General features: G+C 42.1%; 43 protein-coding genes and 8 tRNA genes. 14 read left to right on the top strand and 37 right to left on the bottom strand.

What is annotated here, in order from left to right:
- Positions 1-115: 115 nt before the first annotated feature.
- The 9 genes from IQQ51_RS23910 to orn form a co-directional block, all read right to left on the bottom strand.
- A tRNA-Gly gene (locus IQQ51_RS23910) sits at positions 116-191 on the bottom strand.
- A 59-nt stretch (positions 192-250) separates the two neighbouring features.
- A tRNA-Met gene (locus IQQ51_RS23905) sits at positions 251-327 on the bottom strand.
- Positions 328-378: 51 nt separating this feature from the next.
- A tRNA-Gly gene (locus IQQ51_RS23900) sits at positions 379-454 on the bottom strand.
- A gap of 56 nt (positions 455-510) precedes the next feature.
- Positions 511-587, bottom strand: a tRNA-Met gene (locus tag IQQ51_RS23895).
- Between the two features lie 51 nt (positions 588-638).
- A tRNA-Gly gene (locus tag IQQ51_RS23890) sits at positions 639-714 on the bottom strand.
- Positions 715-770: 56 nt separating this feature from the next.
- A tRNA-Met gene (locus IQQ51_RS23885) sits at positions 771-847 on the bottom strand.
- 70 nt (positions 848-917) lie between these two features.
- Positions 918-993, bottom strand: a tRNA-Gly gene (locus IQQ51_RS23880).
- Between the two features lie 53 nt (positions 994-1,046).
- Positions 1,047-1,122 (bottom strand) — tRNA-Gly (locus IQQ51_RS23875).
- A gap of 180 nt (positions 1,123-1,302) precedes the next feature.
- On the bottom strand, positions 1,303-1,848 hold the full coding sequence (orn, locus tag IQQ51_RS23870; RefSeq protein ID WP_010434065.1) for an oligoribonuclease: 546 nt from the start codon (positions 1,846-1,848) through the stop codon (positions 1,303-1,305).
- A 150-nt stretch (positions 1,849-1,998) separates the two neighbouring features.
- On the opposite strand from orn, the gene rsgA reads away from it, so the two are divergent.
- The 5 genes from rsgA to IQQ51_RS23845 all read left to right on the top strand — a co-directional run bounded on the left by rsgA (position 1,999) and on the right by IQQ51_RS23845 (position 9,041).
- The gene (rsgA, locus tag IQQ51_RS23865; protein WP_017061306.1) at positions 1,999-3,054 is read left to right on the top strand and encodes a small ribosomal subunit biogenesis GTPase RsgA; all 1,056 of its coding nucleotides are present in this window, start codon (positions 1,999-2,001) and stop codon (positions 3,052-3,054) included.
- A gap of 125 nt (positions 3,055-3,179) precedes the next feature.
- Complete coding sequence (gene asd / locus IQQ51_RS23860) at positions 3,180-4,091, top strand: archaetidylserine decarboxylase (protein WP_193842300.1); 912 nt, start codon at positions 3,180-3,182, stop codon at positions 4,089-4,091.
- A 311-nt stretch (positions 4,092-4,402) separates the two neighbouring features.
- Positions 4,403-5,818 (top strand): SLC13 family permease, encoded by a 1,416-nt coding sequence (locus tag IQQ51_RS23855; RefSeq protein WP_193842299.1) that lies wholly within the window; start codon positions 4,403-4,405, stop codon positions 5,816-5,818.
- A gap of 293 nt (positions 5,819-6,111) precedes the next feature.
- Positions 6,112-7,992 (top strand): methyl-accepting chemotaxis protein, encoded by a 1,881-nt coding sequence (locus IQQ51_RS23850; RefSeq protein ID WP_107899581.1) that lies wholly within the window; start codon positions 6,112-6,114, stop codon positions 7,990-7,992.
- Between the two features lie 161 nt (positions 7,993-8,153).
- Positions 8,154-9,041: a DMT family transporter gene (locus IQQ51_RS23845; protein WP_048661408.1), complete on the top strand. Its 888-nt coding sequence runs from the start codon at positions 8,154-8,156 to the stop codon at positions 9,039-9,041.
- 33 nt (positions 9,042-9,074) lie between these two features.
- Here IQQ51_RS23845 and epmA read toward each other — a convergent pair whose 3' ends face one another.
- Positions 9,075-10,046, bottom strand: a complete 972-nt coding sequence (gene epmA, locus IQQ51_RS23840) for an elongation factor P--(R)-beta-lysine ligase (protein ID WP_193842298.1) — start codon at positions 10,044-10,046, stop codon at positions 9,075-9,077.
- 451 nt (positions 10,047-10,497) lie between these two features.
- Here epmA and frdA point away from each other — a divergent pair, with 451 nt between their 5' ends.
- The 4 genes from frdA to frdD are packed head-to-tail and all read left to right on the top strand — an operon-like array spanning position 10,498 to position 13,869.
- Positions 10,498-12,321: a fumarate reductase (quinol) flavoprotein subunit gene (frdA, locus tag IQQ51_RS23835; protein WP_048607796.1), complete on the top strand. Its 1,824-nt coding sequence runs from the start codon at positions 10,498-10,500 to the stop codon at positions 12,319-12,321.
- Positions 12,321-13,085: a succinate dehydrogenase/fumarate reductase iron-sulfur subunit gene (locus tag IQQ51_RS23830; RefSeq protein WP_009847917.1), complete on the top strand. Its 765-nt coding sequence runs from the start codon at positions 12,321-12,323 to the stop codon at positions 13,083-13,085. Before frdA ends, IQQ51_RS23830 begins: the two co-directional genes overlap by 1 nt.
- A gap of 1 nt (position 13,086) precedes the next feature.
- Positions 13,087-13,470: a fumarate reductase subunit FrdC gene (frdC, locus tag IQQ51_RS23825; RefSeq protein ID WP_048607793.1), complete on the top strand. Its 384-nt coding sequence runs from the start codon at positions 13,087-13,089 to the stop codon at positions 13,468-13,470.
- A gap of 12 nt (positions 13,471-13,482) precedes the next feature.
- Positions 13,483-13,869, top strand: coding sequence for a fumarate reductase subunit FrdD (gene frdD, locus IQQ51_RS23820; protein WP_017067166.1), 387 nt, complete (start codon positions 13,483-13,485; stop codon positions 13,867-13,869).
- A 274-nt stretch (positions 13,870-14,143) separates the two neighbouring features.
- On the opposite strand, the gene efp is transcribed toward frdD, so the two are convergent.
- Positions 14,144-14,710 carry an elongation factor P gene (gene efp, locus IQQ51_RS23815; RefSeq protein ID WP_019822013.1) on the bottom strand — a complete coding sequence of 189 codons (567 nt, stop codon included), beginning with the start codon at positions 14,708-14,710 and terminating at the stop codon, positions 14,144-14,146.
- Between the two features lie 33 nt (positions 14,711-14,743).
- On the opposite strand from efp, the gene epmB reads away from it, so the two are divergent.
- From epmB to IQQ51_RS23800, 3 genes are all read left to right on the top strand, one after another.
- Positions 14,744-15,766, top strand: coding sequence for an EF-P beta-lysylation protein EpmB (epmB, locus tag IQQ51_RS23810; protein WP_193842297.1), 1,023 nt, complete (start codon positions 14,744-14,746; stop codon positions 15,764-15,766).
- 13 nt (positions 15,767-15,779) lie between these two features.
- Entirely contained in the window at positions 15,780-16,325 is a 546-nt protein-coding gene (locus IQQ51_RS23805) for a prepilin-type N-terminal cleavage/methylation domain-containing protein (protein WP_193842296.1), read from the top strand.
- Positions 16,326-16,429: 104 nt separating this feature from the next.
- A complete protein-coding gene (locus IQQ51_RS23800; protein ID WP_048607785.1) occupies positions 16,430-16,918 on the top strand; it encodes an MgtC/SapB family protein in 489 nt (162 codons plus the stop codon).
- Between the two features lie 95 nt (positions 16,919-17,013).
- Here IQQ51_RS23800 and IQQ51_RS23795 read toward each other — a convergent pair whose 3' ends face one another.
- The 5 genes from IQQ51_RS23795 to IQQ51_RS23775 all read right to left on the bottom strand — a co-directional run bounded on the left by IQQ51_RS23795 (position 17,014) and on the right by IQQ51_RS23775 (position 22,408).
- Positions 17,014-18,492 carry a sensor domain-containing diguanylate cyclase gene (locus IQQ51_RS23795; RefSeq protein ID WP_193842295.1) on the bottom strand — a complete coding sequence of 493 codons (1,479 nt, stop codon included), beginning with the start codon at positions 18,490-18,492 and terminating at the stop codon, positions 17,014-17,016.
- Between the two features lie 237 nt (positions 18,493-18,729).
- Positions 18,730-19,287: a VC2662 family protein gene (locus tag IQQ51_RS23790; protein WP_017068001.1), complete on the bottom strand. Its 558-nt coding sequence runs from the start codon at positions 19,285-19,287 to the stop codon at positions 18,730-18,732.
- 305 nt (positions 19,288-19,592) lie between these two features.
- Positions 19,593-19,934 (bottom strand): four helix bundle protein, encoded by a 342-nt coding sequence (locus IQQ51_RS23785; RefSeq protein WP_050644541.1) that lies wholly within the window; start codon positions 19,932-19,934, stop codon positions 19,593-19,595.
- Positions 19,935-20,277: 343 nt separating this feature from the next.
- Complete coding sequence (gene groL / locus IQQ51_RS23780) at positions 20,278-21,924, bottom strand: chaperonin GroEL (RefSeq protein ID WP_193842294.1); 1,647 nt, start codon at positions 21,922-21,924, stop codon at positions 20,278-20,280.
- A gap of 193 nt (positions 21,925-22,117) precedes the next feature.
- A complete protein-coding gene (locus IQQ51_RS23775; protein ID WP_017061289.1) occupies positions 22,118-22,408 on the bottom strand; it encodes a co-chaperone GroES in 291 nt (96 codons plus the stop codon).
- A 416-nt stretch (positions 22,409-22,824) separates the two neighbouring features.
- Here IQQ51_RS23775 and IQQ51_RS23770 point away from each other — a divergent pair, with 416 nt between their 5' ends.
- Together IQQ51_RS23770 and IQQ51_RS23765 are read left to right on the top strand one after the other, a co-directional pair.
- The gene (locus tag IQQ51_RS23770; protein WP_193842293.1) at positions 22,825-24,168 is read left to right on the top strand and encodes an MATE family efflux transporter; all 1,344 of its coding nucleotides are present in this window, start codon (positions 22,825-22,827) and stop codon (positions 24,166-24,168) included.
- 108 nt (positions 24,169-24,276) lie between these two features.
- Positions 24,277-24,765, top strand: a complete 489-nt coding sequence (locus IQQ51_RS23765) for a methylated-DNA--[protein]-cysteine S-methyltransferase (protein WP_193842292.1) — start codon at positions 24,277-24,279, stop codon at positions 24,763-24,765.
- A gap of 409 nt (positions 24,766-25,174) precedes the next feature.
- Here IQQ51_RS23765 and gpmM read toward each other — a convergent pair whose 3' ends face one another.
- The 21 genes from gpmM to IQQ51_RS23660 form a co-directional block, all read right to left on the bottom strand.
- Complete coding sequence (gene gpmM / locus IQQ51_RS23760) at positions 25,175-26,707, bottom strand: 2,3-bisphosphoglycerate-independent phosphoglycerate mutase (protein ID WP_193842291.1); 1,533 nt, start codon at positions 26,705-26,707, stop codon at positions 25,175-25,177.
- Between the two features lie 546 nt (positions 26,708-27,253).
- Positions 27,254-29,197, bottom strand: a complete 1,944-nt coding sequence (locus IQQ51_RS23755; protein WP_193842290.1) for a polysaccharide biosynthesis protein — start codon at positions 29,195-29,197, stop codon at positions 27,254-27,256.
- A gap of 939 nt (positions 29,198-30,136) precedes the next feature.
- Entirely contained in the window at positions 30,137-31,252 is a 1,116-nt protein-coding gene (locus IQQ51_RS23750) for an acyltransferase family protein (protein WP_193842289.1), read from the bottom strand.
- Positions 31,253-31,384: 132 nt separating this feature from the next.
- A complete protein-coding gene (locus IQQ51_RS23745; protein ID WP_193842288.1) occupies positions 31,385-32,455 on the bottom strand; it encodes an acyltransferase family protein in 1,071 nt (356 codons plus the stop codon).
- A gap of 6 nt (positions 32,456-32,461) precedes the next feature.
- Positions 32,462-33,649 (bottom strand): DegT/DnrJ/EryC1/StrS family aminotransferase, encoded by a 1,188-nt coding sequence (locus tag IQQ51_RS23740; RefSeq protein WP_193842287.1) that lies wholly within the window; start codon positions 33,647-33,649, stop codon positions 32,462-32,464.
- Between the two features lie 86 nt (positions 33,650-33,735).
- Positions 33,736-34,353, bottom strand: a complete 618-nt coding sequence (locus tag IQQ51_RS23735) for an acetyltransferase (protein WP_193842286.1) — start codon at positions 34,351-34,353, stop codon at positions 33,736-33,738.
- Positions 34,346-34,969, bottom strand: coding sequence for a sugar transferase (locus IQQ51_RS23730; protein ID WP_193842285.1), 624 nt, complete (start codon positions 34,967-34,969; stop codon positions 34,346-34,348). The genes IQQ51_RS23735 and IQQ51_RS23730 overlap by 8 nt, the downstream gene beginning before the upstream one ends.
- Positions 34,966-35,994, bottom strand: coding sequence for a glycosyltransferase family 4 protein (locus IQQ51_RS23725; protein ID WP_322632764.1), 1,029 nt, complete (start codon positions 35,992-35,994; stop codon positions 34,966-34,968). Before IQQ51_RS23725 ends, IQQ51_RS23730 begins: the two co-directional genes overlap by 4 nt.
- Positions 35,995-36,109: 115 nt before the next feature.
- Positions 36,110-37,204 (bottom strand): glycosyltransferase, encoded by a 1,095-nt coding sequence (locus tag IQQ51_RS23720; RefSeq protein ID WP_193842283.1) that lies wholly within the window; start codon positions 37,202-37,204, stop codon positions 36,110-36,112.
- On the bottom strand, positions 37,204-37,746 hold the full coding sequence (locus IQQ51_RS23715) for a serine O-acetyltransferase (RefSeq protein WP_228013203.1): 543 nt from the start codon (positions 37,744-37,746) through the stop codon (positions 37,204-37,206). Before IQQ51_RS23715 ends, IQQ51_RS23720 begins: the two co-directional genes overlap by 1 nt.
- Positions 37,743-38,630 (bottom strand): glycosyltransferase family 2 protein, encoded by an 888-nt coding sequence (locus IQQ51_RS23710; protein WP_193842282.1) that lies wholly within the window; start codon positions 38,628-38,630, stop codon positions 37,743-37,745. Before IQQ51_RS23710 ends, IQQ51_RS23715 begins: the two co-directional genes overlap by 4 nt.
- A 2-nt stretch (positions 38,631-38,632) precedes the next feature.
- Entirely contained in the window at positions 38,633-39,703 is a 1,071-nt protein-coding gene (locus tag IQQ51_RS23705) for an EpsG family protein (RefSeq protein WP_193842281.1), read from the bottom strand.
- Complete coding sequence (locus tag IQQ51_RS23700; RefSeq protein ID WP_193842280.1) at positions 39,700-40,893, bottom strand: glycosyltransferase; 1,194 nt, start codon at positions 40,891-40,893, stop codon at positions 39,700-39,702. The genes IQQ51_RS23705 and IQQ51_RS23700 overlap by 4 nt, the downstream gene beginning before the upstream one ends.
- Entirely contained in the window at positions 40,890-41,630 is a 741-nt protein-coding gene (locus tag IQQ51_RS23695; protein WP_193842279.1) for a glycosyltransferase family 32 protein, read from the bottom strand. The genes IQQ51_RS23700 and IQQ51_RS23695 overlap by 4 nt, the downstream gene beginning before the upstream one ends.
- 142 nt (positions 41,631-41,772) lie before the next feature.
- Entirely contained in the window at positions 41,773-42,654 is an 882-nt protein-coding gene (locus IQQ51_RS23690) for a beta-1,6-N-acetylglucosaminyltransferase (RefSeq protein ID WP_193842278.1), read from the bottom strand.
- A 3-nt stretch (positions 42,655-42,657) separates the two neighbouring features.
- On the bottom strand, positions 42,658-43,932 hold the full coding sequence (locus tag IQQ51_RS23685) for a hypothetical protein (RefSeq protein WP_193842277.1): 1,275 nt from the start codon (positions 43,930-43,932) through the stop codon (positions 42,658-42,660).
- 8 nt (positions 43,933-43,940) lie between these two features.
- The gene (locus IQQ51_RS23680) at positions 43,941-45,203 is read right to left on the bottom strand and encodes a flippase (protein WP_193842276.1); all 1,263 of its coding nucleotides are present in this window, start codon (positions 45,201-45,203) and stop codon (positions 43,941-43,943) included.
- The gene (locus IQQ51_RS23675) at positions 45,196-45,903 is read right to left on the bottom strand and encodes a hypothetical protein (RefSeq protein WP_193842275.1); all 708 of its coding nucleotides are present in this window, start codon (positions 45,901-45,903) and stop codon (positions 45,196-45,198) included. The genes IQQ51_RS23680 and IQQ51_RS23675 overlap by 8 nt, the downstream gene beginning before the upstream one ends.
- Positions 45,904-48,017: 2,114 nt before the next feature.
- Positions 48,018-50,186, bottom strand: coding sequence for a polysaccharide biosynthesis tyrosine autokinase (locus IQQ51_RS23670; protein ID WP_193842274.1), 2,169 nt, complete (start codon positions 50,184-50,186; stop codon positions 48,018-48,020).
- A 96-nt stretch (positions 50,187-50,282) separates the two neighbouring features.
- Positions 50,283-50,726 (bottom strand): low molecular weight protein-tyrosine-phosphatase, encoded by a 444-nt coding sequence (locus IQQ51_RS23665; RefSeq protein ID WP_193842273.1) that lies wholly within the window; start codon positions 50,724-50,726, stop codon positions 50,283-50,285.
- An 81-nt stretch (positions 50,727-50,807) separates the two neighbouring features.
- Positions 50,808-51,941: a polysaccharide export protein gene (locus IQQ51_RS23660; RefSeq protein WP_193842272.1), complete on the bottom strand. Its 1,134-nt coding sequence runs from the start codon at positions 51,939-51,941 to the stop codon at positions 50,808-50,810.
- Between the last annotated feature and the right edge of the window lie 513 nt (positions 51,942-52,454).

Genomic DNA, 52,454 nt, shown 5'->3' with positions numbered 1-52,454 from the left:
GCCGGATTTGAACCGACGACCTTCGGGTTATGAGCCCGACGAGCTACCAAACTGCTCCATCCCGCGTCCGGATGCATTGTTTAAGTCAATGAATCTTGTCTCTAGGAGACTAATTTGGAGCGATACATCGGGTTCGAACCGATGACCTCAACCTTGGCAAGGTTGCGCTCTACCAACTGAGCTAGTATCGCATAAGCTAACCGTTCATCTTGTCTGCTAAGAAGCAGCAAATTAACGTTTAACTGTAATGTGGTTGCGGGAGCCGGATTTGAACCGACGACCTTCGGGTTATGAGCCCGACGAGCTACCAAACTGCTCCATCCCGCGTCCGGATGCATTATTTAAGTTAATGACTCTGTTCTCTAAAAAGAGAGAATTTGGAGCGATACATCGGGTTCGAACCGATGACCTCAACCTTGGCAAGGTTGCGCTCTACCAACTGAGCTAGTATCGCATTAGTTACTCGCTACTTTTACTGCCTTGGGCAACAGATAGCGCCTAACTGTAATGTGGTTGCGGGAGCCGGATTTGAACCGACGACCTTCGGGTTATGAGCCCGACGAGCTACCAAACTGCTCCATCCCGCGTCCGGATGCATTATTTAAGTTAATGACTCTGTTCTCTAAAAAGAGAGAATTTGGAGCGATACATCGGGTTCGAACCGATGACCTCAACCTTGGCAAGGTTGCGCTCTACCAACTGAGCTAGTATCGCATTAGTTATTCGCTGCTCTTACCGCCTTGGGCAACAGATAGCGCTTAACTGTAATGTGGTTGCGGGAGCCGGATTTGAACCGACGACCTTCGGGTTATGAGCCCGACGAGCTACCAAACTGCTCCATCCCGCGTCCGGATGCATTGTTTAAGACAATGAGACTAAACCATTTTCATTCTGAGCAAAGCTCTAAGAATAGAATTTGGAGCGATACATCGGGTTCGAACCGATGACCTCAACCTTGGCAAGGTTGCGCTCTACCAACTGAGCTAGTATCGCATTATAAAAGGTCTTTCACCTTTCGATTACCGCTTTCGCCGTAACCTACAAATTGGAGCGATACATCGGGTTCGAACCGATGACCTCAACCTTGGCAAGGTTGCGCTCTACCAACTGAGCTAGTATCGCAATCTGAAAACGTCTTTCGCCGTTCAGGGCTGCGAATTATAAGAGCATTTTTTTGTGATGCAAGTCCTTAATGCAAAATTACGAAACTTTTTACTCAACTGCTGTAAAAGCACACAGATTTGCAAAAAAATTAGCTCTTATGTCCCTGAAAAGTTAGATAAACGTGATCATTTTATCCGACTAGATGTTAATAATCGTTTTTCGGTAGTACTGCAGCTCGGCGATCGACTCTCGAATATCGTCTAACGCAAGGTGACTTCCCGACTTAGAAAAACCATCTAACACTTCAGGTTTCCAGCGACGAGTCAGCTCTTTCAGAGTGCTTACGTCAACATAGCGGTAGTGGAAGTACTCTTCTAACTCTGGCATGTGCTTGTATAGGAAACGGCGGTCTTGACCAATGCTGTTGCCACAAATTGGTGACTTACCTTTTGGTACCCATTTTTCAAGAAACTCAATGGTTTGTTGGATGGCATCTTGCTCTGAAACCGTGCTTTCTTGAATTCGTTTCACAAGGCCGCTGCCAGTGTGCGTCGTTGTGCACCACTCGTCCATCTTGTCCAATTCACTCTGAGGTTGGTGAATAGCCAAAACAGGTCCTTCAGCCAGGATGTTAAGCTCACTATCAGTAACGATAGTAGCAATTTCAATGATTTTATGAGTTTCAGGATCAAGTCCTGTCATCTCTAGATCAACCCAAATAAGGTTCTGATCGCTAAAGGACATAAGGCGTCGCCTATTTGTTTATGTGTAAAAGAGGTACTATACCCAAATAACTATACTCAAACTAGCTTTAGGACCATCGAAATCACGTGGTACCAGCAACATCCTGTTTGAGTCCCCAATCATCAAGTTAGATGTGTTAAGTGAAAAATTGTGGCTAAAAAAAAGAAGTTAACCAAAGGTCAAGTACGTCGTGTACGTAGCAACCAGAACAAGCGACTCAAGAAAGAAGATTCTATCCAATGGGATGAGAACATGCTTGGCGGAACCAAAAGCGGACTCGTGATTACGCGCTTTGGCCAACATGCTGATATCGAAGATCTTGAAACTAACGAAGTTCATCGTTGTAACTTACGCCGTAGTATCGAGACTTTAGTTTCTGGTGACCGAGTGACTTGGCGCGCAGGCTTAGAATCAATGGCCGGTATTTCTGGCGTTGTGGAAGCGGTTGAACCGAGAACTTCAATGCTGACTCGCCCTGATTACTACGATGGCCTAAAGCCAGTAGCGGCGAACGTCGATCAAATGGTTATCGTATCGGCTGTGCTACCAGAGCTATCACTTAATATTATCGACCGTTACCTAATTGCTTCAGAAACGGTGAACATCGCGCCACTTGTTGTACTGAACAAGGTCGATCTACTGACTGATGAGCAGATTGCTGAATATCGTGAAACACTTAAAGAGTACGAGAAGATCGGCTACAAAGTGATGTTCGTGAGTAAAGAGTCTGGCTACGGCATCAAAGAGCTGGAAGCTGAACTCAAAGACCGTATCAACATCTTTGTTGGTCAATCGGGTGTGGGTAAATCAAGCCTAGTGAATGCATTAATGCCAACGCTAGACATTGAAGAAGGCGAAGTCTCTGAGAACTCAGGTCTTGGTCAGCACACAACCACGGCAGCTCGTTTATACCACTTCCCTTCTGGTGGTGATCTGATTGATTCACCAGGAGTACGTGAATTCGGCCTATGGCACCTAGAAGCCGACGAAATCACTGAAGCCTTTATCGAGTTCAAGCCTTACCTTGGCGGTTGTAAGTTCCGCGACTGTAAACACATTGATGACCCAGGCTGCATCTTGCGCGAAGCGGTAGAAAACGGAAAGATCAGTCGATTACGTTTCGACAACTACCACCGCATCATTGAAAGCATGGCGAGTAACAAAGATAACCGTCAGTATTCACGCAACAAAAAAGCCGATCTCTAATCGCGTTTTTGTGAACAAATGTGTGCATTTACTGACAATTGGCGCGAATTTAAGTAACATCTCGCGCCCTAAACCGTCATCGACAGATTTAATTGAAAAACAATTAGCATTGGAAAATTAATACAATGGATAAGATTAAAGTTGGATTGCAGTACTGGATTCCACAACATGGATTAACTCGCCTAGTCGGCAAACTTGCGTCTGCTAAAGCGGGCGGCTTAACGACAGCGATCATCAACTGGTTCATCAAGCAATACAAAGTGAACATGGATGAAGCTCTGCATAGCGATCCAAAACACTTTAAAACATTCAATGAATTCTTCGTGCGTGAATTGAAAGAAGGCATGCGCCCTATCGCTGAAGGTGAGTCTGTTATTGTTCACCCTGCAGATGCACGTGTAAGCCAATTTGGCCCAATTACTGACGGCCAACTGATTCAAGCGAAAGGCCATAACTACTCAGCTCGCGAGCTATTGGGTGGTGATGCTGCGCTAGCGGATGAGTTTATAGACGGTGAGTTCGCAACACTTTACCTGTCTCCAAGTGATTACCACCGCGTGCACATGCCATGCGACGGCACGCTGCGCCAGATGATCTACGTTCCGGGTGACCTTTTCTCAGTTAACCCATTAACGGCAGAGAACGTTCCAAACCTATTCGCACGTAATGAGCGTGTAGTGTGTATCTTTGATACTGAGTTTGGCCCAATGGCTCAAGTGCTGGTTGGCGCAACGATCGTAGGCAGCATCGAGCAAGTATGGGCGGGTACCATCACGCCACCTCGCGGTAACTCGGTTTACAAATGGGATTACCCTGCACAAGGTGACAAAGCAATCATCTTGAAGAAAGGCGAAGAGATGGGCCGCTTTAAGCTTGGTTCAACCGTTATCAACCTGTTCGCTAAAGATGCGATCAAGTTTGACGACACGATGCAAAATGGTGAGAAAACGGTTCTTGGTACACCTTTCGCACACATTGCTGGTAAAGAAGTTGAGACTGAAGCTGTTGATTCAGCAGAGAACACTGACCAAGCTTAAATGAGTTAACTCATTTAAGCTTTAAAGGCGCGTTACTTTTTCTATTTCTATATCAGAGAAGAACGCGCCTTTTTCTTAGCTCTACCGATTCATTTGCTACTCAAGCTCTAACAAACCAAGCTTTCAAACCCTGCCCAGCCTACCTGCTGCTTCTCACTCTTGCCTCTAATTGCCCAGATAAAAGATTGACCAAAAACAAAACAACTGTCGAAACCTTAAACAACTTTTTGATTTTCCAACCCGTCTCCAAGTACCAGAAATCCAGATAACTTACTCTATTTGAAGATATTTTATTCATAGGGTCTTTGTACATGCCTAAACTCAATGTTGGCGTTCTGGTCAAGCTGTTGATTTGTTTTGCGATTCCCTTAGGCGTGTTATTCATGCCAATAGATTCAATACCAATCGATGATCTCACGCTGATTCAACACCGCCTGTTAGCGATATTCTTATTGGCAGCCCTGCTGTGGGTGCTTGAACCTGTCCCGGTATTCGCCACTTCCATTTTGATCATTGCGCTTGAATTGGTGATGATTTCTGACAAAGGCTTACACCTATTTAGAAATCCACCAGCGGGACACGATCTCGGTGAGTTAATCAAATATACCGACATCTTCGGTGCATTTTCGTCACCGATCATCATCCTTTTTATGGGTGGCTTTGCTCTTGCGATATCCGCATCCAAGTACGAACTCGATAACAACCTAGCTCGAGTGCTTCTCAAACCATTTGGTACAGAACCGCGCTTCATTATGCTTGGTTTAATGCTGATCACCGCCGTGTTCTCAATGTTCATGTCAAATACCGCAACGACGGTAATGATGCTTGCGCTGCTCGGCCCGATCGTAGCTTCTGCACCAAAAGGCGATATGGGGATCAAAGCACTCGTGTTGTGTATTCCGATTGCCGCTAATACTGGTGGTATCGCGACACCAATCGGTACGCCTCCCAATGCCATCGCACTGCAATACCTAACCGGTGAAAACACCATCGACTTCCTCGGCTGGATGATGATGGGCTTACCCTTTGTGATCATCCAACTCACCATCGCTTGGTTTCTTCTACAAAAACTCTTCCCTTCTAAAGAAAGAAACATGGTGCTCAAGCTCGATGGACAATTTAGAAAGAGCTGGCGAGCGATTGTGGTTTACATCACCTTCGCTGCGACAATCTTATTGTGGATGACCACCAAACTGCATGGCATGAACACCTATGTCGTGTCTATTATTCCACTGGCTGTCTTTACGCTCACTGGCATCATGGGCAAAGAAGAACTCAAGCTGATTAACTGGGATGTGTTGTGGCTGGTCGCAGGTGGTATCGCGATTGGTATCGGCCTTGATAAAACAGGCTTAGCCGCTGCACTCGCACACGCAATTGACTATGAATCGCTGTCACCGGCGGCTGTGGTACTAACGTTATCTATCGTGTGTTGGTTAATGGCGAACTTCATGTCAAACACCGCGACGGCCAACTTGCTGATGCCGATAGCCGCTGCGATCGGTGCATCCATGGAAAGCCTAGTTGCGATTGGTGGCCTGCAAGGCTTGCTGGTTGTGGTCGCCTTCTCTGCGTCACTTGGTATGATTTTGCCAGTATCAACGCCACCAAACTCACTGGCCTACTCGACCGGGCTTATCGAAAGCAAAGATATGGCGAAGATGGGCATCATCTTAGGTATTGTCGGCTTGCTGATGGTTTACCTCGCCCTGTTTATCATCACCTAGTAAGCGTTAACGCTCCCCTTTAATCCTAACTAAAGCGCTGAATGTAAATTTGGCGCTTTTTTCTATCTATACCACTCCACCCCAAGCAATTAACTAACATTTCAATCAACAGGTAACTGTGATTTTACTTCACTGTTTTACAAAAAGGAGAGCAAATATATTAAGAATTTATGATTTCAAACACAGTCATTCAGCCTAAGACAGCGGCACTATACACGCATCAGAGACACATCAATTCACCATCAAGTACGTCACTGTAGTTAGGTTTTTGTCTAATAAGAGAGGAATAGACCTTGAGACATACTATTAAATTTAAAATTCAGATCGCAATTGCGGTCATTATTGCCGTCGTGAGTGGCGCTCAAGCCTGGATATCGGTTAATCAACTGACTCAAGAGACTGAAGTCGCGATCAACCAAGAAATGAAAAATGTCAGTGTCGGTACTACCAATTATATTGCCGATTGGCTCTCAACTCGCAGCGATATGATGCTTGCTAACGAGCCGACTATTTCAAGCAATAGTAATTCTGACCGCGAGTTATTGATCACCAAACAAGCCGGGCAGTTCTTGTCTGTTTATGCGGGATTCAGCGATGGCACTATCGCGTATGGCGATAAAGGTGAAGATTGGCCAGCAGGCTATGACCCACGCACCCGCCCTTGGTACAAAGATGCCAACGCAACATCAAACCTCATCATTACCGAGCCTTATCAAGACTTCGATGGCAGCATTGTCATCAGCTTTGCGAAAGCATTCAACGGTGAAAGACAAGGTGTCCTCGCAGCAGACTTAACCGTCACCAGCATTATTGATACGGTTCTCAATGTAAAACTGGATAACGATGGCTTTGCGTTTTTAGTGGATGGTAACAACAACATCGTTGCCTACACGGATGAAGAGCTAAGTCAGAAACCACTAACCAGTTTGAACCCAGGACTCACTGCAAACAAAGTGTCGCAATTGATCCAAGACCAAACGATCACCACGCTAACTTGGCCAGGCCAAGGGGATAAACTGGTCTACATTGCCAATGTCCCGAATACCGATTGGTCGTTAGGTATTGTTATCGATAAGAAAATGGCGTTCTCTGCGGTCTCTGATGCGATTCAATTCATCTCCCTAACCTCTTTGGTTTTGTACATCGTCATTTCGATTGCGAGCACAATGGTGATCAACCGCCTGCTTTCTCCATTACAAACCTTATCAGAAGCGCTGACTCAACTCGCTCAAGGTAGAGGTGACCTCACTCAACGTATTGATATCACGCGTATGGATGAGATAGGCAAACTGGCCGAGCTTGTAAACCAATTCTTAAGCCAGATGCAAAGCATGTTGAAGGGCGTCATAGAGCACAGCCACGATCTTAACAATCATGCCGAAAAGGCCAACCAACTGGCGACCCAATCCTCCATTCGAGTTGAGAATCAACAAAACGATATCAACCAGATTGCGACCGCGATTCATGAGATGTCGGCCACCGCAGCCGAAGTGGCGAGCCATGCCGAGTTAACGGCATCGGCTTCTCAAGCCTCTGCAACCGCTTGTAATGACGGCCAAGAAGTAATTCAACAGAACCGCGATGCCATCACTAGTCTTGCGACCCAAGTGGAAGACGCGGCCAATGTCATCCGAGAACTGGAAAACAACGCGCAAAGCATCAACCAAATCCTGTCAACTATTCAAGGCATTGCCGAGCAAACCAACCTATTGGCACTGAATGCTGCAATTGAAGCCGCGCGTGCAGGTGAACAAGGTCGTGGCTTTGCCGTTGTCGCAGACGAGGTTCGAGTGTTAAGCCAAAGAACGCATGGCTCAACGGAAGAAATCCGCGTGATGATTGATACATTGCAGAAGAATACCGAACATGCCGTTGAAAGCATGACCACCAGCACCCAACTGGCAGAGAATAGCGTTGGCTTCGCAGAGCAAGCTCATGGCAGCCTCTCTAAAATCACCCAGGCCATCACTGAAATCAACGATATGGCACTGCAAATAGCCAGTGCTGCAGAAGAGCAACGCGCGGTAAGCGAAGACATCAGCCGTAATACGCAAGGGATCAAAGATGCCTCTGACGACCTAGCACAGCAAGCTGAAAGCAGCCGTAATAGCTCCAATGAAATGAGTAGCGCTGCCGAGTCGATGCGCCGAGATGTGGAGCGCTTTAAGGTATAACTCACCTCACGCAAAGTAAGTAAACCACACCACCGAGAGGCAGCTGACGTAAACCAATAGCTGAAACAAAGTGACCCTTTTCATAAGAATCACTTTGTTCTCAGTTCGGTTTAATGCATATTGATGAGCTAATTTATCCCAGACACAAGGATGTTATTCAGATGGGATTCGAATGGTTGGCTCTAGCTGCCGCTTTTCTTTGGGCCATTGCGAGCCTAATGTCAGTAAAGCCTGCTCAGCACTTAGGTTCTTTCGCCTACAGCCGCTGGCGAATGGGTTGTACCGCAATCATCTTATCGAGTATGGCTTGGTTTACCGGAGGTTGGTCAACTGTCGAAGCCAATCTAGTCACGCCAATGATGCTGTCTGGCCTGATTGGTATATTCATTGGTGATACCGCCCTATTTGCCTGTCTGAACCGAATGGGACCGCGCCAAGCGGGTTTGCTGTTCTCTTGTCACGCCGTGTTCTCGGCGATTCTCGGTTACTTCCTGTTTAGCGAAAGCATGACTTCTGTTGAGCTGATTGGCTCGGCGTTGGTGTTCAGTGGCGTATTAACCGCAATCTTCTTTGGTCGTCGAGGACAGGCTAACAATCAACTCGAAACCATCAAGGGCACCGTTTGGATTGGCGTTGCACTGGGAATTACAGCTGCGATTTGCCAAGCACTAGGTGGCATCATCGCTAAACCCGTGATGCAAACTAATATCGACCCTGTTGCCGCTTCTGCGATTCGGATGATCACCGCCTTTGTCGCCCACTCCGCATTTCGTTTAACGGGTGCCAAGCTGTCACGCGCAATCAACCCGATGAATGGTCAGATATTTGCGATTACGGCAGTTAACGGCTTTTTAGCGATGGCGGTGGGAATGACGCTGATCTTGTATGCGTTGCAGGAAGGCAATGTAGGTATGGTTGCTTTGTTATCTTCAACCACACCGATCATGTTGTTACCAATACTTTGGCTTTACACCAAACAGAGACCAAATGCCTACGCTTGGATCGGTGCCATTGTTGCAGTGGTCGGCACTGGTATTCTGGTCAGCTAGTCAAACCGTCAGTAAGACTAGCTGAATAGAGAGCTAAGAACGTGGGAACGGGAAAGCGGTCACATCATCGATGTGGTCGTAACCCAAAGCCAGCATAATCAGCCTATCGATACCCAAAGCAACACCCGCACAATCTGGTAAACCCGCTTTTAATGCCTCAATCAAGTGATGGTCAATCGGCTGAGGCGATAAGCCCATCTCAATACGCTTGGCGTTGTCATCTTCAAAGCGCTTGAGCTGCTCTTGTGGCTTATCTAATTCATGGAAGCCGTTGGCTAACTCGATGCCTTTGAAATACACCTCAAAGCGATCCGCCACTCGCGAATCCTCGGGGTTAATCTTAGCTAATGCCGCTTGTGAGGCTGGGAAGTCATAAACAAAGGCTGGCACCTGTTGGCCAATCTTTGCTTCCACCCCGATGCTAAACAGCAACTGCAGTAAGGTGTCGCGATCTTCTTCTGGATCAGCAATGTCGCTGAGCCCAAGTTTCGCTGCCGCTTGTTTCAGGGTATCCATCGAATCCTCAAGGGGACACACACCTAACACATCAATAAAGGCTTGTTGGTAAGTCATTCGCTCTGCTGAGCCCGACTTGAGGATTTGCTGCAACAGCCGATCCATCTCATCCATCAGGTCATGATGATCAAAGCCAACTCGATACCACTCCAACATGGTGAACTCAGGGTTGTGATAACGGCCGTTTTCTTCGTTACGGAAAGATTTACAAATTTGATAAATACAGCCACTGCCCGCTGCTAATAGACGTTTCATATGAAACTCAGGGCTAGTCATAAAGAACAGTGACTGACCGTGCGCATAACCCGGCCCTACGAATTCAGTTTTGAAAGTATGTAAATGCACGTCCGTCACCGTGGCGTGGCTCATCGCAGGCGTATCCACTTCCATCACGTTTCGCTCAGCAAAGAAATGACGAATTTGATTAAGGATATCAGCACGTTGCTTTAACTGTTTAATGGTTGCGGCCGGTTGCCATGTAGAGTGCATTATTGAGTTCCATATTACTGAATTCTAGGCGACGAAAATTACCATCTTTCATCGCTTTTGTAAGCTTCTATCTTTCTATTCGTGAAAGCAAAATGTTGTTTTAATGAAGCCAGAAAATTACGTTCTACAATACAATTATCAATACAGATTTCACATCAACATTGATAACAAAAATTATACTCAACAAGCCGTTAACACCCGTTCTGTGGGTTAATCGTTATCAACAATTCATTGCCGTGATTGCAGTCACATAACCTATAATTTCTATGCCTCCATATGCATTACCGACCTAAAAACCCAAATGCATCAACTTTTCGAATACCTTCCTCTCTTACACTGAACCTACCACTTAAGGCTTAGGGGTGCTAAATGGTTCCTACGATTTAGAACCTCCTAAATAGGCTTTTTATAATAACAAGCGGAATACTCCGCATCACACTGGAGAATAACTGTGAAGACAATTACCACAGATATCGCAGTCATCGGCGCAGGCGGCGCTGGTCTTCGTACAGCTATTGCTGCGGCTGAAGCTAATCCTGAACTGGAAGTAGCACTGATTTCTAAAGTTTACCCAATGCGTTCGCACACGGTGGCAGCAGAAGGCGGTTCAGCAGCGGTAATTAAAGACGAAGATAGCCTAGATAACCACTTCAACGATACTGTTGGCGGTGGCGACTGGCTATGTGAACAGGATGTTGTTGAATACTTTGTTGAAAACTCGACTCGCGAAATGATCCAAATGGAACAATGGGGCTGCCCATGGAGTCGTAAAGAAAACGGTGAAGTAAACGTACGCCGATTCGGCGGTATGAAAGTAGAGAGAACGTGGTTCGCAGCGGATAAAACCGGCTTCCACATGCTTCATACTCTGTTCCAGACTTCGATGAAGTACGACACAATCAAACGATTTGATGAGTACTTTGTGGTGGATTTGCTCGTTGAAGATGGCGAAGTACAAGGCCTAATCGCGATTCACATGTCTGAAGGTGAGCTTGTTACCATCAAAGCAAAATCTGTTGTTCTAGCAACCGGTGGCGCAGGTCGTGTTTACCACTGTAATACCAACGGCGGCATCGTAACTGGCGACGGTATGGCAATGGCTTATCGCCACGGTGTACCACTGCGTGATATGGAGTTCGTTCAATACCACCCAACAGGCCTACCGGGCACTGGCATCTTGATGACCGAAGGTTGTCGTGGTGAAGGCGGTATCATCGTCAACAAGAACGGCTACCGTTACCTGCAAGATTACGGCATGGGCCCTGAAACTCCAGTGGGCGAGCCGAAAAACAAATACATGGAACTGGGTCCTCGTGACAAAGTTTCTCAAGCATTCTGGCACGAGCAGCAGAAAGGCAACACCATCAAGCACCCACTTGGTGATGTCGTACACCTTGACCTTCGCCACCTTGGTGAAGAGTACCTGCAAGAGCGTCTACCGTTCATCTGTGAGCTAGCAAAAGCTTACGTAAACGTAGACCCAGCAAAAGAGCCAATCCCAATTCGTCCGACCGTTCACTACACCATGGGTGGTATTGAAACTAACGGTACCTGTGAAACTCGCATTAAAGGCCTATTCGCCGTTGGTGAATGTGCTTCAGTTGGCCTACACGGTGCAAACCGCCTAGGTTCTAACTCTCTGGCTGAGTTCGTAGTGTTTGGCCGCGTTGCTGGTGAAGAAGCGGTGAAACGCGCTGCTGAATTCAAAGGCTGGAATGAAGAGTCTATCGCTAAGCAAGTGAAAGCGGTTGAAGATCGCATCGCAGGCATCTTGGCTCAAGAAGGCGACGAGAACTGGGCTGATATCCGTACTGAAATGGGTCACACCATGGAAGCGGGTTGTGGTATCTACCGTCAAGAAGACTTGATGCAAAAGACCATCGACAAAATCACTGAACTGAAAGCTCGCTACAAGAAGATCAGCATTAAAGACAAAGGCAAAGTGTTCAACACTGACCTACTTTACGCTATCGAAGTGGGTTACGGCCTTGAAGTTGCAGAAGCGATGGTTCACTCAGCGATTCTTCGTAAAGAGTCTCGCGGTGCACACCAACGTCTAGACGACAACTGCACAGAACGTGATGACGTGAACTTCCTGAAACACTCTCTATCTTTCTACAACGAAGATGCAGCACCAACCATCGACTACAGCGGCGTTAAGATTACTAAATCTCAACCTAAAGCTCGTCTATACGGTGAAGCTGCAGAGAAAGCCGCTGCCGCTGAAAAAGCAGCAGAAGAGAATGCGAAGAAGAGCGAAGAGGAGCAAGCATAATGTCAGCGAATCGAATCCAAAAAATTGAAATCCTGCGTTATGATCCTGAGCACGATGCAGAACCTCACTTTCAAACCTTTGAAGTTCCGTTTGATGAAACCATGTCAGTACTTGATGCGATCGGTTACATCAAAGACAACCTAGATAAAGACCTGTCTTACCGTTGGTCTTGTCGTATGGCGATTTGTGGTTCTTGCGGCATCATGGTTGATGGCGTGCCAAAACTGGCGTGTAAGAGCTTCTTACGTGACTACCCGAATGGCTTCAAGATTGAGCCTTTGGCTAACTTCCCAATCGAGAAAGATTTGATTGTCGACATGACACCATTCATCGAACGCCTTGAAGCAATCAAGCCTTACATCATTGGTAACGACCGTAAGCCAGAAGACGGCACTAACATCCAAACTCCAGAGCAAATGGCGAAGTACAAACAGTTCGCTGGCTGCATCAACTGTGGTTTGTGTTACGCAGCGTGTCCTCAGTTTGGTCTAAACCCTGAGTTCATCGGCCCTGCAGCACTTGCTCTTGCTCACCGCTACAACCTAGATAGCCGTGACAATGGTAAAGCTGAACGTATGAAGCTTATCAATGGCGACAATGGCGCTTGGGGCTGTACGTTTGTAGGTTACTGTTCTGACGTATGTCCGAAGAAAGTAGACCCAGCAGCGGCAGTAAACCAAGGCAAAGTTGAGTCTTCAATGGACTTCGTTATCTCGATGTTCAAGCCTGATGGATCGCAAGTAAAAACAGCAGAGGAGGCATAATATGAGCAATCGTAAGCCTTATGTTCGTGAGATGAAGAGAACGTGGTGGAGCAACCATCCGTTCTACCGCTTCTACATGCTACGTGAAGCGACTGTACTGCCTTTGATTCTATTCACTCTGTTCCTAACCTTCGGTTTGGGTGCACTAGTGAAAGGCCCTGAAGCTTGGGCTGGTTGGTTGAGCTTTATGGCTAACCCTATAGTCGTTGGTATCAACATCGTGGCACTGCTAGGCAGCTTGCTGCACGCTCAGACCTTCTTCAGCATGATGCCTCAAGTAATGCCAATCCGTCTTAAAGGCAAATTGGTTGATAAAAGAATCATCGTACTGACCCAGTGGGCAGCGGTGGCCTTTATTTCTTTAATCGTTCTTGTTGTGGTGTAAGGAGCTTTCGTTATGAACACAAATTACAAAGTAAAACCTGTTAACCACAACCCACAACGCTCTGATGAGCCAATCTGGTGGGGCCTATTCGGCGCTGGCGGTACTTGGTTCGCGATGATCACACCAATCACGATTCTAGTGTTAGGTATCTTAGTGCCAATGGGCATCATCGATGCTGATGCAATGAGCTACGAACGTGTGTCTGAATTTGCCACCAGCATTATCGGTGCGCTATTCATCATCGGTACGCTAGCACTGCCAATGTGGCACGCAATGCACCGTCTTCACCACGGCATGCACGACCTTAAGTTCCACGTCGGCGTTGCGGGTAAAGTTGGCTGCTACTTCGTTGCAGGCCTAATCAGCGCGTTATCTGTTATTTTCATCTTTATGATCTAAAAGCAGATACGGGATTCGAGTAATCGAAATGCGAAAAGCTTAAGAGCAGAAAAGCGAAAGCAGAGCTAGGTTATCCAGCTCTGCTTTTTTGTTGTTTGTTGAATATCTTATCTCTCTGACTCGGCTCTGATCTTCCTGCTTTTCGTATCTCTCATCCCGCTTACTTTAATCTGCTCTTCCCGCTTTTCGTATCCCGCATCTCGTATACTCGTATCTGCTTTTTAAGTACAAAAAAAGGCCGCCTAAGCGACCTTTTTCAGATACTTGAAGTAAATTACTTCACACGACCAACGTATTCGCCAGTACGAGTATCAACTTTAACAACTTCACCGATTGCGATGAATAGAGGTACGCGAACTACCGCGCCTGTTGCTAGAGTTGCAGGCTTACCGCCAGTACCTTGTGTGTCGCCTTTAAGGCCAGGATCGGTTTCAGTTACTTCGATCTCAACAAAGTTTGGTGGAGTTACTGTGATAGGGTTATCATTCCACAACGTTAGAGTACAAACGTCATTTTCAACTAACCATTTTGCAGAGTCAGCAACTGCTTTTACGTCTGCTGCGATTTGCTCAAATGTTTCGTTGTTCATGAAGTGGTAGAATTCGCCATCGTTGTATAGGTAGCCTAGTTCAACGTCAACAACATCTGCAAGCTCAAAGCTTTCGCCTGATTTGAATGTTTTCTCTAACACTTTGCCTGACAGCAGTTTACGAAGTTTTACACGGTTAAACGCTTGGCCTTTACCTGGCTTAACGTATTCATTGTCGATAATTGAGCAAGGCTCGTTATCTAACATGAATTTTAAACCGCCTTTGAATTCATTGGTGCTTACTGACGCCATGATTTTCTCTTCCACATCTTTGAGTTAATTTCAATGCCGCATATCATAACCCGAAAAGTCGAATCTGTTGAGCAAAACTGGCTCAAACAACTATCGAATGCGATCTCTGACCCGACAAAACTGCTTGAGGCATTGGAAATAGACCCAACACCGTGGCAAGCAGGCTTCGCTGCTCGTGAGTTATTTGCACTTCGGGTACCTCTTAGCTTTGTCGAACGAATGGAAAAAGGCAACCCACACGATCCATTGCTACGACAAGTTTTACCGCTAAGCGAAGAGTTTGAGGTACACCAAGGCTATTCCGCTGATCCACTGGAAGAACAAGAGAACGCAATACCAGGCTTACTGCACAAATATAAAAATCGTGCACTGATGATTGTGAAAGGCGGTTGCGCGATTAACTGCCGCTACTGCTTCCGTCGTCACTTCCCTTATCAAGATAACAAGGGCTCGAAGTCTGTTTGGCAAACCAGCCTAGACTATGTAGCTGCTCACTCAGAGATCAACGAAGTTATCTTGTCGGGTGGCGATCCACTGATGGCAAAAGATAGCGAGCTAGAGTGGCTGATTCATGCTATCGAACAAATACCACATGTGAAAACCGTTCGAATTCATAGCCGATTACCGGTTGTGATTCCCGCTCGAGTAACGGATGAACTGTGCCAATTGTTAGCTCAAACTCGCCTCAATGTGGTGATGGTGAGCCATATTAACCATGCCAACGAAATCAACTTAGAGCTCAAACAAGCCTTCCACAAGCTTAAGTTAAGTGGTGCTACTCTGCTCAACCAAGGCGTGATGCTTAAAGGCGTAAATAACAGCGCTAACTCATTGAAAGAATTAAGCGAAAAGCTATTCGACGCCGGTATTTTACCTTACTATATGCATGTACTTGATAAGGTTCAGGGCGCAGCGCACTTCTATATTTCAGATGAAGAGGCGAAGCATCACTTTAAGGGATTAATCTCTGAGGTTTCTGGCTACCTAGTACCTAAGTTAACCCGTGAGATTGGCGGACGCAGCAGCAAGACACCGCTCGATCTACACATTGAATAGAGAAGTTGTATCAATGAAACACAATACCTCAGTTGCTCCACCAGCAATCACACCTCAACCAGCGCTTAAGTTCAGCTCTAGAGGTTTCACCATCATCGAGCTGGTCGTGGTGATCGTGATTCTAGGTATTGTGTCGGTCACCGCAGCTTCTAAGTTCCTCAACCTGCAAACTGATGCGCGCATCTCGACATTAAACGGCCTGAAAGGCGGAATGGAGGGTGCAAGTCCTATGCTTTATGGTAAGACATCAGCATTAGGCTTAGATAAGGCTGTCAGCGCATCGATTAACGTTGAGGGTGACGATATATTGGTCGCTTACGGTTACCCAGCCGCGATGAACCAAGAAACTTGGTCAATGCTTATCGAATCCACGTTTCTGGATGCAGAATGGGGCGTGGGTAATGCAGATTGGTATTTTACGAATAGTAATCACGCAGATGGAAAAATCATCTACGCTCCAGCAAGTCGTAAAAAGGAAGGAGATAACTGCTACCTTGAGTACCAAGAAGCGACGGAGACCACGACACCTGTCTTCACCTTAACAACAGACGGCTGCTAGACTTTAAGCATCTTTACCAATCGTTAAGACAAAAAGTTTTTGTTCGATCGTCCGGTCTATTATTAGCATACTCGGCTCTATTCTAAATTTTTAGGAGGGGTGATATGACACAATTTATAGAACAAACTCTCAACCTTGCCCCCTTTAGCTGGGCAGGCCTTGCAGTATGCATGCTGTGTGGTTCGTTAATCGGCATCGAGCGACAAACACGCGGTAAACCGGTAGGGATCAGAACATCGATTCTGATCATCAGCGGTACCTATTTCTTCCTTACGATGGCGATTAGCCTTTCTCCTAACACGCTGGATCAAGCTCGTGTGCTTGGTCAGATCATTACTGGGGTAGGTTTCCTTGGTGCAGGGGTAATGATGACACTGGATGGCAAGATTCATGGTGTAACTTCAGCCGCGATTATTTGGGTACTCGCTGCATTAGGTATGATGATCGCACTAGGGCATCTTTCCCAATCGGTCATTATCACGCTAATGGCACTAGTGATTCTGCTTGGTGTCGACAAGGTGGAAAACAGCTTCCAAAGCCTGCGTCGTGGCGTTCACCAAAAGTGGATGCGAAAAGGTCGCGTGAAGAAGTAGCCTCTCACCTTGAATGAGATCTACTAGACACAATTCCTTAGAGACAAAAAAGAAGCCTAGTCAAACGACTAGGCTTTGAGTTTGTACCAAAGCGCTTAATACACTTGAATACACACCTGATTCTTACCTGCAGCCTTTGCCTTATAAAGCTGCTCATCCGAGGAACGAATGCTTTGGTTTTCCCACAAGTGGCCGACACTGTCGAATTTATACAGAGAATAGAGCGTCGCGCCGCCAGACACAGAAATATTAATCTTGTCACCCGTAGGGCATCGATAACTCTGTAGGCTAATGTCGTTTTGAATTCGCTCAAAGATCGATGAAAGCAACTCAGACGATTCACCCGTAATCGCGACAACAAACTCTTCGCCACCAAATCGAGCCACGATATCTTGCTGTCTAACGCTGTTCAGCATCAACCGAGCAACATGGCAAATCACCTCGTCCCCCACTTTATGGCCATGCTGATCATTAACGACTTTGAAATCATCGATATCAAACACGCCAACACCAATAATCGGCTCCTCATCCTGGGCCAGTAATCGAGCCTCAAAACCACGTCGATTCAGCAAGCCCGTTAATGGGTCGCGCATTGCTAGCTCATTTAAACGCTGGTGCTCTTGTCTTGTATAGAAGCGCCATAGCCATAAAACCGAGAGCAGATACAAAACCAACAGTATCGAAAGCTGAATCTTCTCCATTTCCAAGATATGCAGAAAGTGCTCGCTCTTATCTTCTTCAATACTCAGATATAACTGGGTGTCAATGTCATCAACATACAGAGGCTTAGAATAAGTAAAATCCATAAAACCGTATTTGTTTGCGCCTCGCGTACTGGTGACTTTATAGCCATGGGTAGGGTTTGATACTAAGTTAGAGACATAGCCATCGACACCCAACACCCCTTTAAACTCACCATTAACGTAGATTCCTTTGGTTAAGGTCACCACTTTCTGACCTGTCAGGTAGTCATCATATTGGCCGGTATACACCACTTGGTCTTGCCCTTGAGCTAAGCCAAAGCGAATCGTGTTCACCCAATAAGGCCTGCTATTCACTACCGAATCAAAGGTGTCGCCCTTAATGTAACTGGCAAAGTCAGAAGGCGAAGAGATAATGAACTTCTCTTTTGAAATGAAGTAAATCGCAGAAATGGTATCGATAGTATTGGCAAAATAAGCCATGGTCGGCGCGATGAACAGGCGCTTACCCGCTTCGCTATAAAGGTCCGATTTCGGGTTACACATCTCGCGAGGGCCAGAGAACATAAAATCGAAACGAGGGGCATGTTGCTCCTCACTGGTGAAGTAGCACGTCTCACCTTCGATTTTTTTGTCATGCGAGAATACGTAGGTATCCCCATGCAGTGGATAAAGCGCAGTGATGTTGTACTCAAGCGCATTTATGATCTGTGTGAGCTCCGCTAAAGAGCGTGTCACGCCTTGGTTTTCCATTCCATACTGTTTATCTGATTCTTCCGCTGAATCAACGAGCAACAAGCTCAAAACTACTAAAAAACTGGCGGTCAGGCCTAAGAAAGCCTTTTTAAAATCGACGGTATGGTGGTTAATCAAAGCATATAAATCATCATTGGAAATTTATCGCACATTGTACTTATAAGTAAAAATACTGCAATAGGAAATATAAAACAATATGCTTATTGGGTGATTTGAGAAGTTTATCGTAGAAGTGGAATTGAATGTAATAACGCCCAAACAAGGGTTTAGGCGTTGATAGGCTTAGCGTTTAAAAGCTAATGCACTAACTGAACGTTGCTCGCCAATGGTAGAACCAAAGGCTAAACGACAGCGTTATTTAGCAAAGTTTACAATCGGGAAGCACGGGAAGAAACCGTTGTCAGCACAGTTGATCAGACCAACCTGTACGCCTTCGATTTTGTTGGTTTTGTTGAAGATACCAACCTGAACCGTAGACACTTCTGAAAGGTTCGCCGCACCAACATCAACCATAGTGTTACCTTCTGAGTAGTTGACGAAACTCACGTTCGCGCCTTTCACATCATTAGTAATGTTCACAGCACCAAGGTTAACACCCGTTGTTTTACCCGTGTTCCAGTTGAAGAAACCTAGAGATGCACCAGTCATTTCTTGGTTCACTTTTGATGCACCAAAAATACCAAGGTTCACACCTGTGGTCGTTTGCGTCTCAGACATACCAACAACGGCAAGATCGACACCTTTAAGGTCGTTTACTTGTCCGTGAAGCAGAGCCAAACGCACACCGCCAACCGCATCTGAATCAGGTGCGTTGAAGCCATTGATCGTTGAAAACATAACAGGCGAAGAAGCAAATGCTGCCGGTGCCATTACTGCTGCAGACACAGCTAATACTGAAAGTAGTTTTTTCATTGGGGGAGTCTCCACTGACTTATTGTTGACTTGATTAATCCATTTTTAATCAAGCATTTATTGTCCTTTATTAAACAGCTATCCATGTTAAATCAATGTCATAACTGCACTGTTGAATATAAGCTGCTAAATCATAAAGAGCAATGGAAAAGCTGAAGATCAGATACGGGATACGAGTAAACGAGATGCGAAAGGCAAAGAGCGGAGATAAAAGCGGATGCGGGATTCGAGTGAACGAGATGCGAAAGGCAAAGAGCGGAGATAAAAGCGGATGCGGGATTCGAGTGAACGAGATGCGAAGAGGTTTACTGTTCTAGTGACTTGATTAATGCTCCTAACATACGTGATATTTGAAGTGCTTCCGATTGCCATTGCTCACCAACTTCCCTAGGAATAAATCCGACTTCAACGCCTATATCAGCTTGAGTTGCAAATTCACCGATTGAACCCTTAGCGATTGCGAAGAAGTGCTTACGCTCTTTCAGAGATTTTCGCTCGCAACCTTCAGCGATATTACTGGGTACAGATAAAGCACTGCGAGTAATCTGGTCTTTGAAACCAAAATCTCTACACATAGACATTCCCCGATAAACATTTATCGATAACTGCCGGCTTCTTTGCCAAACATCAAGTTTTCTATAAAGCACAATTCTACCTAAAGACCGAAAACATAATCATCTCAAAAGCACCCAACAGAAAAGTTCTAGAAAAGCACCAAACCTAGAGACTTCTGTTCAGTGGTCGCTTGTAATTTCGAACTTGCTCTTAATCTTTTCGTATCCCGCTCACTCGAATCTCGCATCCGCTCTTACGCTCTTCGTATCTCAATTACCCGCATCCCTCATCTGCTTTTCAAGCTCTTCGCATCCCGATTACTCGCATCTCGTATCTGCTCTTAAGTATTTGCTCTTCAAAAACAAAAACGGAGACCGAGGTCTCCGTTTTCTAAAGCTTATGTATGGCTCTCTCTGTTACGAGAAAGGGGGATGATTACATCATGCCGCCCATGCCACCCATACCGCCCATGCCACTCATATCAGGCATAGCAGCAGACGCATCTTGTGGCTTATCAGTGATCATCGCTTCTGTTGTGATCATAAGACCAGCAACTGATGCAGCGAACTGAAGTGCAGAACGCGTTACCTTAGTTGGATCTAGGATACCCATTGCAATCATGTCGCCGTATTCACCCGTAGCCGCGTTGTAACCGTAGTTACCTTCGCCAGCACGAACGTTGTTAGCAACAACAGACTCTTCATCACCAGCGTTCTTAGTGATTTGACGAATAGGCGCTTCCATTGCACGTAGTGCAACACGGATACCTACGTTTTGCTCTTCGTTGTCGCCTTCAAGGCCAGCAACTTTAGATGCAGCGCGGATAAGTGCAACACCACCACCCGCAACCACACCTTCTTCAACTGCAGCGCGAGTTGCGTGAAGTGCATCTTCAACGCGATCTTTCTTCTCTTTCATTTCAACTTCAGTCGCAGCGCCAACTTTGATTACTGCAACACCGCCAGCTAGCTTAGCTACGCGCTCTTGAAGTTTCTCTTTGTCGTAGTCAGACGTTGCATCTTCGATTTGTTGACGGATTTGAGAAACGCGCCCTTGGATCATCACTTCGTCGCCTGCACCATCGATGATAGTCGAGTTTTCTTTAGTGATAGTAATACGCTTAGCTTGACCTAGGTCTTCTAGCGTTACTTTCTCAAGGTCTAGACCGATCTCTTCAGAGATAACCGTGCCGCCCGTTAGGATAGCGATGTCTTGTAGCATAGACTTGCGACGATCACCGAAACCAGGCGCTTTAACAGCAGCCACTTTCACAATGCCACGCATGTTGTTCACAACTAGAGTTGCAAGCGCTTCGCCTTCTACATCTTCAGCGATGATTAGAAGTGGGCGAGATGCTTTAGCAACCGCTTCTAGAGTCGGAAGAAGTTCACGGATGTTCGAAACTTTCTTGTCGATAAGAAGGATGAATGGGCTTTCTAGATCAACAGAACCCGCTTCTTGGTTGTTGATGAAGTAAGGAGATAGGTAACCGCGGTCGAACTGCATGCCTTCCACTACGTCTAGCTCGTCTTGTAGAGCCTGGCCTTCTTCAACTGTGATTACGCCATCACGGCCTACTTTTTCCATCGCTTCAGCAATGATGTTACCTACTGTCGAATCCGAGTTCGCAGAGATAGTACCTACTTGAGCGATAGCTTTAGTATCAGAACATGGAACAGAAAGGCCTTTTAGCTCTTCAACCGCTGCGATAACTGCTTTGTCGATGCCGCGCTTAAGATCCATTGGGTTCATGCCAGCAGCAACGGCTTTTAGGCCTTCAGTGATGATTGCTTGAGCAAGAACTGTTGCTGTAGTAGTACCGTCGCCCGCCGCGTCATTCGCTTGCGAAGCCACTTCTTTAACCATTTGTGCGCCCATGTTTTGGAACTTGTCTTCAAGTTCGATTTCACGTGCAACAGAAACACCATCTTTAGTGATCGTTGGTGCGCCAAATGATTTGTCTAGAACAACGTTACGGCCTTTAGGACCTAGCGTTACTTTTACCGCGTCAGCCAGAACGTTTACACCTTCTAGCATTTTAATACGTGCGTCGTTACCAAATTTAACGTCTTTAGCAGCCATCTTTATTTCCTTTAAATTCTTGTTTGTTGTTGGCTTTCATCTTCATCATTCTGAGAAGTAACAATGAGAAAATTCAGTATTCTCTTCATCATTAGCCGTTTCAGATTCCCTATCTCGCTCGTACCTCGCTGTAGGGAATGACGTGTAGATTCTATCGAAAATGAAAGCTATCTGATTATGGTCGGAGTGTGGATTACTCAACGATCGCCATGATGTCGTTTTCAGACATGATCAGAACTTCTTTGCCGTCGATTTTTTCGGACTTAGTGCCGTAGCCTTCAGCAAAAATAACAGTGTCGCCAACTTTAACGTCCAATGGTTGTACTGAACCGTTTTCTAGAATGCGGCCTTTGCCAACAGCTAGAATTGTACCGCGAGTTGATTTTTCAGCGGCAGAACCAGTTAGAACGATGCCACCAGCAGATTTAGATTCAACTTCTTGGCGCTCAACGATAACTCGGTCGTGTAGAGGACGGATATTCATCGGTCGTATCTCCTGATAATTTCCATTTAATTTGATAGTTGCCACGATTGGCATGGGGTTAAAGAGTATGTTGGGGCGATGTAGAAGATCCCAAGGGGTGAAAGGGAAAAATTGTGATCTAAGGGGCAGATAAGATCAGGTAAGAGCAGATGCGAGTAAACGGGATGCGAGATACGAAAAGCAAAAACGCCCCTGCGAATAATCCTGTGTAAATGTCAGGGGGTTAAGCAAAAGAAGGCTGCTTTTCTTTTCTCCGCTTTTAGCTCTTCGATACTCGTTTACCCTCATCTCGTATCTGCTTTTCAAGCTCTTCGCATCCCGATTACTCGCATCTCGCATCTGCTTTTAAAACTCGTTTCTTCCCTTCCCGCCCGCATCTGTTTATCCTACGCTTTTAGATTCTATCGGCGTTTTACATGCAAGATAAGCACGGGCTGTTAACCGCCCCAATTGAGAGTACATTGCGAACCATGACCATACCGACCATATTCGGTATGGTGGCGATCTTGATGTTTAATCTCGTCGATACCTTCTTTATCTCATTGCTCGGCACTCAAGCCCTTGCAGCAGTGAGCTTTACCTTCCCAATCACCTTTGCGATTAACTGCATCACCATGGGAATAGGTATTGGCCTTTCTACGTGTATTGGGCGTTTACTTGGTCAAGGCTGCGCACAAAATGCGGCGAGATTTACCTGCCATGGATTATTACTCGCGCTACTTCTGGTCTGCTGCGCTTCCGCCGTTGGCATTATCTCACTCGACCCCTTATTTACTTTATTGGGTGCCGAAGCGGAGTTACTGCCTCTGATCTCTGAGTACATGCTGATCTGGTATGTCACCATTCCCCTATTGGTGATCCCAATGGCAGGCAACAGTGCCATTCGTGCCAGTGGCGATACCAAAACGCCCGCTAAAATTATGATGCTAGCAGGATTAATCAACGGCGTTCTCGACCCTTTACTTATTTTTGGTTACGGCCCCTTCCCTGAATTAGGGATTCAAGGTGCCGCGATTGCCAGTGGTTTCAGTTGGTTTGGCGCTCTGTGTTGCTCGCTGTACATCCTAATTAAACGAGAAAAGCTTCTGGCTTTACCTAATATCAAAAGCATCCTTAGCGATTGGCATCAAATACTGACGATCGGCACGCCAGCTGCACTATCCAACGCCCTCAACCCATTAGCGGGTGCCATCATTATGATGATGTTAGCCAAGCAAGGGACTGAAGCCGTTGCAGCTTATGGTGCTGCCCAGCGTATTGAATCCATTCTTATCATTGTGTTGATGTCTCTGACTTCGGCCCTTACGCCTTTTATGGCGCAGAACTTTGGTGCAAACAACCCTCAACGCAGCTTTAAGGCACTGTTTCTCAGTATGCGTTTTGCTGTGATGTTCCAAGGTTTGATTTTCTTGATGATGGTGCCGTTGAGCATTCCTTTAGCCGCCCTGTTCTCTCAAGAAGAATCCGTACGAGGTATTTTGTGGCATTACCTGTTAGTCGTCCCCTTTAGCTATGGATTCCAAGGCATTGTAATGATGCTGATCAGCGGCATGAATGCCATGCATCAACCACTCAAAGCCTTTCAATGGAGCTTCATGCGTTTGTTTGTGTTTACCTTGCCATTCGCTTGGATAGGCAGCCAAATTGATGGTGTCGAAGGACTGTTTATAGGCTTAGCCTTAGGGAACATTGTCGGCGGTATTTCAGGGTATTACTTTGCACTTCGTGTTAGGAGGAAAGCAGATGCGGGATTCGAGTAACCGGGATACGAAAAGATGTAAGAGCAGATGCGAGATTCGGGCAACCGAGATGCGAAGAGCTTGAAAAGCAGGTACGAGATACTAAAGACTAGAAAGAAGGAAAGTGACATGGAAGACAGTACTTACAAAATGCTCTACGACGCGCCGATTGGCAAGATGATCATTGTGAGCAATGGTGTGTCGCTTATTGAGATTGACCATGTAAATCATGAAGAGCTAATGATTAGCAATCCAGATGACCTTTGCCAACTGGCGACGAAACAGTTAGATGAGTACTTTGCAGGTCAACGAACAGAATTCGATTTGCCATTAAAAGCAACAAAAGGCACGGACTTTCAAAAAGCAGCTTGGCGGGCTTTAACGACTATTCCTTATGGCGAAACCATCAGTTACGGTGAGCAAGCAAAGAGAATGGACAACCCAAAAGCCGTAAGAGCAGTGGGTGGTGCGAACGGCAAGAACCCATTTAGTATTGTTGTTCCCTGCCATCGAGTGATTGGCGCGAATGGAACATTAACCGGCTACACCGGCGGTATGAATCGCAAAGAGTGGTTGCTGGATTTTGAACTCTCCATATTAAAGAAAACCAACAAATAATCTCACGTCATTCCCTACAGCGAGGTACGAGCGTGATAGGGAATCTCTCTTTATATTGAACACCGAATATGACAAGTAATACGTGGTACGAGATTCCAGATATTTCGTTCCTCAATTCTGGAATGACAGTCTAGAGCAGATGAAAGTAACGAGATGCAAGATGCGAGATGCGAGATGCGAAATGCGAAATGCGAAAATATATAACAGCTCTCATTCTGTTAGTGACCCGCTTACTCGCATCATGCACCAGCCCTTAAGCTCTTCGATATTCGCTTACCCGAATCCCACATCTGCCCTTAAGCTCTTCGCATCCCGTTTACTCGTATCTCGCATCTATAAAAAAGCCCGCACTTTGAAGTCCGGGCTTTCAAAATCGTTAAAGCTCAACGTGAACCGCTGAGCCAAGCCATTACTTAACTAAAACATCACCTGACATTTCAGCTGGAATTGCGATACCAGACAGAGAAAGCATCGTTGGTGCTAGGTCAGACAGCTTACCGCCTTCTTTGAACTCAACGTCTTTGTTGCCAACGTAGATAAGTGGCACTGGTAGGTTAGTGTGCGCTGTGTGGATGCCGCCCGTTTCTGGGTTTACCATCATTTCCGCGTTACCGTGGTCAGCGGTGATAAGCAGTTGGCCATCGGCTTCTTTGATTGCTTCAACTACTTTGCCCAGACATTCGTCTAGCGACTCTACCGCTTTAACCGCTGCATCGTAAACGCCAGTGTGGCCAACCATGTCACAGTTAGGGAAGTTACAAACGATCGCGTCGTATTTGCCGCCTTTGATTGCAGCAACAAGCTTTTCAGTCAGCTCTGGCGCGCTCATTTCTGGCTGTAGGTCGTACGTTGCTACTTTTGGAGAAGCAACAAGCTGACGTTCTTCGCCTTCAAACTCGTCTTCTTTACCACCGTTGAAGAAGAACGTCACGTGCGCGTATTTCTCTGTTTCAGAGATACGTAGCTGCGTTTTGCCTTCTTTCGATAGCCATTCACCGTAGGTGTTCTCTAGAGAAGCCGGTGGGAATGCACAAAGCAGTGGAATGTCTGCTGCGTATTGAGTCAGCATCACGAAATCGATCGCTGGGAATACGTTACGAGCAAAACCGTCGAAATCAGGAACGAATGCACGTGTGATTTCACGAGCACGGTCAGCACGGTAGTTCATGAAGATAACCGCATCGCCATCAACGATAGCTGCAGATTCTTCGCCTTCCGCTTTGATTTCAGTCGCTTTAACGAACTCATCGTTTTCGTCACGTGCGTAAGCCGCTTCTAGGCCAGCAACTGCTGTGTCGAATGTAAATTCTGCTTTTGCTTGAGTCAGCAGGTCGTAAGATTCTTGAACGCGGTCCCAGTTGTTATCACGGTCCATTGCGTAGTAACGGCCAATAAGCGAAGCAACACGACCTTTACCTAGCTTAGCGAATAGCTCTTGGAAACGCGCAAGTGTGTTTTCTGCGCTACGTGGCGGCGTATCACGACCGTCTAGGAAAGCGTGTAGGTAGATTTTCTCTGCACCACGCTCTGCTGCCATTTCAACAGCTGCGTAGATGTGATCTTCATGAGAGTGAACGCCACCTGGAGACATAAGACCCATGATGTGAACCGCTTTCTCAGCTTTCACCGCTTTATCAATAGCGTTCACTAGCGTTTCAGTTTGGCCGAACTCGCCGTCTGAAATTGACTTGGTGATACGAGTCAGATCTTGGTATACCACGCGACCCGCACCGATGTTGGTGTGACCCACTTCAGAGTTACCCATTTGGCCATCAGGTAGGCCTACATCTAAGCCAGAAGCCGAGATTAGCGTGTTAGGTTGGTTAGCAATAAGACCGTCTAATACTGGTGTTTTAGCGTTCGCGATAGCGTTGTCTTGGTTGTCTTCACGGTAACCGTAACCGTCAAGGATCACTAGAGCCATTGGCTTCTTAGCTGACATAGGACTGACCTCGTTCAATTCAAAATAAATCGGTATAAAAACAAATTAGCGTAATTTTACTACAGTTTACAGTCAAAACTGTAGTGGAAGATCAAGAAAGGGCGCAGGTAGGAGGATCGAATGTGAAAAAAAGCGTCATTTTAGGAGGGAGTAAAGTAGGGATATGAACACTTATATCCCTACCATCTATATTGAAAAAGCGGAACAACGGTATCCTCACGGCTCTTCAGTTTAGAAGATTAATCTCTGTGTCATGATCTCCATCATCGTCCTGCGACTTTAGATCATGCACCGCTGGTTGCTCTATCATTGTGGTGTTGTTGGTAACATATTGAAAGCTAAAATCATCCCACAATATTTGATCCAAGCTTTCTTCGATTTCTTGATTAGATGAAATATCTATTATCATGATTACTGCCTCATATCGCTACTAAAGCTCATAGTAATTATGGACAATAATCATGACGTTTCCGAAAAGATTGTGTGAAGTATTTGCTAACTAAAAGTCATAATTCATATAACCGAACCCAATATCGCCTCTAGGTTCTAGGTTCTAGGTTCTAAAAGGAGCTCTTCTTGGTTCTGAGCAGCATTCCAAACTAAATCCCCCACCCCATCTGTCGGCTTAAACCCGGTTGGCGCATCGAGAAGAAGCTGGCGAATCACATCATGTTGTAGGCTGTGACAAGCGAAATCCAGAGATTCAAGTAGCGTGTCATATTCATTAATCGGTAAGAACACCTCTTGTGCCGTCATGATTCGCTCATGAGCGGTTGGGGATACGTTATCGCCAATCAATAACTCTTCATACAGCTTCTCACCAGGGCGCAGGCCGGAGAATTGGATCTCAATATCACCATGAGGGTTCTCTTCATTCTTAACAGACAGGCCGGAAAGGTTGATCAGGTTTGCTGCAAGGTCTGTGATTTTAACCGATTCACCCATATCAAGAACGAAAACATCGCCGCCTTTACCCATAGCGCCCGCCTGAATCACCAATTGCGCCGCTTCAGGGATGGTCATAAAGAAACGGGTAATATCGCGGTGGGTAACAGTGAGTGGGCCACCGGCTTTAATCTGCCTTTTAAACAGAGGAATGACCGAGCCAGATGAGCCAAGCACATTGCCAAAGCGAACCATACAGAAACGTGTGCCGTTGTCTTTTTGGTTCTCTTGTTCAGCCAAAGCTTGCAGGCCTAATTCCGCCATACGCTTGGTGGTGCCCATCACGTTAGTTGGGCGCACCGCTTTGTCTGTCGAGATAAGCACAAATGATTCAACACCCGCCTCAATCGCGGCTTTAGCCGTATAGTAAGTGCCGTAAACATTATTACGCACACCTTCGACAACGTTATATTCGACAAGAGGAACGTGTTTATAAGCCGCGGCATGATAAACCGTCTGCACACCAAAAGACTGCATTGAGGTCAATAAGCGATGTGAGCGCTGAACGGAACCTAGTAGAGGCACGATTTCAACATCGTAACCTTTGGTTTCTTTAACTAAAGAAAGCTCGCGATCAATTTGGTACAGGCCAAACTCAGAGACTTCAAACAGCACTAATGTTTTAGGTTGTTGTTTGAGGATTTGACGACAAAGTTCAGAACCAATAGAGCCGCCAGCACCGGTCACCATCACCACTTTATCTTTGATGTTAGCTTCCATTAACACTTGCTGAGGCGCAACCGCATCGCGACCTAACAAATCTTCAATAGGTACATCGGTCAGTTCATCAATTTTCGCTTTGCCAGACACAATATCCGCCATGTCTGGTACCGTTTGAATCTCAACAGGCAGTGGCGCTAACAAGTCCAGAACTTGCTTACGGCGTGCACGAGAAGCACTTGGTATCGCGAGTAATACTTTGGAAATATCATATTTATTGATCAAGGCTTGAGTTTTGCCTAAACCAACAACAGGTAACCCCAAGATCACAGTGTTAGTGAGTGTGCTATCGTCATCAATAAATGCTCTCACTCGATAATCTTCGGAAGCACGAAGTGCCACCGCAAGCTGCCGACCACCCGAGCCAGCGCCATAAATCAACACTTCTTGACGAGAGTCTTTGGATGGTGACGTAGTGGCGACAAGGTTACGGACAATAAGACGAGAACCACCACACAATAGCGCTAAATAAGCACCATAGATAATAGGGACAGTGCGAGGGATTGGCTCTTGCAGGTAATAGGCGAATACGGCCAAAGATACTGCCGATAATATCGCACCAGCCATCACCACAAACAGTGCTTGAAAGGTGAGGTAGCGAAGAACGGCACGATACAGTCCAACTTTTGTAAAAATGAGGACCGTTGTTATTACCGTTAAGCCTGCCAATAATAAATTATCACCATCACTCAAAAATTGAAAATCGCCTAGCCTTGTCCACAGCGCAATGTGCAGAGCAAATATAATGAGTAAAGCATCAATAGAAACACTGATAACCCGCTTTTTAAAACGAGAAAGATGCCATATAAAGTTTAGACGTTGCATAAAATGATTCTTAATAGTTATTTATAAAGTCATTGATAAATATTTAGGCGTATATCAAAGAAAATGGAACATTACGGGTTTAGACAATCAATAGGTAGGTAAACAACGCGCTAGTAGGTTTGACAACCCTTAGCCAATCCCTCATTCAGTTAAACTGACCTCAACAGGCACCAGAGCCCTTGAGTAGTGTTATAACCACCTCTGATGCTAAATAGAACGAGTATTATCAGGATATTACGTCGAAAAAGTCTTAATTTTGTGCAACCTTATAACTCAGCGATAAAATATTTGAGTGTCCCATAACTTTATTTTAACTGCTTGTTGCAAAGTGTAAAGGGTTACGCAGCCAAACGATGTGAGTTCTACTATCATCATGGGATTTATTGGAGGTAAGTGCAACAGAACGGATGCAGTTGATTCTCTACTATCTGAAATCAATAAAGGTAAAGTTAACTATGCATGAGTTAGAACATTCACTCAGTTTAAGTAAGACTTCAAAAAGAGTAAACAAGGTGTCGCTCACTCACTCACCGGAAATTGGTTAGGGCTTCCAAAGTGCCATACTTAAGCCAGATCTGTTACTCACTAACCAAATTGTTGACAAATACTCCAACTGGCAAGGGTTGGGTTGCGTAATCATTTGCCATGAGCTCAACACTTATACGAAACTTAATTCCACACTTACTTCCTCTACATACCTCAAGCCGTGATCAAACTTTGCCCTGATAATCCACTAGTGTGCATTTTCAACCCTTTGATGAACCCACCGCACAGCGAAATTCGCAACCTGAGCTTTCTGAGAGTTTAAGCTATTTATCAAAACTCATATTAAGCTGATTATTTTCTAAAAATCACTTATCTATTCATCGATAATAGGAGTTTAATTATTTAAAGCTAATAGCAAATCGTTAGAAAAATAAAATTAATGATATAGTAACCCTAATTTTTCTTATTAAACTCAACTAATCGAGAAATTAAAATCTCATGCCTATTTGTCAAAAAATTGCATACCAGATTTTTAATAGGTGGCTCTACGTATTTTATTATCAAGTAAGCCAAATAGCCGACAATAATAATAGGTGCTACAGGTAGAAGTATTGGTGGAATACCCAGTTCAAGCTCGGACAATTGTTTTATTAGAGAAACCATCATATTTTCATGGATCAAGTACAAGGGATAACTTATATAACCCAAGAAAAGCAGCCCTTTTGTCGATAAAATTCTTCCCATGCTTTCAATATGAATCGGTAACCAGAAGACCACTAATACCGATAATGAATAGATAACAACTATCGGGTTCGTATTAAAAGAATAATCTAATGGATTGTATGCTCCCCATATAATAGAAGAAATTACCCCCCATAATAAACCATAGCTATGCAAGCTATTTTTACCCTCCTTAGTTGCCAAATAAAAAGTAGCACCAGATAAAAACCAACCAAAGTGCTGAGTTCCAATATATCTATGTATCAGCAGTAAATTTTTCACCAACTCACTCTCAGCTACCTGGGACAAGAACAATAAAGCAAGAAAGCTAGAAAAAAGGATAGTCAGGGCTGCCAGTACAAACCTACGCCCTAAAAAGAAGTAAATTGCACCTATAAATACATAAAATTTAAACTCTACAAATAAGGACCATAGGGCTCCTTCAATAATCACTTGGTTGTTAGGAAAAATAAGACGCCAAAAACCATCTTGAATCAGTGTCAGTCCAGATAAAAAACTTGACAATTCAGGCTGCCCCATCGGACGATGAGGAAATAATGGGGCTGTAAAATAAATACACAGGCTTACTACAAAAATTGTAGGCCATAGCCTCACCCATCTCTTAAAGATGAACTCTCCTATCGATTTTGTTTTATCTAAAGTTAAAAATATCACAAATCCGGATAATAAAAAGAAAAGTGGGACGCCTAAGTAGCCTAATGAGATAACTGGCATACTTTTGAATTCTGCCATAAAAGGCATGAAATTGGGATAACGTGAATATGTATGGAAAAGTACAACCCATGCGATAGCTAGCCCCCTAATTCCATCTAAATGCTTAATTCTCATTTATTAAAACCTAGTTAGTTTTCAAAATCTCAAAAAGTAGTAAGAGTCATTAACGAAAGTAGAAAAAATGCTAACCAAATACATAGATTTCCTGTGTTTAAAAATTTAGTATTAACGTGAATTTCGTAACTTTTATCGATTTAAAATCTTTTGACCCAGCTTTATTCCAGACACCTCAACGAACTTGTAAGTTAATGACGAAATATATATAACCAGAAAGATCTGCAACAGAACATATAAGTTATTTACCAGAACACTTGCAAAATCAATTTGACCTGAATCTAAATGAGTTTGGATATTTAAGATATTACCTAAGATAGGTAAAGCCCAACCAAATACAAGCAAAAGGGCAGCGTGAGTTAAGTAAACGGAAAATGAATATCCGCCGAGCTTTTGAAAAACTGGCTTATTGAGCAAGGTTGATATTAATCCTAATTCTAGAGAAAATAATATCACCACACATGAGAATATTGCTATATTAAAATTTCTATAGAAGTCAAAATCATAAGAAATAGTAAAAACCATAGCAATAAGCAGGCTAACCTCTGCCACCGTCGCAGTTATTCGAGACATTTCAATAGTTAACACAAGATTCTTATAAATAGTTTCATATACGAAAACCCCAATAAAGAAACATGATAACCCTCTATAAGGTGAACTTGATACTGATATTAATTCCATATAAAAATATATTCCAATCACCCCCCACAACATAAGCTTTACTTTTTTTACAGGTATATATAAGGTGAGATAGAATATAATATACAAACCAAATTCTATGCTTATTGACCATGATGGGTAGTTAAAGCTTGTGTCAGTAAAATAGTTAAACCATGCATGTATTAATAAAGCATTGGGTAACAACTCATTTAATGAATTAGCCCCCTGAAATACTTCAGCCCCTGGAAGCATTAATCCTCGAATTGAATATAGAAGCACAAATATTCCCAGCATGAAGATGTGGAGTGGGAATAATCTAAAAAATCGCCCTGTTACAAACTTTTTAAAATCCACCGTTCTTTTCGTATATGTATGCGCCAATACAAAACCACTTAATATAAAAAAGAACTCTACCAAAATTGCGGAATTTTGAAAAAACGCTAAAGATGTTAGTGTTCCATTAATTACTGGCATATGGAACAATACTACAGATAATGCAGCTAACCCTCTAAAAGCATCTAGTGTTAAAAAGCGATTATTCACTTTCAATTACCTCTGAGCAGCCTGCAATACATCTAAAATAACAGCAGAAGTTTTGTCAATCTCTGCCTGAGTCAATGTGGGATGCACTAAAAACATTAAGCTGGTTTCACCAAGCTCTACTGCATGTGGTAGCGGCTTTTCTGGACGCCAGTTGGTGCCATCAAATGCTTTTTCGTTATATACCTCAGAGCATGATCCTTGGAAAGCAGGTACTCCTTGGGTAGAAATTGCTTCTACAATTCGATCTCTTGTCCAACCATCAGCTAGATTTTCAGGCTTAACAAATAGGTAATGTTTGTATTCGGCATGCTCAATATAATCGGCTACCTCTACTGTACGAACCACATTTAGATCTGCTACTGCACTATCTATCACTTTACCGTATGACCGACGCTTTTCTGTCCACTCATTCATACGGGTTAGTTGAATACGGCCAATGGCTGATTGCATTTCAGTTAATCGCCAGTTGGTGCCAAACCTTTCATGTAGCCATCTAAAACCCGGGGGATGGCCTTGGCTGGCATCAGCTCCATATATGGCATCAAAGCTCTTACCATGATCTTTATAAGACCACATAAAATCCCATAGAGCTTTATTGTTAGTAGTTACCATGCCACCTTCGCCGCCGGTAGTCATGATTTTATCTTGGCAGAAAGACCACGCACCGATGTGACCTATAGAGCCTACACTGCGGCCTTTGTATTTTGCACCGTGGGCTTGAGCGCAATCTTCAATTACATAAAAACCGTGCTTTTGGCTTAGTTCCATAATGGCATCCATTTCTGCTGGCATACCAGCAAGGTGCACTACGATAACAGCCTTGGTGTTAGGGGTTAACACCGCTTCTATACTTTCTGCGGTAATATTTTGACTGTTTAAGTCCACATCGGCAAATACTGGTGCAGCGCCGGCGGTAACAATTGAGCTGGCTGATGCTAAAAAGGTACGGGGGGTAGTAATTACCTCATCACCGGCCTGTACACCAACGGCTTTTAACGCCAAATCTAAAGCTAGGGTTCCATTACCAACCGCAATAGCATACTCACTGTCTACAAACTGGGCAAATTCTTTTTCAAACTGGCGGCCCTCTTGGCCTGTCCAGTAGTTTACTTTATTAGAGAGCAATACGCGTTGTACTGCATCAGCCTCTTCTTGTGTAAAGCTCGGCCAAGGGGAAAACTTTTTATTTAACATAAGGTTACTTCTATATCTGTGCTGGAACGGGGAGGCTTATGAGATTAGAGCCAAAAAATTAAAGATTTAGTCAAGATAGATTATTCCTAAATCACATCGGCAGGTGTGCCAACAACTGTTTTTCCATCTGGTACCCTGTTTATAACAGTAGAGCCTGCGCCAACAATTACTTTATCACCAATGGTTACCAACTGCTTTACTTGAGCACCAATGCCGATCCAGGAGCAGCTACCTACCGTCACACCACCGGCTAGATTAGCTCCGGGGCTAATGTGAACACAATCTGATAACTTACAGTCGTGATCTACAGACGAGTTGGTGTTTATAATGCTGGATTTGCCTACTGTTGTAAAAGAATTAACAGTTGCGTTGGCCATAATAACCGTTCCAGCTTCAATAACTGCATACTTACTTACCACTGCAGATGGATGAATTAGAGGAACTAATGTAGCGCCACATTTTTCAAGTTGTTGATGCTTACTTAAACGAATGGCATTGTTGCCAATAGCAATAACTACAGCATCGTACTGTTGGTGATTGGCCAAAAGAAATTTGCTATCACTACTGACTCTCCAATGCTCTAAATGGATTAAATCAGGCCACCTGTCATCAAAAAAGTGGATTTCGTTATAGCCATTAAGCTCTGCAATTTCAGCTATGACTTTACCATGCCCACTAGCTCCTAATATAGCAATACTAGGCATTTGTATTTATCTCTGCGCTTGCTTCGGCTCCATTTCCCTTAAAAGGCTCAATGGTTACATGCCCATCTGCAGAAATGTCTTCTTTGAAAAGAACTTTTTTTATCGTTAAAAGTAGTATTTTTATATCAAGCCATAATGATTGATTTTCGACATACCATGCGTCATATTCAAATTTTTGCTCCCAACTAATAGCGTTTCGGCCATTTACTTGAGCCCATCCAGTAATGCCTGGGCGTACGTTATGTCTTGTAGCTTGGCGCTTATTGTATAACGGCAAGTACTGCATCAAAAGAGGTCTTGGACCAACTAAGCTCATATCACCTTTTAATACCGAGATTAACCCCGGTAATTCATCCAAACTAGTTGCACGTAATTTTTGTCCAAATGGAGTTAAACGTTCCTCATCTGGTAGTGCTTGACCATTAGCATCGACTGCATCTTTCATACTACGAAACTTTAGCATGTTGAACGGCTTACCCGATAAGCCTGGGCGTTGCTGTTTAAATAGTACAGGGCTACCTAGTTTCTTTTTAATCTGCCAAGCAGTAATTAGCATAATTGGTGAAAGTAAAAGAAGTGCTAACAGCGAAGCTGTAAAATCGATTAGTCGTTTCATTTTTGAGTTACTTCTGAAAATTGCTGTTTATAAAACTTTTTTAGTTCTTCTAGATAAAAGCTACGTTCAAACTTCTGCCTTATATTGTTTCTTGCACTAATACCTAACTGGTCAATATCTTCAAACTTCATAGCATCTAACATAGCTTGGGCTAATTCCGCGGACGATTTTGGCTCTACTACCCAACCGTTAAAGCCATTTTGAATGATCTCATTACAACCGTTAATATTAGTGACAATGGATGGTATTCCCATACTACCGGCTTGAAGCGGTGTATTAGGAAACCCCTCTCGATAACTTGGTAGCACCAAAACATTGGAAATAGCAAGTAGAGGTCTCACATCATTTACCCAACCTGCTTGTAATACCCTAGGGTGCGCTTCAAGTTCATCTACAATCGATTGAATTAGAGGCAAACGTTCATCTTGGTCTCCTACTAAAAGGAGATAAGCGTTATTAGGTAATTGTTTAAATGCAGATAATAACTCGTTAAAGCCCTTTTCTTGAGTAAAGCGACCAACAAAACAAAATACAAAAGCATTACTGCGAATACTTAGTTTTCTCCTAATTTCACTAGACTCTTCAGCTACACTAGCTTTACTAAAATAGTCGGTATCTACACCAGCAATATTTCCGTTACCTATAACATTTAGTTGCTTAGTTGTTATACCTTTGCTAAGTAAATCTTGCTTAACCCCCTCCCCTTCCGGCACAATGGTGGTTGCACAAGCGCAAATCAATCTATCCATCCACATCAAAATTAACTTTTTCACACCAGTAGATGTTGGAAAAATCAGCCCTGTAAAAGTGTGAATACGTACCGGTACTCTAACAATAAAACCTGCAAGCATTGTTATCAAGCCAGCTTTAGGAGTATAAGAATGAACTGCATCAGGTTTGTGTTTGAACAAGAATTTAGTCATGTTAAACAAGCTTACGACATCCTTTAAAAGACTTATACCACGCTCCATGGGCACAGAGTACGTTGGTAGTTGCTCACTCGAACCCACTTCTGCTAATTCCACATCAGGGCTCGATATTAGGATAATATCATACACTGACGATAAACATTTTGGCTGCCCATTAAGAATACCTTTAAGGGTAATGGGTACAGTGGTGACGATGCATAATTTCGGCTTATTAGTCATCAAATGCACTCTTGGGGTCTTGGTAATATTTTAGCCACTTAGTCGCAACACCTTCAATCGAGAAGTTTTCTATTATATGTTGGCGATTTAGTTTGCCTATCCGTGCCCATTCGTCATTTGATTGAGCTAACTTATTTTCGATTGCAATTGCCAACGCGTTACTGTCCTGAATGGGGACTACTATTTCATTTTCCGTTAACCACTCCTGACAACCACCAGCATCTGTCGTTATAATATTACAGCCAGAAGCCATTGCCTCTCCTATCACAATTGGCAAACCTTCAATTTTAGATGACATAATCAAGCAATCAGTATTCGCGAGTATACTTGGAACATCTTTACGAAGGCCTAAAAAAACCACCCTTTGTTCAATCCTTAGAGATTTAGCTTTATATAATAATTGTTCAGTATTGAGCCCTACCACCAAAAACTTTACATTATAATCCTTGGGAACTGCGGCAATAGCTTCTAATAAGTTATCATAATCTTTTTCTGGAACGTTTCTACCTACGGCTGTAAAAACCTTTGTATTGGATGCAATACCCAAACCTGCCTTAAATTTAGGATCTTCCTTTGATGTAAATCCAGTTACAGAAATACCGTTAACCATCGATATAATTTTATCTGGTTTCGCAGCTCCAACCTCTATATATCGTTTTACTGACTGCTCTCCCACATTTGTCGTCAATTCGGCTAAAGAGCTGGTCAATCGATATGCTAACATTCGAAGCTTACCGCCTTCGTTCGAACTATGAGCTGTCGTTATCAATGCAGGAATTTTACAAAACAATCTTACCACCCTTGTAATAAGATTGGCATGAACCATATGGCTATGAACAACATCTGGTCGAATAACTCTTACTAAATACGCCAATTTAAACAGAGTTTTAGCTAATGAGACTGGGGTTTGTTTTAAGTCCAAACCAATAACATTAATATTTTCGCTTACAGGCGAAACGACTTGCTCGCCAAATAAATATATAATAGTTACCTGGTGCCCTAGTTGTTCAAACTTATCGGCGAGGTTACAAACTTGTGTTTCAGCCCCCCCCATCCCTAGACCAGTTATTATATATAGAATTTTCATTAGACTGACCATTTAAAAGTAATGAGTTTCCCATTACTATTGAAGTTTATTACTTTTGCCGGGTTCCCTACAGCTGTAGAGTTATTAGGTAGAGATTTAATTACAACTGCAGAAGCTCCTATAGTCACAGCATCACCGATTTCTACATCTTCAACAATGCTTACATTGGGCCCTATATAAACATTGTCACCAATAGTTGCCGCAACACCTCTGGTGGTTCCTATCGAGGTAAACTGGCTAACAGATACATTGTTACCAATGATAGTTGACGGGTGTATGACTACAGATTGACCATGAGCTATATAAAAGCCATAGCCAATTTTAGTAGATGGATAGATCTTCAACCCGTATTTAATGCCAAAATGATAATGAAAAAACCTGGCCACTTTACGAACTGGAGTCGAGCCAAATTGGCATAACCGTAAAAAACACGTAAATTTAAATCCTGGATTAAAAAAAAAGTTCCTAAAGAATAAATAGAGAGTAACCTTCCCTTCATACCTATATAAATCAGACTTTATATAGTCCCAACTCATACTCATTTATATTTTACCTTCGCCTGTAAAGCTCTATATAAAACCCAACTTATTGGAGATAAAGCTAGGGTTAGTAATGGGGATGGTGACTTGAGTATCTTATATAAATCACCGATAATTAACGTCGAAACCCCGTAGTGCACTGCATTTCTAACCTTGTAAAACAAAGATTTACTCTCTATCATGTTCACCTCTCTTGCATACCTAAAACCTTTGGGGCTTTGGAAATATTGCTTAAAAATTGTATCTGATGAGCCACCCTGTTGATAATCTACTGTTGCCCACACTTTATTTATAGGGATTAAGTGATAATCGCGGCAAATAAGAGTTGGTAATGTATCTAAAGGCACCAACCTTTCCTCAGGATATTCAGGGTATGCAGGGTAAGCCTTCGTTAATACCGAACGCAGCACTTGTTTTTTGTCACCAGAGCCCTTCTGATCTTGATAAAAATCGATTAATGATGTTGGCTGATACTCATTTTTAAATGTAGTGCCAATTAAAGTGCCATCCGTTGTTTCATCTAAACCAATCATACCTGCGGCTTTGGAGTCACTCTTAACTTTCTGCCATTCAACAAAAATAGAATCGATAGCATCTATAGGCATGTAGTCATCTGAATCAATACACACATTAAGCTCTGTATCAATATTTTGGTAGGCTATGTTATGAGCGGTATGCATACCTCCATTTTGTTTATAGATATATTCAATATCTAAAACAGCTTCTTCTACCCAGCTATCAATAAGCTCTTTAGTGTTGTCTGTAGAACCATCATCAACAACCAACCACTTAAAATTTTGATTAGTTTGCGATTTGAGGCTTGCGTATAGCTTATGAATGCAATAAGCCCGATTATAAGCTGGCGTAAATACAGTAATAAATTTCATAATTAAAATAGAAATAACAAGTTAAAAGTAAACACTACAGCTAGCAGTGCAGATGCATAGCGATTTTCATATTTAAAGTAGCTAGACTTAAGTAAAGGGTAAACTATGACCAATCCATACATAAACCAAGACAGATAAGCAAATCTATTTGAGAATGGAACCCTAATAACCAACAGCCAGAACGCGTTTGCTGTTATATAAATTGCTAAAATTTCCAAATAGACGGAATCTAAAAACTTCAACTTATATACATAGAAAGCCCCAATCAAAATAGGCAATAATGCATACAATATATAATCAACTCTAAAACCCCAATCAGCTTCTGCATTATCGGAGTTTACGTAATCTGCCAACTTATCACTAAATATTCCCAAATCTGCTAAAAATACACCTAATCCAGGTACAGAAAGGGAAATTAGAAAACAGACTATCCAGCCAGAAAAATACCAGTTTATGTTTTTGAAGTACTTAAACAGTAGAGCAGCAGCGATAGGTAAGAGTATCGATGAATGTGTAAAAAAAGCCATTGCATATAAAAGGTACCTCGAAGTATTTTTAAAACTTAATCCCAGTAGAAAAAGTGAGGTTGCGAGTCCATTGCGTATTCCATTTACACCATAAGATATAAAGAAACCTGAAAACACCATAAATGCCATAGCAATGGCCCAGTCTTTAGTAAACCAACGACGTACCGCCCAAATCATCGTACCAACATATAGGCTCATCACTACTAAGAAGAAAGTTCTAGTATCACCATAAGGGCTAATTTGAGCAAACAAATACATCAAACTATTAAATAAAACATCCCCACCGCCAATTTCTCTACCATTTTGTATTTCTAAAAAGATTAGGTGGTAATTAGCAGAGTCGCCAAATAAGCGCGCTGAAGGGGGGCGGTAACCCATCAACACGACAGTAAACAGGATATAAAAAAGCATAATTACATTTATAATTATTGGCACACGTTGCTTAAAGTCTGCAAATAAAAACATATAAACGCATGCGGAAGCAATCGTAAAGATAAGTACTGTTTTATAAACTGGCCAGTAGAGTGATAAGTCGATTAATGTCATTTTGTAGGAAACGCTCTATACAGTTTATCTAATTCTGAGGTATTTGAATGACCAACACTCTTATTATAATCAATGAGTTGCAATGCCTGCTTTCGGTTTTTGTAGAGGCCTTCGATGCTATCGGCAATTTCGTCAACAGATTGGCCACATATAACGCCATTAATACCATCATTAAGCTGACTGCTCGCCGTCGGGTAATCAGTGATGATTACAGGTTTCGCAAGGATGAGAGCCTCACCTACTGTCACCGCTTTACCCTCGTAGCGAGATGGCTGTACATAAATATCTGCCGCACTCATATATGGATATGGATTGGTAGTGCTACCAAGCAATACAAATTTATCTTCAAGTCTATGCTGCTTAACCTTACCTTCAATTAAAGCTCTGTCAGCACCTTCACCAACAATGTACCAATTGATGTTTGTATAGCCACGATTATGGAGCTCTGCTAAGACATCAACTGCCCTATCAAAAGCTTTGGGCTCACAGAGACGACCAACACTAACTAGGTTAAAGCCCCCACTTAAAGGTTGCTCAATTGGCTCAGTTGCCATTTTTCTTACGTACTCTGGCGAAGTTAAGTTTTCGACTAATATTATTTTGTTTTTTAGGCTTGGATGTGTTGCTAAAAAAGCATCTGTGCAAGCATCAGAAATGCTTGCGATGTAATCGAACTGCTGCCAAATTTTCAAATCGGCTTCAACATCAATACCAATGGTTGAGTAATCAGTATGAATCCAAGCTATCTTGGTCTCAGCTTTGACATTAAAAGCAGTAAAGTGGTGCGGCCAGAGATAACTTATTGCAACATCGTACTTGTTATTTATCCTCGGAACATTATTTACGCAACTATTCCAAATGGTTTGGTATTGAAAATAGCCAGAAGCGCTAATACCTGTCGCTTTAGCATACTTCTGAGCCTTAAAACGAGATAACAAGCGCTTGAATGCCAATACGGGATGTCCAGAAAACAAAGTTCCCTTAATGCCTTTTCTAAATGTTTTACAGACACCAATTTCTGGTAGCAAGTTAACTCTAGAGTCGATTAACCCCATCAATGGGCCAGTGTGACTATGCAGGTGTAAATCAACTTTATGGTTACTATAATCAAAGTTAGCAAGCATGCTAGCAAGGCTTCGTTCTACGCCACCAATTTCCATATCGTAGCTGCTAATTAATATTTCTTTCATCTGAACCATGTCCAAAATTTTAAGGCTAATTTCTTCCCTAGTATAGCGACTATTGCAAGCTTAATATAACGAATATAAAATTCTTTTTTCTTGCCCCAAGAAATATCAAAATGATGCACCGTATAAGTATTTTCATTGCGATTATCAATACGGTTAATATAATCCATCGGAGAAAGATACTCCTTTGGCATAATCGTAATTTTTCTATTCTTATAGATAAGCTCTTGATTGCTATTGTTAGCTTTAAGCCCGCATTTAATTAAAATTTCAGTTAAAACTTCAACGTTAGTTTTCATATCTAAGTTGCCGCTATTATCAACGAAAGAGCGAGCGTTATACTGACTTAAGAAATCAAGAATAAGTTGGCTGTTTTTCTGAGCAATAATAGTACTTGTACAGACCCAATCTTTTTCTTCAAACCCCAGAATTACATCTGATTCTCTATGATTGTCAAATAAAGGTGTTAAGCATTGAACAACTTCAACATCAGTATCAAGGTAAACACCACCGTACTCGTATAGTGCTTTTAATCGGGCATAATCAGATACAAAGGCAAATTTTTTCGCAGCGTAAGCCTGCTTTACATAGTCACAGCACTCAATGTCGAAATTAGACTCGTTCCACTCTTTTATTTCATAATCAGGAAGTATGATCTTCCATCTTTCTATGTATCGTTTAACCGATTTAGGCTTTTCATTCGGACCAAACCAACAGTAATGGATTATTTTGGGGATCATAAATTTTATTCACTATAAATTTAGTAACAAGTCTTGAGACGATAAATACATGAATTTATTTTAGCCTTAATTAATGTATTTATCGAAGCGATTAAATGCGCACTCACAACATGAGAAAGAATCTAAATGTGTACCTGAATTTCTATTCACTCGAGTCTAATCTATCAATCATGTCACCAATGTTATCAAAATCGACTTTTCGTGCAAATAACAGACCTTTACTTCTTGCTTTTTCTATATATTCAGAAACAAAGGGGGTTATTTCGCCGTACTCATTCCAATCTATATAGTGTAGCGCTTGTTTAACTTGTTTCTGATTGGTTAAAAATTTAGGTTCGGTTTTTGAAAGGAGTGTATGTATTACTATTTCATCGGGAGCATGGATATTAATAAAATCACTTCTAAAATTTGAATAAGAACCAGTAATATTTTTAGCTGACTTTGAACTTAACCCAAACCATTGAGATCCCTTATAATAAGTATGAAATCTAAATTTATTAACTGCATGTGGAATCTTTCCGATAAGCCTATTTATATATATAGAAAGTCTAAGATCTAAATACTCCCCAAACCCTAAAGATTCACGCACATTAGTAAGCTTACTGTCATAACAACAACGACGAAAAAATGGATTTTTAAAATAAGTTTCAGGATTGAACTCGTGCTTCTCCCAAAACGCTACTTTATCTAATTTAATATCAATTTTACTCTTTATTTCAGCTGCGCTCCAAAGAGGGTAATCATGACCACTGATGAGAATATAGTAGTCATATTTTTCACACTCTTGTGCCATTTTTAGTAACGATATAGTCGCATCCACGATGGAAATCGTGCCCCACCTTGTTTTATAACGCTCTATGCAAGGCAGAGTTTTTATAAATGTATTTCTTTTTATTGACTCTGGTATTTCAACCCTACTATCAACATGTAAAAAGAAGCCATCTCCATCCTTCGTCAAATGATCAGCTAAAACACTTAAGTAGTCAAATTTATTATGCGCTAAACACAAATATGCCACCTTCATTATTTATCTTCCCCTAAAATAATCGAAGGCCGTTCTAAGCTTTAGCTTATTTATAGTATGGCTTAGCAAAGGAATAGCAAACTCTCTAACCCGAAGATAACTCAACTTAAGTTCAGCATGTAATGCATTTACAGACTTTAAAGACTTTGCTAAAAATAATGAGATAATAACATTTAACAGATTTCGATTAAATCCTAACTTCTTAAATAATTCATAGTTTAATTTTATTATGGCAAACCTAAAGCCTCGATAATAAAAATAATCACTATTATTACTCTCATCTTCTAGTTTATCTGGTAGATATGAAGAAAATCCAAATAAAATTAATGAACACTCGCTTGAAAGAATTGTTTGCTTATCTTTTGCCATTGATAATATAGAATTAACCAAGCTTAAATTTCGTCTAGGCATTCCATCATTAAGGAATTGGATTGAGTTATCATTAAAGCAAATTTCAGCCAACTCGATAGCCTCTTCAGTGCTATCGGTTATATGAATAGAGTGTTTACCAATATTCGCTATTTTACGATAACATTCTTTTATTTTTAACACTTCTTCCAGACTGTCAGATTTAAATGCAACTACTCTAACTGTTTTCTTTCTAGATATATTAGAAAAACAGCCATAGAGCTTGTTAATAACTCCTGGATAGTTTTCGTGTTCGTCGCCAAGCCAATTTTCGCCACGATATGCTGTTGCAAGTAAATTATGAGCCCCATTATAATTAAGATCTATTTTCTTTTCATAAATAACTTCATTAAACAAATCGAACAAATCGGAGTCAGAGATCTGAAACCTCGGCCAAAGTAATGCTATATATATATCTTCAGTATTCTTAACAAAATTCAAGGCACCATAATCTAAGCACTCAGAACTCATTCCTCTATTTAAAAAATACTTGTAGTCAAAATTAGCAGGCTCTTTATCATAAACTTTTACAGTAAATGCTTGACCATGGTAAAGACATACACTCAACCGATGGGCTCCGTTTAAAATAGAACCATCTCTAGCAACAGGTATTTGACTTTTATTCCCATTAAAACCGTTATGTTTGATGTCATCATTAAGGGAGTTGAAAGTTGAAATATACTTTTCAATAGAATTTTTATTTTTATTCCCTGGCTCAACATAGCTACCTAAAGAGAAAACCTTTATATGCTCTTGATAATATTTCAAAGATTGGCTGACATCCTTACCTGAATTTAAATCTACAAGATAGGATAATTTAAATGCCAAATCAAATCTATTTGCCGTCAATCTATAATTTAACTTTTTCATAGTATTTACTAAATTAACCTAAGAAAGTTCAATGCCATTATTTTTTGTTTAAAACAGATAATTGTCCTTTTAGAGAACAAGTCGGAGAATAATGAAACTATCATTAATGATATAACACTAGCAACGGCAGCCCCTTCGCTACCATAATTAGGGATTAACACAATATTTAAGCCAACATTAATAAGTAATCCTAACATTTGCCTTTTCAGCATTAAACGTTGTAAATTATATTGTATCATATATTTTCCACTTACTAACATTAACGAGGAAAAAACAACCCCAATACCATAAATATATAAAACACCGACAGAATCGTAATATTCAGAACCATAATAAGCTGGTATAAAATAAGTAGCAAAAGCAGATGTAAAGAAATAGCAACACAACGATAGGTACATCATTATAGTATATGTCGTTATAATTTTAGAGTTAAATTTCTCTTCATCTTTATTGCAGGTAACCAAAACACCTGGAATTATACTTGAAAAAAGCATGGCAGGAAGTATAAAAGATAAGTCAGCAAACATTACTGATATGGAATAAACACCTAATTCAGATTTACCGATTAATTCTCCAACCATCAACTTATCTATCTGTGTATACAGCACCCAACAAATAGAAGAAAAAATCAGTGGAAATGACTCTTTACTTACTTTAATGATGTAGTTTAAATTCACTTTTTGTAAGTTAAGCACCTCTCCGCTCTTCTTTCTATAGTAAGCGTAGAAAAAACCAACCGCAGTAAGAGCTGACTCAAATAAAGCTATTAATAAAAGCCCTGAAACAGTAACCCCTTGATAAATAATATATAGCTTTGCTGCTGAGATTAAAATGAAAACAATATTACCTATCGTCACAATCATCTTAACTTGGACTATCGACTCAAAATATACTTTTACTACATCAAATGGTTTAAATAGCAATATAAACGCCATCAGTATATAATTGTATTTATTTTCTAACTCAAGAAACAATATTAGTATGGCAAACACAACAAAAAAAATTAAATATGCGATCATTCTAAGGATAAAAGATATATCAATTATTTCTTCATTACCCTGTGAAACATACTTCAATACAATGGCATTTGTGCCGTAAGCAATAAATACGGAAACTATCGCCATTAATGAAACAATGTAGTTGTACTCTCCAAATAACTCCGATCCTAAGTTTTTTGCTATTAATACTGATAGCCATAAGCCAACAAACAACCTAAAAACTTTATCAAAAATCAGCCAAAGCGTATTATATAGCTCAAATTTTTTAATCACTTTTAACCACAGCTTTGAAAATTATACTCTTAATGGATTTAGGGATAAATCGATTATTCATTCTTATAAAAAGCCTATATAACAAAACCTTTGATAATCTAATACTAAACTTATTTATTATATCTTTATACCCACCGCATCTCAATGAATTGACATAATTATAATTATACCAACAAGTTTCATCTTTGGGTAACATGACATTATACTCTCGCTTTTTCATATAGTCAGTCAACAAGCGTTGTAATTGTCTATCTGTCACACTACCAAACTCAGATTTAAATTCTTCTTTATACTTTCCTTTAATATTAATTTTATGGATAACAGCATGGTATAATAGGGAGTATAAATAATCATCCGCTCCAGTAATAGGCACTAAATCATTGATATACCTCCTATCACTTAACATTCTTGTTGACCATTTTGAGCAATAATAGTCATCTCCCACCTCCCTTATATCAAGCTCAAGCATTCTTCCATTGATATTTACATGATATGACGCTTCACTACCATCTCTTCTTAGTGCACCAATTTTTGATACTAAGAGCTCTCGATCACTACATAATATATCAATATCTTTATCATTATCCCAAAATTCATCTGGTAGAAACTCGGCATTTCTCAATACTATCCAAGTCACATCTGGCTTGAGGCTTTCAAATAATTGTCTAATCGAGAGCCAGTTCTTACTTTTTTGTTCCATAAGTATGGTCACTTTCTCTTTAACTAATAGAAGAGTAAATATTCCGCTCTACAGACATTAAGTCAATATCAGTATTACACATGGGCTTTGTTGCGTAGCTAGTTTGGCGATAGAGCCTTATAAAATCTGGCAACGTACCGTTAAACTTCAGAGTCGATTAGGGATGCTGCACAAGTTAAGACGTTGTTAAATGTACACGGAGGCACCAAACAAAACTCAATCTCGGAATTAGATATTTAACGCGTATATCGGTTGTAGGAATTTTAATTTCAGTTTCATCTCCACGAACTTGATAGAGTTCATGCGCATTTGACAGATTCGGGGCCGTTAAAATTACGTCCTTTTCCCGATATGAACTCGCGAGATATAGCTATTGTTACAGTTTAAGGTATTCGTCTTTTTTGCTCCCTGCTTTGAAACTTGTCTCTTCCATCAGCAGGTTTAAAGCGATACGTTATATAACTACTAAATCCTCACCAACTGCTCTTGATGTATCCGACATCGACGTCGAATCGGCCATTGGATTAATAAGTAGACCCGTAGGAACTTCTCCCATACCTTCTCACAGAACAATGCATGAACGTCTCGCTTCATACCGCTCTCATGAAGCAAAAACACCTACACTCGCTACTTCCAGTAGACCACCAAAATGTTTTTAGGCTTGCCACCCATCCACATTCTAGAACGCTACCGCCCTTAGGTTTGGCTCCTAAAGGCAAATAGTCACAGTCCCTGTATGCTATATACGGTTTTCATACAATTTCAAATATATTGGCTATTTTAGCAAAACAAGTGCATATTAACCAGTTGGAAATTAACTCAATCTAAACTAACCTCTCACCAGCAACTACCCAACTGAAGCATTGTGCGTCTTCCATAAACTGGGGGCTTATACAAGACAGCTTTGTTGCACTACATTGCAATAGCGTTTTTCTCTATCAATAAAAGCGTGACGCTACAGTAAAATAATGCGAAGCTTTGGTGATTATATACCCCCATTAAAGTGCACACTTAATATAGAGTTTACTTATCATGAATGTAAAATTACACAGGCAGTATAAAGACTAATTTGAGCGATAAGCCGTCAAGCATCTTCTTGACTCTTCTGAAATTGAAAAGTCAGTAACACCATCCTTAGGAGTATCGCCGATGCCAAATCGCATCAAAGAAGACTAATTCCCTCCGAATACCTAGCTCCCAAAAAAATCTCCATTACACTATTGGATAAAGAGATCCACCAATTGAAAAAGAAACTCAAGATGGCGGAACCGGAGATGCCCCCTGAAGCAAAGCGACGGCTTTCTTCGGCAGCCAAAAAACATAAAGTTAGAGAATATCCTAAAGAAGATCAGTGTGACACTACGAATTATTCGCCGATGTCTTTGGTTGGATGTGTCGACTATTGGCTTTAAGAAGTAGCTAATGAGGAAACCTCAAAGCAAAAAAATGAGTGCTGAGGTAGTTATTTGAGGAAAGATAAAGTAAAGCTCAGTACGTATTCAGAGTTATTGATAACCTTGAGAAGTAGCTTTCACTAACGGTTCTATTTGCAATAAAAAGCAAGTATAGAGGTTACTACAAAAAATGGGGTATCGCTTTTGCGGAGCTGGTTCAGGTGTCAAATATTACTCAAGTGTGTTGTTCGGATGCTTGGCAATATCTGCGTGTTATCTTAGATTTGTTTTCACGCAAAGTGAGTACTAAAAGCCTTAATAAGGCTCGAGCACAAAGCAACCCTTAGGGCACGAACTATTGTTTCATTCCGATCAAAGCATTCAGTATAGAGCGTTAGAAACGATTCGTTGGCATTGTAAACAAAAGGTATACCAAGAAAGGTAAACTGTTGGGACCATTCTTGTTCTGAAAGCTTCTTTATGTAATAAAAGAAAGAATGAGCAACTTAGGAGAAATCTCACGACAAAAAAATGACAGTACAGTGTCGAGTATACATTGATATCTATTATAACAAGAGATGGGACTCTAGTTGGAGCGAGTCCCATGGATTTTAAGCTAATCAATTCACCCCTTGTGTTTGATTTTAGGGGGCACATCAATCCCTTATCTAACGTTCGTTCTTCTTTACTTGAACGCTCGAATATCGTTACAGCTTTTATTTACTTCTTGTCGCTTGAATATGCATAATTGTAATAACCGTAGCCGTAAGAGCTTGATGCTTTCTTCTCGATAGCGTTAAAGATAACGCCTTTCACTTCGATACCCGATTGTTCGAAACGGTTACGAGCAACCTCGATCTCTTTAACAGTGTTTTGACCGTAACGAGCAACCATTAATGTGGTTCCGGCAAAAGCACCAACAATGCTCGGATCGGTTACCGCAAGTATCGGTGGGGTATCGACAATCACCAAATCATACTCTTTTGTCGCCCATTCCATTAGTTCAGCAAAACGCGGGTGCATTAGCAGCTCAGAGGGGTTTGGTGGCACCTGGCCGCGAGTAATAATTTCCAGGTTTTCAACTGAGGTTGACTTCACTGACTGACTGAACTCTGTTTTACTGCTCAATACATCAGAAAGGCCGTTGTCCCACTTCAAGCCAAAGCTTTTTTGTAAGTAACCTTTACGCATATCGGCATCAATCAACAGTACCTTTTGACCTGTTTTTGCAGCTACTGCGGCAAAGTTAGTCGAGATGAATGATTTACCAATGCCCGGCGCGGGGCCTGAGATCATTAACACATTATTTTTTGCTTCTAACATCGCAAAGTGCAAGCTAGTACGCAAGCCACGTAATGCTTCAACCGAAAGGTCCGCTGGGTTAGATTCGGCAAGCAGAGCTTCGGCCCCCTTGGTTTGATGTTTTTTTGATTCAAAACGGTTGGCTAACTCAATCTGTAAATCAGATTTCGGCACCGCTGCGTATACCGGAAGGCCAATTTGTTCAATTTGGTCTGGGCTTTCAACGCCACGGTGGAACGCTGCTTTAACTATTACAAACGCAACACTTAGCATGCCTCCCAATAGCATCGCCAATACAACAATCAGTGGCTTATTCGGTTTAACGGCACCAGCATAAACTTGAGCGTCATCTAAGATACGGACGTTACCGACAGTACCTGCTTTAATAATACTTAGTTCTTGAACCTTATTTAAGAGCTGAATGTAGATTTGTTGATTGACTTCAACATCACGTGTCATACGCAGTACTTCGCGCTGTGTTTTCGGTAGTTTTTGTACTTGTTTGTTCAGACGATCTCTCTCACCCAATAGCGTTTTACGTTTATCAAGCAGGGCTTTGTATGCTGGGTGGTCTTTCGTAAAGCGTTGGCTAATTTCACTCTCTTTAAATGTCAATTCATTCAATTGAGCTTCAAGCTCTACTATTACTTTTAAAGTTGATTGCGCTTCTAAGCTCAAATCAATCGATTCATTCTTTTGTCGGTAATTATTCAGTACGTCTTCATACCCAGTCAATTCGGACTTAACCCCTGGAAGATGACTTCTTAAGAAGGTGAGACTCTTCTCTGCTTCTGCTGAATTCCGTTGAACATTTTGCAGAAAATAAGTCTGGCCAATATGATTGAGAATTTCAGAAATTTGTTGCTTATTTTCACCTGAAAAGCTCATATTAAGAATTCCGGTTTGTCTACCTTGTTCAGACAGAATCAATGAGCTTTTTAGCCACCCGATTGCAGCAAGTCGACTGCGTTTGCCGACAGCAAACTCAAAGCCATTTCTCGACTCAAAGCTCGTAACAAATATGCTGTAATCACCAGCAGTTGCTAACTCACCCACTTTACCAGTCAAGATAATTTGATCATCGTCGCGGAGCAATTTGTAAGTACCTTGTTCTGCATCTAAAATTTGAATTTTATGGGAGCCTATTGTATGCAGAGGAATAACAAAGCTACTAACTTTAATATAGTTGTTTATACCTTTTAAACGCGCAAGACCTTTACCTATATAAGGCATGTAGATAGGTGATGTAACAGTGGTCAAATTGAGTTTATCTACTGTTTCGCCTAAGATCATACGAGATTTGATGATCTCAATCTCCGTTTTCACAGAGGACTTCTGAGAGAAGGCATCTCCCATATCACCAACCATCGATGAAATGCTGCCAGAGCTCTTTTCTTCAATTTGAAGCAGGGTATCGGCTTTGTATATTGGCGTTGAAAATAGAGCAATCGCGATGCCAAACATCGTAAAAGTAAACGTGGTGAGTATTATTAGCCACTTACCATCCAGAAGAATACCAAGCAATTTTCCTAAATCTATATTATCCGGGTGACTAGAATGAGATTGCTGAGGTGCTTGAGTTGTCATCAGATTACTACTTCCTAAACTGTTGCTATTGAAGAGAAGTTAAACATAATTTTTTGCCTCTCTTTTATATAATTCTATTGCTTTACATCTAAAGCTTCATTGCAGCTTTTTCGCCCAAGCTTGTGCGGATTCGTCAATTAACTTGTAAGCATATTCAAACGCTTCACGGCTTTGACGATATGGATCGGGGATGTCTTTTGAGCCAATCCACTGACCAAACAGCATGGTTTTACCCCTAGCCTCTGGTGATATTTGAGTGAGGGCTTCTAAATGGCCCTTCTCCATTACTAAGATCAAATCATACTGGGCACAAAGCTGTGGTGTAACTTGTTGCGACTGGTGATTTCCAACATCGATTCCATTTTCAGCCGCAATTAAAATCGCAGTGTCGTCTGCAGGCTTGCCAATTAAACGACTTTTCTCAGCAGCAATACCAGCAGAGGCCACTTCCTTATTGGGAAGCAAGTTTTGTAAAACTCGCTCTCCAGTCGGGGAGCGACAAATGTTACCCACGCATACGACTAAAATTTTATTAAACATAACTGCCTTATAACTGTAATGGGCTTATGAGTATAAAATCCAGGTTGCACAAAATGCAACCTGATTATCAATATAGGCTATTTACCAATCACGAACACGCAACACAGATTCTGATAGTTCGTTAAAGCCTGAAATGGTTGGGAGTAGCTGACTTATCACTCGATTCCAGCGGGTAATCGGTGCAGCTGTAACATAAACAATATCATAAGATTTCAACTCAAACTCAGTACCAATGACCAGGGCAGAAACATCGTCCATATTGAGTTGATAAATATCCGCCATACGCTCTGATTTGTCATCAGAAGTACGAATCACAAATACACCCGTTGCGTCGGCTGATAGCTGATTAATTCCTCCGACACTACTTAGTGCCTCTGTGAGACTCATTCCCGCGCGATCAATTTTTAACAATTGAGGATCATTGACTTCCCCCATAACGAAGATTTTTTGAGCGTCATTGCGCGGCACATGAACAATATCACCAGCTTGCAATAACCTATTTTGAGTCAAATCACCTTTCTGCATAAGCGCATATAAAGAAACGTACTCTTGTACTCCATTGCGAGTCAACGAAACATTGCGCCAATCCGCATCTTCCGACAAGCCCTCAGAACGGTTCACTGCGTCCAACAAAGTTAGAGGGATGTTAGTAATCGCTTGTTGACCTGGTAGCTCAACTTCACCGGTAACATACGCTTTTTGAGACCGAAAACCCGCGACGTTAACGTCTACTTGAGGACTTTCTATATATTTAGACAGACGCTTCGTGATATCGGCACGAATCTCATCGACTGTCTTACCCAATACATCAACACTACCGATGTAAGGATAAAAGATAGTGCCATTTGAACGAACCCAATTCCCCGCCTCTTCAGCACTACGATAAGAACCAGCAGGAATTGTCAATTCAGGGTGATCCCAAATGGTAACATTTAGGATATCGCCGACCCCCACTTGGTATTCATATTTTGCAATATCAACATCCAACTCCGGATTGGCTTGGGAAACCGATAAGGTATCGGTTCGGTAATTAGCTACTGATTGAGCAGTCAGTGGGTAAAGATTAACCACCTCAGAAATTTCAGATTCTTGCTGTGCTTCAGAAGAAAGAATCACATTCTTATTATCAGTAGAAAGATGAGTCCCTGGAGTTGCACACCCGACCAATAATGCTGGAAAGAGTGCTAAAAAGAGGTGATTTTTATTAATCTTCATGTTTACCAAGTCATAAAACGGTATGTGTCTGGAGCCTAAAAGACATCCAAAGAATTGAGAGTTTGTGATTTTATCAGTTACACAAGAGGAGATTAGAGAAAGTAATAAAAAATAGTAAGATCTTACTCCCATTTACAATTAATAAACGGGGACGCTACCGCCCTTTGATACTCCGCGACATCACACTGCGTAACTTATTTGATCCTACTAATTTAAGTGGCCCTAAAGACACTTAGAATTGAGTAGGATTATCTAATTAACTGAGCAAGTAAATGTTGTAAAAATGCCACCGCACACGCTTAGTTCAATCCGTGAACATTATCCACAATTTATGCTTATTATCAACCTAGTTGAATGGTTAAAGAGCAGATGCGAGTGAACGAGATGCGAAGAGCTTAAGAGCAGATGAGAGTAGCGAGATTGATATGGCCCCTAAAAAGTAGACACAGGGGTTTAGTTGATTAGTTCAAAGTGCATGGGACTCACTCCACCTAGAGTCCCATGTCTTCTTAC

The organism is Vibrio sp. OPT18 (assembly GCF_015163615.1).
In the GTDB taxonomy this organism is placed as follows: Bacteria; Pseudomonadota; Gammaproteobacteria; order Enterobacterales; family Vibrionaceae; genus Vibrio; species Vibrio coralliirubri.
Note: the sequence above shows the minus strand (reverse complement) of the source record. Positions and strands in the feature narration are given on the sequence as shown.

Coding starts and splice junctions, on each gene's coding strand:
- epmA (WP_193842298.1), bottom strand. CDS start 10,046: ATGCACTCTACATGGCAACCGGCCGCAACCATTAAACAGTTAAAGCAA.
- efp (WP_019822013.1), bottom strand. CDS start 14,710: ATGGCGTCAGTAAGCACCAATGAATTCAAAGGCGGTTTAAAATTCATG.
- IQQ51_RS23690 (WP_193842278.1), bottom strand. CDS start 42,654: ATGAAGGTGGCATATTTGTGTTTAGCGCATAATAAATTTGACTACTTA.
- IQQ51_RS23750 (WP_193842289.1), bottom strand. CDS start 31,252: ATGAGAATTAAGCATTTAGATGGAATTAGGGGGCTAGCTATCGCATGG.
- IQQ51_RS23730 (WP_193842285.1), bottom strand. CDS start 34,969: ATGAAACGACTAATCGATTTTACAGCTTCGCTGTTAGCACTTCTTTTA.
- gpmM (WP_193842291.1), bottom strand. CDS start 26,707: ATGTCAGCTAAGAAGCCAATGGCTCTAGTGATCCTTGACGGTTACGGT.
- epmB (WP_193842297.1), top strand. CDS start 14,744: ATGCCGCATATCATAACCCGAAAAGTCGAATCTGTTGAGCAAAACTGG.
- IQQ51_RS23845 (WP_048661408.1), top strand. CDS start 8,154: ATGGGATTCGAATGGTTGGCTCTAGCTGCCGCTTTTCTTTGGGCCATT.
- IQQ51_RS23715 (WP_228013203.1), bottom strand. CDS start 37,746: ATGAGTATGAGTTGGGACTATATAAAGTCTGATTTATATAGGTATGAA.
- frdC (WP_048607793.1), top strand. CDS start 13,087: ATGAGCAATCGTAAGCCTTATGTTCGTGAGATGAAGAGAACGTGGTGG.
- IQQ51_RS23790 (WP_017068001.1), bottom strand. CDS start 19,287: ATGAAAAAACTACTTTCAGTATTAGCTGTGTCTGCAGCAGTAATGGCA.
- frdD (WP_017067166.1), top strand. CDS start 13,483: ATGAACACAAATTACAAAGTAAAACCTGTTAACCACAACCCACAACGC.
- IQQ51_RS23755 (WP_193842290.1), bottom strand. CDS start 29,197: ATGCAACGTCTAAACTTTATATGGCATCTTTCTCGTTTTAAAAAGCGG.
- IQQ51_RS23685 (WP_193842277.1), bottom strand. CDS start 43,932: ATGAAAAAGTTAAATTATAGATTGACGGCAAATAGATTTGATTTGGCA.
- IQQ51_RS23665 (WP_193842273.1), bottom strand. CDS start 50,726: ATGTTTAATAAAATTTTAGTCGTATGCGTGGGTAACATTTGTCGCTCC.
- orn (WP_010434065.1), bottom strand. CDS start 1,848: ATGTCCTTTAGCGATCAGAACCTTATTTGGGTTGATCTAGAGATGACA.
- asd (WP_193842300.1), top strand. CDS start 3,180: ATGGATAAGATTAAAGTTGGATTGCAGTACTGGATTCCACAACATGGA.
- IQQ51_RS23805 (WP_193842296.1), top strand. CDS start 15,780: ATGAAACACAATACCTCAGTTGCTCCACCAGCAATCACACCTCAACCA.
- IQQ51_RS23705 (WP_193842281.1), bottom strand. CDS start 39,703: ATGACATTAATCGACTTATCACTCTACTGGCCAGTTTATAAAACAGTA.
- IQQ51_RS23830 (WP_009847917.1), top strand. CDS start 12,321: ATGTCAGCGAATCGAATCCAAAAAATTGAAATCCTGCGTTATGATCCT.
- IQQ51_RS23855 (WP_193842299.1), top strand. CDS start 4,403: ATGCCTAAACTCAATGTTGGCGTTCTGGTCAAGCTGTTGATTTGTTTT.
- IQQ51_RS23710 (WP_193842282.1), bottom strand. CDS start 38,630: ATGAAATTTATTACTGTATTTACGCCAGCTTATAATCGGGCTTATTGC.
- IQQ51_RS23775 (WP_017061289.1), bottom strand. CDS start 22,408: ATGAATATCCGTCCTCTACACGACCGAGTTATCGTTGAGCGCCAAGAA.
- IQQ51_RS23765 (WP_193842292.1), top strand. CDS start 24,277: ATGGAAGACAGTACTTACAAAATGCTCTACGACGCGCCGATTGGCAAG.
- IQQ51_RS23670 (WP_193842274.1), bottom strand. CDS start 50,186: ATGACAACTCAAGCACCTCAGCAATCTCATTCTAGTCACCCGGATAAT.
- IQQ51_RS23675 (WP_193842275.1), bottom strand. CDS start 45,903: ATGGAACAAAAAAGTAAGAACTGGCTCTCGATTAGACAATTATTTGAA.
- groL (WP_193842294.1), bottom strand. CDS start 21,924: ATGGCTGCTAAAGACGTTAAATTTGGTAACGACGCACGTATTAAAATG.
- IQQ51_RS23740 (WP_193842287.1), bottom strand. CDS start 33,649: ATGTTAAATAAAAAGTTTTCCCCTTGGCCGAGCTTTACACAAGAAGAG.
- IQQ51_RS23695 (WP_193842279.1), bottom strand. CDS start 41,630: ATGATCCCCAAAATAATCCATTACTGTTGGTTTGGTCCGAATGAAAAG.
- IQQ51_RS23660 (WP_193842272.1), bottom strand. CDS start 51,941: ATGAAGATTAATAAAAATCACCTCTTTTTAGCACTCTTTCCAGCATTA.
- IQQ51_RS23700 (WP_193842280.1), bottom strand. CDS start 40,893: ATGAAAGAAATATTAATTAGCAGCTACGATATGGAAATTGGTGGCGTA.
- IQQ51_RS23720 (WP_193842283.1), bottom strand. CDS start 37,204: ATGAAAATTCTATATATAATAACTGGTCTAGGGATGGGGGGGGCTGAA.
- IQQ51_RS23770 (WP_193842293.1), top strand. CDS start 22,825: ATGCAAGATAAGCACGGGCTGTTAACCGCCCCAATTGAGAGTACATTG.
- IQQ51_RS23735 (WP_193842286.1), bottom strand. CDS start 34,353: ATGCCTAGTATTGCTATATTAGGAGCTAGTGGGCATGGTAAAGTCATA.
- IQQ51_RS23800 (WP_048607785.1), top strand. CDS start 16,430: ATGACACAATTTATAGAACAAACTCTCAACCTTGCCCCCTTTAGCTGG.